Below are 55,929 nucleotides of genomic sequence, written 5' to 3'. Positions count from 1 at the left end.
CACGCGGACGACGCGCGGCGTGTCGACCGTGAGCGTGCCCGTCTTGTCGAACACCACCGTGTCGACCGATGCCAGTCCCTCCAGCGCCTGCAGGTTGCGCACCATCACACCGCGCCGGGCCAGCATGCCGGCGCTCGCCAGCATCGCCGCCGGCGTGGCCAGCGAGAGCGCGCAGGGGCAGGTCACGATCAGCACGGCCACGGCAACCATCAATGCCTTGCCGGGGTCGACGGACCACCAGAGCCCGGCGGCCAGTGAGGCCGCGCACAGCACGAACAGCAGGAACGGCCGCGCCGCGCGATCGGCCATGGAGGCGAGCCGCGGTTTGTGCATCGAAGCGTTCTCCATGAGCGCCACGATCTGTGCGAAGCGCGTTCCCTGCCCCACTGATTCGACACGCACCAGCACCGTCGACGACAGGTTGTGGCTGCCCGCCAGCACGCGCGCATCGCAGTCCCGCAACACCGGCCGCGACTCGCCGGTGAGCATGGCCTCGTCGACGGTGGTACTGCCAAGGCTGATCACGCCATCGGCAGGGAAGCTCTCGCCCGGCCGCACGCGCACCACGTCGCCGCGCAGCAGGCGCCGCACCGCCACGCGCTCGAAGTCCCCGCTCGCGGCGAGCCGGTCCGCGCTGTCGGGCTGGCGGTTCATGAGCGCCTCCAACGCGCCCGCGGTGCGGCTGCGCAGGCGCGTCTCCAGCCAGCGGCCGGTGAGCAGGAAGAACACGAACATCGTGAGCGAATCGAAGTACACCTCGCGGCCCAGCGGCCCCGAAGGGTCGAAGGTGGCGGCGCTGCTCACCGCAAACGTGATCGCGATGCCAAGCGCGACCGGCAGGTCCATCCCGATACGGAGCCCCCGCAGATCGCGCACCGCGCTCGCAAAGAACGGCCCGCACGAGAACAGCATCACCGGCAAGGTCAGCACCCACGATGCCCAGCGCAGCAGTTGCGAGGCATCGGGCGTCATGTCGCCGGGCTGCGCGATATAGGCCGGGTACGCGTACATCATCACCTGCATCATGCAGAAGCCGGCCACCAGCCATCGCCACAGCGCGACGCGTGCTTCACGCAGGCGGCGCTCGCGCGCAAACATGTCGCCGGCGGGCACGAGCCGGTAGCCCGCAGCCTCGCCTGCCTGGAACCAGCCGGAAGGCGCGACCTGCGCCGACGACCACACGACGCGTGCGCGCCGGCTCGCGGCGTTGACCTCGACCTTCTCGACGCCGGGTACCCGGGCCAACGCGGCCTCGACCGCAAAGGCGCACGCGGCGCAATGCATGCCTTCGACCAGCACCTGCGATTCCCAACGGCCTGCGAGCGCATCGCCGTCGAGCGCGCGGCCGAATGCCGACCACTCGGCCGGATCGTCCAGCAACGCCCCCTTCCCGCGCGAGGAAGAGGCGGCAGGACCATCGGGCGCGACCTGTTCGAGCGAAAGCGCAGCTTGCATTGCGCAAGGCTAGGCGCAACCATGCGGGGCGGGCTTGATCTGCGTCAACGCCTGCCCGCGCCAGCACCCTTGCCACCATCCAAACCAGGAGCAAACAACCATGTTCAAGCGCATCCTCGTCGCCACCGACGGCTCGACACTTTCAAAGAAGGCGGTGAAGAGCGCCATTTCCCTCGCTGCACAGACCGAGGCCGAGCTGGTGGCCATCACCGTCGTGCCTCGCTACCCCAAGAACTATTTCGAAGGCGCCCTGACTTTCTCGCCGGACGACGTCGCGCGCATCGAGGGAGAGTGGGCGCAAGAAGCGCAGGGCACGCTCGACCTGGTCAGCGGCCAGGCCAAGGCGGCGGGCGTGCGGATCAAGACCGCGGCGCTGAGTTCCGACCTGGTGGCCGAGGCCGTCATCGCCGCCGCGAAGAAACACAAGTGCGACCTCATCGTCATGGCCTCGCACGGCCGCAAGGGCATCAAGCGCCTGCTGCTGGGCAGCGAGACGCAGCACGTGCTGACGCACTCGACCTTGCCGGTGCTGGTGCTTCGGTAGGCCGGCTCATTCCTTCGCGTCACCGCTCCCGAAACCGCCACCCAGTGCAAGCACGAGATTGACGCGCTGCACGCGCTGCTCGGCCTGCACGCGCAACAAGTTCGAACGCACGGCATACACCGACATCTGTTGCTGCGTCACCGAACGCATGTCGCCCGATCCCACGCGATAGCGCGAGTTCTGCAGTTCGAGGCCGCGTTGCGCATCGCGCACCTGCGCCTCGATGATCGGCTCGCGCTGCCGCAGGGTCGCTTCTTCCGCCAATGCGGACTCGACTTCGTTGAATGCCTTCAGCGCGGTCTGCGCCCAGGCAGCCACGGCCTGGTTCTGCTCGGCCGTGCGCGCATCGACCTGGGCCTGCAGCGCGCCGCCGTGAAACAGCGGGAACAGCATGCTGATGCCGCCGCCGGCAATCGGGTTGTCGCGGTTCTTCAGCACGAACAGTTCGCTGGTGATCGACGACACTCCCGCCGTGAGCGAGACGCGTGGCAGCCGCGCTGCCTGAGCCTCCTGCGTTCGATTGAAGGCCGCGGCAACGCGGCGCTGTGCCGCGACGATGTCGGGACGGCGTTCCAGCAATTCCGACGGTACCCCGGCCTCGACCGGCAGGTCGACGCGCGGCCATTTGTCCGTCGCCTTCAGTTCCGCCGCGGGATAGCGGCCGAGCAGGACCTCCAGCGCGCGCAGCGCCTTCGTGTAGGCCAGCTCCAGTTGCTTCTCGGCATCGAGAAAGGCCTGCCGATTGGCGCGCGCCTGCGCGACGTCGACCTCGCTCGACGCCCCGATCTTCAAGCGTTGATCGGCCAGGCTCAGCGACTGCTCGCTGCTCGAAGACATCTGGCGCGCAAGCTGGCGCTGCAACGAAACCTCGGTTGCCAGGAACCAGGCCTTGGCGACCAGCGCGGCGATCGATTGCCGTGCCGCCGCCATGTCGGCCTGCGTCGACGCGAACTGGTCTTCCGCCGAACGCCTCGCGTAGCGCACGCGGCCCCACAGGTCGAGCTCCCATGAGGCCGAGACGAGCCATCCGTTCAGCCCGGAGCCGTCACCGCCCAGCTTGCCGCCCCGGCGCCCCAGGAAGTCCACCACGGGCATCGCCTGCGCACCCGCGGCCCTGACGCCCGCGGCGGCCTGCTCGATCCGTGCAGCCGATGCGCGAAGGTCGATGTTGAACTCCAGCGCCTCGGTGACAAGCTGCGTCAACACCGGATCGCCGAAGCTCGCAACCCAGTCGTTGCGCACCGTGCCTGGCAGCGCGCCTGCTTTCCACCCGCCGGGCATCACCACGTTCGGCAATCCATCCGACACGAGCGCTGCCTGGTCGGGCGCAGTCTTGAGCGAGCATCCCGTCGCACCCAGGCCAGCCAATGCCAGCGCGGCCCAGAAGTGCATGCATGAAGAAGTCATGGCGCCCCTCAATGCAGCTTGAGAACCAGGTAGTCGATCTTTGCGCCGACCCTGAGGATTACCTTGCGAATGATGTGAATCAGCTCCAGGTGCTGGGTGTAGATTGCGCCATCGCCCGCGGCGCCCGCCGCATAGAACTCGTTCTGGAACTTCGGATCGATGTCCAGCCTTACTGCGAAGCGCCCCGGCGGTAGCGGCCCGTAGCCGGTCGTCGGCAATTGAATCGCGTTCACCGACTGTCCCTGGCCCTGTGCCCACACGATGGATTCGACCTTGGCCTTGTAGATGATGCCAGGCGTTGTCTTCAGCGTGAACTCGGCCTCGTCGCCGGGAGCGACCTGCTGCAACTCGTTTTGCTGGTACAGCGCGATGACCTGATAGGCGTTCTCGACGTAGCTCATCACGGGCGTGGCCGGAAACGCGGCCGTCATCGATCCGACTCGCAGTTGCAGGTTGACTGCCTGGCCATCGGCCGGTGCGACCACGGTGGTCTGCGACAGCTCCCATTTCGCGTTCTCGAGCTGCGCCCTGATCTGCGCAACCTCGGCCTGGTCGTCATCGACGGTCGCGGACAGGCGTGCGCGCACCTGCGATTCGCCGGCAATTGCACCAGCCAGTTGCGCCTCCATGTCCTTGAGGTTGGCCTCGGCCTGCTCGAGCGCAAAGCGGTCGCCCGCACCCGACGCCACCAACTGACGGTTCTGCGTCACGCGCTTGCGCATGAGTTCGAGCTGCGCCCGCACGGCCGCAGACTTCGAGCTTGCGGAAACCAGTTCCTCGCGCAACTTCTGGGTGCCACCTTGCGCGTTCGCCAGCTGGGCCTCCAGCGTCTTGACCTGCAACTGATAAGGCGTCGGATCGATCCTGAACAGCACCTCGCCGCGCTTGACGGGTTGATTGGGCTGGATCGGCACGTCGATCACGCGCCCCCGCACCTGCGGCACGATGTTGATCACGTACTTGTAGACGCGCACATCGGAAGTGGACGGCGCGAAAACGTTCAGCAGCATGACCAGGACCGTCAGCCCGACGATGGGGATCGTGATGACGATCACCATCGAGACGTTGTTCCACGGCAGCCACTTGAACTTGAAGAAAATGAGCCAGACGAAGAAGGCGTAGATGCCGAGAAGGATTGCCTCCATTACACGCCCCTTGCCTGTGTAGCCGCAGCGGGTGCCGCGGCAGTCGCAGGTGCCGCGGCAGTGGCAGTGGCAGGTGCCACGGCCGTCGCATCCCCCATGCCCTGCACGGCCCTCACGCGATCACGCACCAGCCTGAGCTCCGGCGTCAGGTGACCCTGGCGCTCCAACGCATTCAGTTCGTGCAGCAGGGGATCGATGTGCTCTTGCGCCAGTTCGCCGCGCTCGGCCTTCTCGCCGTGTTCGATGAAGAAGTCCTCGTGCTTCTCCGTGCCGAAGGCCATCTTGTAGGCGACCGGGCGCGTATAGGCCCACAGCCAGGCAATCGGCCACAGCAATCCACCAAAGACCAGCGACAGCAGGCACAGCGTATGAATTGCGTCCTTCTGCGGATGGTGGCGCTTCTCGGCGATCTTCTCCGGCATGACGTGGACGATCCAGAACAGCGCGATGCCAAGGCACGGCACGAGGGCCAGCACCACCCACGCCAGGACATTGGCCATGGTGTCGAGTGCCTCGCCTTGCAGGAACGAAGCATGCGCCCCGGGCGCCACCAGCAAGCAGGAGAGTGCCATCGCCTGCGCGAGGGCGCAATGCGGTCGATGCCGTATCGGGCTTGCCGTGTTCGCATCGAGCCCCTGAACTGAGGGCCCGCGATCAAACTGTGTCCTCATACCCCGACTCCTGTGTGGAATTATTTGCGCCGGGCGTCCGAATGATCGATGAACCGCAACTGAAAGTTGCGAAAGTGCCCGCCCGAAGCGACGAGGCTACCGCGTCGCGGGTCTGCACACAACGCGTACGTAGCGCGCTTAGGCCTAAAGGCTACCCAGCGAGGTGCGCAGTCCCGCGTAGTCGGTCGGGCCGTTGCTCTCGGAAGGATTGCCGGTCGCCGAAAGCCATGCCGCGATGCTTGGCAGGCGCTTTTCGAAATAGCACTGAAGCGGCGGCCAATGGCCATCCGCGTCGTGCAGTTCGGTCATTTCGAGCGCCTCCACGCCAATCGAGCGCAAGCTCGTCACCATGGCCAGCGAGCGGCCGTCCAGTAACTGCAACGTGACTTCACGGCCCTGCGAGAGGATCTCTTCGAGGATGCGGCGGTGCACCCGGTAGTCCGCCCAACTGCGCTTGGCGCAGGCGTCGCTGAGTTCGCGGAATACCCAATGCATGTTCGACGCGAAGGCGGCAGCAACCTGCGCCGCCTGCCGTTCACCCTGGCTGGCTGCCAGCCCTTGCAGCCGCACGCTCCAGCCGATGGCCAGCAGCACGCCGAAGACCTGCACCCACGCGGCCCACTCGCTCGCCGTTGCGGGCCGGAAGATCCAGGCGGCGCCCAGAAGACTCGACGCAAGGGCCACCGGCAACCAGATTCTTTGCATCTCTATTCCTCCCGACTACGGGGTTCAACCTCGCGGACCGTCAGGCCCGAACATCCGGCGGATCGCCGCCACACCTGCCACCAACGCGTTGGAGTATGTCGTGTGCGGATCGGCCGCGGCCTCCAGAGGCAAATAGGACAGCGAATCCGCCGTGGCGTTTTCTGCGTTGTCGGCACCTTCCATCAACACCCAATAGAACTCGCCGTCTTCGAGCTCATGCACAGTCAACGCAATGTTTCGGAGGTGGGGCATCGGATGGGCGGAAATAAACAGGGTCGTTATTAATAGAGCGTAGGTCCATCGTATTCACGACGATGGACAATGCCTAACCACAATTTCACACTTGGCATCGAATGTGACAAAGAGTAAGTAAATAAGCATAATTATTGCACTCGATCGAAGCCCGTTGCGGGAAAAACGAATGCTTTTTGTTGCTTCTCCTACAGCAATTTCGTGCTGAAAGGCTACGCTGACGATGTTGTCCGTCTACACAAGGAAGCCACCATGAAGCACCTCGTAGTCAACTCGCACATGCTTTCGTCCGTGGGCGGCGCGTTCTATCCAACCGGGTATTCGATGCTCATGTTCCCGAATGGCGAAATCGCCCGACAGGTCGGGAAACGCCTGATCGACAGCGACGTGAGTGGCGACGACGTGTACCTGGTGCCACCCGACGAGATCCTTTCGCAGATCGCGCCCACCGTGCACGACGGCGACAGCCCGCTGCCCTCCGCCGGTACGGACGGCGCCACCGTGCGGGCCTACACCAAGCTGGCGCGCGACGGCCATACAGGCCTGCTGGTCAAGACGCCCGACGCCAAGGCCGCCGAGCGAATGATGGAGATCGTGCGAACGGTGCCCTATTCGATGGCCCAGCGCTATCGCACGCTGGTGATCGAGGATCTCTGAGCGGTTGGCGAGTCAGGCCGGCGCCGCGCGACGGACCACCTCGCGCGTCATGGCCTGAGCCAGTTCGTGTTCGCCAAGGAAGACGACGGCGCTGTCTTCGCGGGACAGCAGGGCGGCCTCTTCCTCGTTGTGGCTGCGCACCACCGTCTGGATGCCCGGATTGAGCGTTCGGGCCGCCTCGATCATTTGCCGCACGCGGAGGGTGTCCGGCAGGGCGATGACGAGCACGCGGGCACGCGCGACATGCGCCTGGATCAGCACCGCCGGGTCGGCCGCGTCGCCCCACACCGCGGCCATGCCGCTTTCCCGCAGCCTTTCCACCAACTCGCGGTTTTGATCGGCCACGACGAACGGAAGGTCGTGCGCCATCAACGCCGCCGCGATACGCCGCCCGACCCGGCCATAGCCCACCAGCACCACCTGGCGAGAGAGGTAGCGGGCATCGGTCGACATCGGCAGTCCGGCGAGCGGGTCGTCGCGTGCGTCCAGGTCGCGGGCGAATGCGGAACGGGCACGCAACCATTTCTGCAGGGGGGCGATCGCGCCGAACCACAGCGGGTTGGTTGCGATGGAGATCAGCGCGCCCGCAAGAATCAGGCTCTGGCCCTCGGCCGGCAACAGCCCAAGCGACATGCCCAGTCCGGCCAGGATGAACGAGAACTCCCCGATCTGCGCGAGGCTCGCGCTCACGGTCAACGCGGTGTGCAGCGGGTAGCGCAGCAACAGCACCAGCACGCAAGCCGCGATCGACTTGCCCACCACGATCACCCCCACCACCGCCAGCACCTGCAGCGGCCGCTCGACCAGCACCATCGGGTTGAACAGCATGCCGACCGACACGAAGAACAGCACGGCGAAGGCCTCGCGCAAGGGCAGCGACTCCTGCGCCGCCCGATGCGCAAACTCCGACTCGCGCATCACCATGCCGGCAAAGAATGCACCGAGCGCGAATGACACGCCGAACAGCGCCGCCGATGCGAACGCGATACCGACCGCGGCGGCGATGACGCAGAGCGTGAACAACTCGCGCGACCCGGTGCGCGTGACTTGCCACAGCAGCCAGGGGAACAGGCGCCGCCCGACCACCAGCATCAGCGCAATGAAGCCGCCTACCTGGAGCAACGTCAGCCCCAGTGTCTGCCATACCGGCTCCGACGGCGACAGCGAGCCTTTGCCGCCGAGTGCATCCGCCAGCGGCGGCAGCAGCACCAGCACGAGCACCATGGCCAGGTCTTCCACCACGAGCCAGCCGACCGCGATGCGGCCGGTGTGGGTGTCCAGGATGCCGAGCGTTTCGAGGGCGCGAAGCAGTACCACGGTGCTGGCCACCGACAGCGCCAGGCCGAACACGAGCGCGGCACCGGCCGACCAGCCCCACCACGTGGCCAGCCCCGCGCCCAGCAGCGTGGCCACGGCAATCTGCACCAATGCACCCGGCACCGCAATCTTGCGCACCGTCAACAGGTCGTCGAGGGAGAAGTGCAGGCCGACGCCGAACATCAGCAGCATCACGCCGATTTCGGCCAACTGCGCCGCAATGCCCGCATCGGCCACGAAGCCCGGCGTGAACGGGCCGATGATGACCCCCGCGAGCAGATAGCCCACCAGCGCCGGCAACCGCAGCCGGACTGCGGCGAACCCGAGCACCAACGCAAGGCCGAGGCCGGCCGCGATGGTGTTGATCAGGGAAACGCCGTGAAGCATCGAGCCATTCTGCAGGATCGATGCAAGACCTTTTCAGGTCGCCATCTTTTCAGTCTTGGCGTTGATCAACTCTTCGGGCTCATTCGCCTCGATCCAGCTCTCGTTGTTCAAGGCGGCCGTGAGCCGTTCGGTGTCGAGTTCGTCGGTCCACTTGGCCACGACGATGGTCGCAACCCCGTTGCCGATCAGATTGGTCAGCGCACGCGCCTCGGACATGAAGCGGTCGATGCCCAGGATGAGCGCCAGCCCCGCCACCGGCACATGCCCCACGGCCGACAGCGTGGCCGCCAGCACGATGAAGCCGCTGCCCGTGACGCCGGCCGCGCCCTTGGAGGTAAGCAGCAGCACGGCCAGCAGCGTGACCTCCTGCGTGAAGGTCATCGGCGTGTTGGTCGCCTGCGCGATGAACACCGCCGCCATGGTCAGGTAGATCGAGGTGCCGTCCAGGTTGAACGAATAGCCCGTGGGAATCACCAGGCCGACGCAAGTCTTCTTCGCGCCCAGGTTCTCCATCTTCTCCATCATGCGCGGCAGCACCGACTCGGACGACGAGGTGCCCAGCACGATGAGCAACTCTTCCTTGATGTACTTGATGAACTTCCAGATGCTGAAGCCGTGAAGGCGCGCGATCGTGCCGAGCACCACGAAGATGAACAGCAGGCAGGTCAGGTAGAACACGCCCATCAGCTTGCCCAGCGAGAACAGCGAGCCCACGCCGTACTTGCCGATCGTGAAGGCCATCGCGCCGAACGCGCCGAGCGGCGCGAGCTTCATGATGTAGTTGACGATGGTGAAGAGCACGTGCGAGCCCTTCTCGATGATGTCGAATATCAGCGTGCCACGGCCACCGAAGCGGTGCAGCGCAAAGCCGAACAGCACCGCGATCAACAGCACCTGCAGAATCTCGCCCTTGGCAAAGGCGTCGACCAGCGTATTGGGGATCACGTGGAGCAGGAAGTCCACCGTGCCCTCCATCTTGCCCGGGCCGGTATAGGCGGCGATCGACTTGGTGTCGATGGTCGAGGCGTCGACGTTCATGCCCTCGCCCGGCTTGAGCAGGTTGACCAGCAGCAGCCCCACGATCAATGCGATCGAACTGACGATCTCGAAATAAAGCAGCGCCAGGCCGCCGGTCTTGCCGACCTTCTTCATGTCTTCCATGCCGGCGATGCCAACCACCACTGTGCAGAAGATGATCGGCGCGATTATCATCTTGATGAGCTTGATGAAACCGTCGCCAAGCGGCTTCATCGACTCGCCGGTCGCGGGGAAGTAGTAGCCCAGCAGTACGCCGATGATCACCGCCGTGATGACCTGCAGGTAAAGCGACTTGTACAGCGGTGGCTTGGTCGTTGTCGGTGTTGTGGGTCCGGCCATCGGTTGTCTCCTACTGTGGATGTCGCGCCTGCCGAAGGGGCCGGCGTGCAACCCTTCCACTTTAGCGCCCCGCCGTGCTGCCTGCCTATACAAACATGCCCTTGGTCGGCAGCGAGCACCATGAAAAAAACCCGCCGGAAGGCGGGTTTGCGCTCACGTCGGGCCAGCCCGGTTCAGTGCATGTGCAGGCCGCCGTTGATGGAGAAGTCGGCCCCCGTGGAGTAGCCGCCTTCGTCGGTGGCGAGCCACGCGATGATCGAGGCAATCTCGCTCGGCTTGCCCAGGCGCTTGACCGGGATCGTCGAGATGATCTTGTCGAGTACTTCCTGGCGGATGGCGTTGACCATGTCGGTGCCGATGTAGCCCGGGCTCACGGTGTTGACCGTCACGCCCTTGTTGGCCAGTTCCTGCGCCAGTGCCATCGAGAAGCCGTGCATGCCGGCCTTGGCCGCCGAGTAGTTGGTCTGGCCGGCCTGGCCCTTGGCACCATTGACGGAGCTGATGTTGATGATGCGGCCCCAGCCCTTTTCGACCATGTCGCCGACCACCTGCTTGGTGACGTTGAACATGCTGTTGAGATTGGTCTCGATGACCGCGCTCCAGTCCTCGGGCGACATCTTCACGAACATGCGGTCGCGTGTGATGCCCGCGTTGTTGACCAGCACGTCGATGCTGCCGTGCTCGCCCTTGGCCTTGGTAAAGGCGTCGACGGTGGATTGCCAGTCGCCTACATTGCCGACCGAGGCATGGAACTCGTAGCCTTCGGCCTTTTGTTCCGCCAGCCACTTGGCATGGTCGCGCGTCGGGCCGCAACCGGCGATGACCGTGAATCCATCCTTGTGGAGCCGCTGGCAGATGGCGGTACCAATGCCGCCCATTCCTCCAGTGACATATGCGACTTTCTTGCTCATGATCTTCCTTGGTTGAGTGCCGTTTTGGGCCCTCGGACTTTACCGAACTTGATGCGGGTTCGGGTCAGGAAAACACCGACGCGAGAGTGCAACCAACTGTCACATGTGCTTCCTATACTCATTCGAGTTCATCCGGTGCGTCATGGAAGCGGGGGTCGAATTAATGAAACTCGTCACCTGGAATACGCAATGGTGCCGCGGCCTCGATGGCGTGGTGGACCCACTGCGCATCGTCGACGGCGCGCGCGCCATGGCCGACTTCGACGTGCTCTGCCTGCAGGAAATCGCGCAGGGCTTCGACCGCATGCCCGGTGCGCCCGGCGACCAGCCTGCGCAGTTGCAGGCGCTGCTGCCCGGCTTCCGGCTTTTCTTCGGTGCGGCGGTCGACGAATTCGATGCCGACGGGCGCCGCCAGCGCTTCGGCAACCTGATCGCCACGCGCCTGCCGGTCGCGCGCGTGCAGCACCATCCGCTGCCCTGGCCGGCCGACGGCGACGTAAGCAGCATGCCGCGCATGTGCACCGTCGTCACCGTGCGCGACCCGCTGCTGGGGCCGGTGCGCGTGATGACCACGCACCTCGAGTACTACAGCAAGCCGCAACGCATGGCGCAGGCCAAGGCATTGCGCGCACTGCACATGGAAGCCTGCGAGCAGGCCGCCGCACCACCGAAGGTGGAGGAGGACCATTCGCCATTCCAGGCCAAGCTGCACACGCCGCATGCGATCCTGTGCGGCGACTTCAACCTGTCGGCCGCCGAGCCCGAGTACGCAGCGATCCAGGAGCCCCTTGGCGGCAGTCGCCTGCATGACGCTTGGCTGCTGGTGCATGGCGCTGTGCCGCATGCACCAACGTTCCGCCTGTTCGACCGCACCTACGGCCCCGAGCCGATGGCTTGCGACTTCGCGTTCGTGAGCGACGGCCTTGCGCCGCGCGTACACCGCATCGAGGTCGACCTGCGGACGCAGGCGTCCGATCACCAGCCCGTGCTGGTCGAGCTATAACGGCCGCATGCACACCACGCAACACCTGCCCGATTCGCAATACGCCGTCATGCGGCTGATCGTGACCATGCTGCTCATGACCGTCGGCAGCAGCGGCATGTACGTGGTGTCGGTGGTGTTGCCGGCCGTGCAGGCCGACTTCGGCATCGCTCGCGCCGACGCATCCCTGCCCTACACGCTGCTGATGATCGGATTCGGCGTCGGCGGCGTCGTGATGGGAAAGCTGGCCGACCGCTTCGGCGTGATGTGGCCGCTGCTGATCGGGGCCGCGGCACTCGGGCTCGGGTACATCGCCTGCAGCCAGGCCGGTGGCATCGTGACGTTTTCCATTGCGCAGGCACTGCTGGTCGGCCTGCTCGGCAGCGCGGCCGCCTTTGCACCGCTGGTCGCCGACACCTCGCTCTGGTTCGTCAAGCGTCGCGGCATTGCGGTGGCGGTGTGCGCCAGCGGCAACTACATCGCCGGCGCGATCTGGCCGCCGATCGTGCAGCATTTCATCGAGACGGTCGGCTGGCGGCAGACCTACTTCGGCATGGGCATCTTCTGCGGACTCGCGATGGCCGGGCTCGCGCTGTTCATGCGCGCGCAGCCGCCTCTGGCGAGCCCTTCGCCCGTCCCGTCCGCCGGGGCAATGCGAGGCAGCGCCGTGGTCGGAAATGCGCTCCGACCCTTCGGCCTGAGCCTCGGCATGACACAGGGCCTGCTGTGCGTGGCCGGCACCGCCTGCTGCGTGGCGATGGCCATGCCGCAGGTCCACATCGTGGCCTACTGCAGCGACCTCGGCTACGGTGCGGCGCGCGGCGCGCAGATGCTGTCGGTGATGCTGGCGTTCGGCATCGTCAGCCGGCTGGTGTCGGGGCTCATCTGCGACCGCATCGGCGGGTTGCGGACCTTGCTGCTGGGCTCGGTGCTGCAGTGCGTGGCGCTCGTCCTGTTCCTGCCATTCGACGGGCTGGTGCCGCTCTTCGTGGTGTCGGCCCTGTTCGGACTCTTCCAGGGCGGCATCGTGCCTTCCTACGCGATCATCGTGAGGGAGTACTTTCCGCCGGCCGAGGCGGGCGCGCGCGTCGGCACGGTGATCATGTTCACGCTGCTGGGCATGTCGCTGGGCGGCTGGATGTCGGGCAAGGTGTTCGACCTGACGGGCAGCTACCACGCCGCATTCATCAACGGGATCGCGTGGAACCTGCTGAACATGTCGATTGCGGCGGCACTGCTGATGCGCGCTGGGCGAACGGCCGGGCGACTGGCGCCGGCCTGACCGAGTTCACTCCGCCTGCACGCCCGCAGCCCTGATCACCTTCCCCCATTTGTCGATCTCTGCCTGGAGATGCGTGCGCAGTGCCTCCGGCGTCTGCTTGTCGACGGGCACGATCTCCGAACTCGACTCGGCCAGCCGCTGCTTGACGTGGCTGTCCTGCAGACCGGCGCGCAGCGCGGCGTTGAGCTTGTCCCGCACCGCCGGCGGCGTGCCCTTCGGCGCGTAGATGCCGTGCCAGACCTTTACCTCGAAGCCCTTCAAGCCCTGCTCGTCGAGCGTAGGGATGTCCGGCATGCTCGACAGGCGCTTCTGCGTGGTCACGCCGAAGACCTTCACGCGGTTGCCGTCCTTGATGACCGGTGCGGTCTGCGTGGTCTGGTCGCACAGCAAGTCGACCTGGCCGCCCAAGAGGTCGTTGAGCGCGGGGCCGGCGCCCTTGTACGGGACGGTCGTGAGGTTCACTCCGATCTGGCTGATGAACAACAGACCGCACAGTTGCGACACCGCACCGACTCCGGCGTTGGCCAGCGACACCTTGTCCTTGTTGGCCTTCACGTAGGCCAGCAGTTCCGGGAAGGTGTTGGCCGGGAAATCCTTGCGCGACAGCAGCGTCATCGGCACATCGAGCACCTGGCCGATGTACTCGAAGTCCTTCATCGGGTCGAACGGGAGTTTCTTGTACAGCGCCGGCGCGGTCGCCATGCCCATGTGGTGGATCAGGATCGTGTAGCCGTTCGGCGCAGCCCTGGCAGTGCGCGCCGCGGCGATCGTGCCGCCCGCGCCCACCGTGTTCTCCACGATCACGGCCTGGCCGAGCGACTTGCCCATGGGCACCGCAAGCAAGCGCGCCACCACGTCGGTGGGGCCGCCGGCCGAGTACGGCACGACGAGGGTGACGGGCTTGTCGGGCCACGCCGATTGTGCCGTGGCGCTCGCAGTGAATGCGAGGGCGCACGCTCCCATTGCGAGCGTTGCAAAACAGGTCGCCTTCCTTGCTGTCATGCCAGTTGTCTCCTTGGTGTTGGGACTCGGATCACGGGAACATCGAACTTCATGCATCGAGCGCCCTGAGGCGGCGGGGATGTGGAAGTCTTCATGGCCGCATGATCGTCGCGCACCACGGCCGGCGCAATCTGCGAATTCGGAACCCAGCCTTCGGAATAACCGAAGCCTTGAACCGGGCCTCACTAAGATCCGGGATGCACTTCGACCTGAACGACTTGCGCCTTTTCGTGGCCGCTGCTGAACTTGGAAACCTCACGCGGGCGGCCCAGCGCCAGCATCTCTCACTGGCTGCGGCCAGTGCGCGCATCAAGGCGCTGGAGGAGCGGTGGGGCCTGGCATTGCTGCAGCGAGAGGCCCGCGGCGTTCGGCTGCTGCCGCCGGGGGAAACGTTCCTGCACCATGCCCGACTGCTGCTGCAGCAGACCGACAAGCTGCGGGTCGAACTGCTCGAATACGGGGGCGGCCTGCGCGGCCACCTGCGCGTGTTCGCCAACACCACCGCGGTCACCGATTTCCTGCCCGAGATCCTGCCGGGCTTCCTGATGCGCCATCCGCGCATCAACATCGATCTTCAGGAGAAACCGAACGCCCTGATCTCGCGCGGTGTTCTTGACGGACGTGCCGACATCGGCATCGTGGCCGGCAGCGTCGACACGCTGGGCCTGCAGGCGATCCACTTCAGCACCGACAAGCTGATGCTCGTCACCTCTCGAAAGCACCGCTTTGCACGGCGCAAGCGCATCGCCTTTGCCGAGACCCTCGACGAGGACGCGATCGGCATGCAGCAAGGCAGCACACTGCAAACCTTCCTGGGCCAGATCACCGGGAGGCTGGGCAAGGCGCAGAAGCTGCGCATTCAGCTAGGCAGCTTCGACGCGATGTGCCGAATGATCGGCAGCGGCGTGGGCATCGGCATCGTTCCGGAGTCGACCGCGAGGCGCAACCTCGACAGCATGCGGTTGGCCCTGATCGAGCTGACCGACCCATGGTGCGTGCGCGAACGCTACCTGCTGGTACGCGACCGCGCGACCTTGCCAGGCTATGCGCAGTCGCTGGTCCAGACCTTGTGCGACCATTACTCGCCGTGAACGCACCGTGCCCAGGCCCGGTGCCATTGCGACAACAGGTTCTTTCAATGGGCTTCCTGTAGCTGTAGCGCCCCAGCCCACGGTTGTTCTCGAAATCGGCTGCGGCTGCGAAGCGCTCCGGAAGCTTCCGGAACGCCCGCCATCCGCAGCCGCCGCCGCGCAGGCGACTCAGCGCTCGATCGTGAGCGCCACGCCCATGCCGCCGCCGATGCACAGCGAGGCAATGCCCTTCTTGGCGTTCTGACGCTGCATTTCGTGCAGCAGCGTCACCAGGATGCGGCAGCCAGACGCACCGATGGGGTGGCCGATCGCGATGGCGCCGCCGTTGACGTTGACCTTGCTCACGTCCCAGCCCATTTCCCGGTTGACCGCACAAGCCTGCGCGGCAAAGGCTTCGTTGATCTCGAGCACGTCGAGATCGGCAGCCTTCCAGCCGGCGCGCTGCAGCGCCTTGGTCGATGCCGGCACCGGACCCATTCCCATGACGGACGGGTCGAGCGCGGCAGTGGCGTAGCTCGCGATGCGTCCCAGCGGCGTGAGGCCGAGCGCGGCGGCCTTCTTGGCCGTCATCACCAGCACGGCGGCAGCGCCGTCGTTCAGGCCCGATGCGTTGCCCGCGGTCACGCCGCCGGCCTTGTCGAAGGCGGGACGCAGGCCGGCCAGGCCTTCGGCGTTGGTCTTGCGGTTGATGAACTCGTCCTTGTCGAAAACGACCGGGTCGCCCTTCTTCTGCGGGATGTTCACGCCGACGATCTCGTCCTTGAACTTGCCGGCGTCCTGCGCCGCGGCGGCCTTGGTCTGGCTGCCGAGGGCGAGTTCGTCCTGCGAGGCGCGGTCGATGCCGTACTTCTTGGCCACGTTCTCGGCCGTGATGCCCATGTGGTACTGGTTGTAGACGTCCCACAGGCCATCGACGATCATGGTGTCGACCAGCTTCCAGTCGCCCATGCGCTGGCCGTTGCGCGAGTTCGGCAGCACGTGCGGCGCGAGGCTCATGTTCTCCTGGCCACCCGCGATGACGATCTCGCTGTCGCCCGTGGCGATGGCCTGCGCTGCCAGCATGACGGCCTTGAGGCCCGAACCGCAGACGGCGTTGATGGTGAGGGCCGGCGTTTCCTTGGCGCCGCCGCTCTTCAGCCATGCCTGGCGCGCCGGGTTCTGGCCGGCACCGGCCGCGAGCACCTGTCCCATGATGGCTTCACCGATCTGGTCCGGCGTGACCTTGGCGCGCGCCATGACTTCCTTGATGACGATCGCACCCAGTTCGGTGGCGGGAATGCCGGCGAGCGAGCCGCCGAACTTGCCGACGGCCGTGCGAGCGGCTGAAACGATGACGATGTCTTCCATGCTGTGTACTCCGTTGATGGTGATGACTGACTTGGATAGCGAGCAGATGCTCGGGCGTTATTTGCGGGGAACACCGCGGAACTGACTCCGCCGGGCCGCTGGTGCCGCCCGGGGAGCCGGATCATTTCATGCCTTGGCCTTGACGTATCGGCCCGGCGCCGGTTCGGTGGCCTTGTAGCGGGTGCCTTGCGCGTACGACTTGGGCGCAGCAACTTGCTTGCCCGCATGGCTCTTGAGCCAGGCCGACCAGTCGGTCCACCAGCTGCCCGGATGCTCCGTTGCGCCGGCCAGCCATTCTTCATGGCTTTCCGGCAGCTTGCCGTCTTCGCGAATCCAGTGGCTGCGCTTCTTCTTGGCGGGCGGGTTGATCACGCCGGCAATGTGACCCGATGCGCCCATGACAAAGCGCTTCTTGCCCTTGAGGATCTGCGTCGACGCATAGGCGCCGCCGATCGGCACGATGTGGTCTTCGCGCGAGCCGTAGATGTAGACGGGCGCCTGGATGGCGCCCAGGTCGACCTTCTCGCCGCACACGGTGAGCGCGCCCGGCACCATGAGCTTGTTCTCGAGGTAGGTGTTGCGCAGGTACCAGGCGTAGAACGGACCCGGCAGATTGGTCGCGTCGCTGTTCCAGTAGAGCAGGTCGAACGGCGGCGGGGTTTCGCCCTTCAGGTAGTTGCCGACGACGTAGTTCCAGACCAGGTCGTTGGGCCGCAGGAAGCTGAACGTGGATGCCAGGTCGCCGCCAGGCAGCAGGCCGCCCTTGCCCATCTGCATTTCGCGGTACTGCACCATCTGCTCGTCGATGAAGATGTCGAGGATGCCGGTGTCGCTGAAGTCCAGCAGCGTGGTCAGCAGCGTGACCGATGCCGCCGGCTGCTCGCCGCGCGCCGCCAGCACGGCCAGCGCGGTACTGAGGATGGTGCCGCCGACGCAGAAGCCGAGCACGTTGATCTTTTCGCTGCCGCTGATTTCCTGCGCGAGGTGGATCGCCTTGATCGCGGCGTCCTCGATGTACTTGTCCCAGGTGAATTCGCGCAGCGAATCGTCAGGATTGCGCCAGCTCACCACGAACACGCGATGGCCCTGCTCGTTGGCATAGCGGATCAGCGAGTTCTCGGGCTGAAGGTCGAGGATGTAGAACTTGTTGATGCAGGGGGGAACCAGCAGGAACGGCTTCTCGTACACCTTGGCATTGAGCGGCTTGTATTCGAGCAGTTGGAACAACTCGTTCTCGAACACCACCGCGCCCTCGGTGGTGGCCACGTTGCGGCCAACCTCGAAGGCGCTTTCGTCGGTCATGCTCAGATGCCCGCGCTGGATGTCGGCCAACAGGTTCTGCAAACCCTTGCCGATGCTTTCGCCGTTGGTGTCGACGGCGCGCTTGATGGCTTCGGCATTGAGCGCGATGTAATTGCTCGGCGCGGAAGCCGCCGCCCACTGCTCGACCGCGAAGCGCAGGCGCGCGCGGGTCTTGGCATCGGCCTCGATGGCCTCGGCCATGGACATGAGCGTGCGTGCATTGAGCAGGTACACCGCGGCTGCGAATCCCGACACCGGGTTGCTGCCCCAGGCGTCGCCGGCGAAGCGCCGGTCGCCGCTCGGCGCGGTGGTAATGCCCTTGTTCCACAGCTCGGAGGCTTCCTGCACGTACTGTTGCTGCAATTCCAGCAGCTTGCTCGGCGAGAAACTGAATTTGGGCAGTTCCGCGGGCATGCCGGGAAGCGACATGCCCCCGTTGCCGGTTGCCTGAAATGACTCCAGCGCCTTGCTCCAGCCCTGTGTCAGCGCCTTCTGCATCGACGCGAATGCGTCGGCGGTGGCGGACTCTTGTTTCATGATGTCTCCTTCATCGGCGCGGTGGCCCGGACTTGTTTTGAGTATCCTGCAATCGGTGGCAGCCCTCATGCGGTCACCCCGATGCCGCAGAACGATGCGGGGTTTTACGCGGCGGCAATCCTAACTGCCTTCATCGGCAACTGTCTCCAATTTCATTAGCAGGCCTACCCGTTCCATGTTCGTGCACCTGATCGTCATTGGCTGGCTCTACGTTGTCGTGATGATGTCCGTGGCCGAGGCAACGAGCACCAACGGGACCTTGTTGGGCGCTATCGTTACTTTTCTGTTTTACGGGTTGGCGCCTGTTGCACTGGTGGTGTATCTACTGGGCGCGCCAGGCCGGCGCAAGGCCCTTCGGGAGCGTGAACTGGCCGAGCAGGAAGCCGCTCGAAAGGCGGCGGTTGCGGCAAGCAAGACCCAAGGCCGAGGCTCAGGGGGTCTTCCAGATGCAGGCGGCGAGGCGTCCGCTGAGGCCGTCCCGCCGGTGCGAAAAGAATCGTGAGGGGTTGCTGACGGTACACCACCCGGCGGTGCCGTCGTTGCCATGAAGGGCCGCCACGCCCGCGGCCATCAGCCGCCGGCGCGCAAGGCCGGGCAGGTCCGCCTTCCACTTGCCTTCGGCGCCCGCAGGCTTGAAGCACGCGGCGAGCGCCCGGTCATGCGCCTCGAATACCGCCTTGACCTCGGGTCCGACCTCGAACGCCGACGGGCCGATGCACGGACCGAGCCACGCCATCACGCGCTCTCCGGCACTGAAAGTCGCCAGCGTCTTTTCGAGCACGCCGGCAGCCAGGCCGCGCCAGCCCGCATGCGCGGCGGCCACCTGGCGGCCTTCGGCGTCGGTGAACAGCACCGGCAGGCAGTCGGCCACCATGATGGTGCAAGCCAGCCCGACCCCGGTGGTGACGCAGGCGTCGGCTGTCGCCTCCTCGGCGAGGGCCGCATCGAGACTGACCACGGCCACACCGTGCACTTGCTGGAGGAACACCGGGCGAACGCCGATCGCGGCCTGAAGGCGGCGCCGGTTTTCCGCGACCGCTTCCTCATCGTCGCCCACGTGGTTGCCCAGGTTCAGGCTCTCGAAGCAACCCTGGGAGACACCACCGCCACGCGTCGTGCAGACGGCCCGCACACCGGCAGGCGCCGGCCATTCCGGCACCAGCAGGTCAACCTTCTGCATCGGGGCAATTCGACGGCTGGGCGCGGCGAAAGGCGTCGAGTTGCATGCAGGCCTCGTAGGCCGCCATGGTGCGCGGCAGGTCGTTCAGGTCGCAGTCGAAGCGCTGCGCGTTGAAGATCTGCGGCACCAGGCAACAGTCGGCCATGGTCGGCGTGTTGCCGTAGCAGTAGATGCCGGCCGGCGACTGGTCCAGTTGGCGCTCGAAGGCCTCGAGGCCCACCCGCACCCAGTGGCGATACCAGGTGTTCTTGGCCGCGTCGTCGAGCTTGAGCTCGCGCACCAGGTACTTGAGCACACGCAGGTTGTTTACAGGATGTATCTCGCAGGCGATCGACTCCGACAGCGCCCGCACGCGCGCACGGCCGACCGGGTCGTGCGGCAGCAGCGGCGGCTCGGGCTGGGTCTCGTCGAGGTATTCCATGATCGCCATCGACTGCGAGAAGCGCTCGCCGTCGTCGTCCAGCAGCGGCACCAGCATGTCGGCCGAGATGGCGGCGAAGGGGCCGGTGAGGTGGTCGCCACGCGCAATGTGCACGGGGATGTACTCGAACGCCAGGCCCTTCAGATTGAGCGCGATGCGCACCCGGTACGAGGCCGACGAGCGGAAGTAGTTGTAGAGCTTCATCATCCGGCAAGCATAGCGCTCAAGGCCGGCGCGCGGCGAGCCGGCGCGCCCTCTGGCACACTGCCGTTTCCCCTGTTGAACCTCCCCCGCTGAAGGACGAACTTTCCATGCCCTCCGAGTATGTTTTCCCTCCTGCGCCCGTCGTGTCGATCCCGGTGGTCGGCAAGGAGGCGCGTTTTCCGGTGCATCGCATCTACTGCGTGGGCCGCAACTACGAAGATCATGCAAAGGAAATGGGTTTCACCGGCCGCGAGCCGCCGTTTTTCTTCATGAAGCCTGCCGATGCGATCGTGGTGGTCGAAGACGGCCAGACCGGCAGCGCCGCGTACCCGACGTTGACCAAGAGCCTGCACCACGAGATCGAGCTTGTCGTGGCCATCGGCACCGGCGGCAGGAACATCAAGGCCGCCGACGCGATGCAGCACATCTACGGCTATGCCGTGGGCCTCGACATGACGCGGCGCGACCTGCAAGGCGAGATGAAGAAGCAGGGTCGCCCGTGGGAGATCGGCAAGGCCTTCGAGCAAAGCGCACCGATCGGCCCGGTCGTGCCGGTGGCCGATGCCGGCGACGTGCAGAACGCTGAAATCTCGCTGCAGGTGAACGGTGCGGACCGCCAACGCAGCAACGTGAGCAAGCTGATCTGGAACATTGCCGAGACCATCGAGCAGTTGTCCGCCGCCTGGGAACTGGCGCCCGGCGACCTCATCTTCTCTGGCACGCCGGAGGGTGTGGCTGCTGTGGTGAGCGGCGACACCCTGGTCGGTGCGGTCGCAGGGCTGCCTTCATTGACTGTGAAGATCTCCTGAAGACATGAGTCCCCACGTTCGGCACTTCGTGTTCTCCCTGCCCCTCGAGGGGGCGCTTTCCGCCCTTGCGGCGACCTGGCGGACGGACTGATTCATGTTTCCTCGCGTGCCAATCAAACACTGCAAGAACTGCGGCAACGCCGTCGTCTATCGCTTGCCGGATGACGGCGACACCAAGCCGCGCGCGGTGTGCCCGGTGTGCAACACCGTCCACTACGAGAACCCGCTGAATGTGGTGGGCACGATTCCGGTCCTGGGGGACCGGGTGTTGCTGTGCAAGCGCAACATCGAGCCGCGCTGGGGCAAATGGACGCTGCCGGCCGGGTTCATGGAACTCGACGAGACCACAGCCCAGGGCGCGGCGCGCGAAACGGACGAAGAAGCCGGCGCCGAGTACGAATTGCAAGGCCTCTTCGCCGTGATGAGCGTGGTGCGCGTAGGCCAGGTGCACATGTTCTATCGCGCCCGGCTGCTCAGCGACAGGTTCAACCCGGGACACGAAACCATCGAGGCCAGGCTTTTCACCGAGGAAGAGATCCCGTGGGAAGAGATCGCCTTTCGCACCGTGCGCGAGGCGCTGCAGCATTTCTTCGAGGATCGCCGCAAGGGCAACTTCGACCGGGTCCATACCGTCGACATCGTTTGAGTTCGAAGCCTGTCACACACATGAAAAAAATCGCCCTGCTCCCTCTCGCCTTCGCATCGCTGCTGGGCATGGCCGCGGGAGCGCGTGCCGAAGTCATCGGCGACGTCGATACGGCCTTCAAGCTGATCGGTCCCGACCACAAGATCGTTGTCGAGGCCTATGACGATCCCAAGGTCAACGGCGTGACCTGCTATGTCTCGCGCGCCAAGACCGGCGGCGTCTCGGGCGCGCTGGGCCTGGCCGAAGACAAGGCCGAGGCATCGATCGCCTGCCGCCAGGTCGGCGCGATCAGCTTCAAGGAGCCGCTGGGCAAGCGCGAGGAGGTCTACAGCGAGCGGCTGTCGATCATGTTCAAGCGGTTGCGCGTGGTGCGCATGGTGGATGGCAAGCGCAATGCGCTGGTGTATCTCACCTACTCCGACCTGTTGATCGATGGCTCGCCGAAGAACGCCATCACCGCCGTGCCAGTCGATCGCGGCACGGTGATTCCGGTGAAGTAAGCATTGCCGGCGCAGTACCCGATGCCTGCGTCAGGCCAGCACCCCCTTCGCGTTCTCTATGCCGCCCTTTGGCGCTTCGCCGCCGACGTGCGCGGGCAACTGGTCGGCGCGCTATCGCTGCTCGGCACATCGCAGCTGATCCGGCTGGGCATGCCCTGGCTGGCGGGCAAGGCCATCAATGCCCTGCAGCAAGGCGAGATCGGCACTGCCACGCGCTGGATTGCGCTGCTGGTATTCGTCTACCTCGTGTCCTGGGGCGTGCACGGGCCGGGGCGCGTGCTGGAGCGCAACGTGGCCGTGCGCGTGCGCGAGATGCTGGCCGACACCCTCTATGCCCGCATCGCCGCCGCGCCACTGACATGGCACGACGCACATCACTCCGGCGAGCTTCAGCACCGGGTACACCAGGCCGGCCGCGCACTGTCGGACTTTGCGCAGAACCAGTTCGTCTACCTCGCCAGCGCAGTGACCTTCGTCGGGCCGTTGATTGCGCTGATGCTGCTGTCGCGCGCCAGCGGCGTGCTGGCGCTGCTGGGCTACGTGCTCATCGGGCTCGTGATCCTGCGCTTCGACCGCGCATTGATGAAACTGGCCCGCACCGAAAACGATGCCGATCGCCGCTATGTCGCGGCTCTGCTCGACTTCATCGGCAATGCATCGACGGTGATCGGCTTGCGGCTGCAGGCCGCGTCGCGCGTGCTGCTGCGCCGTCGCATGGCGGCAGTGTCGGTGCCGCTCAAGCGCACCGCGATGCTGAACGAAGGCAAGTGGGCCACGGTCGAGTTGCTCGGGCTGGGGCTGACCTGGGCGCTGGTGCTCATCTACGTGTGGCATGAGCGCGCGCCGGATCAGCCAGTGCAGTTGGGCAACGTCTTCATGATCTACCAATACGCGCAACAGGCCGCGGCGGTGGTCGGCTCGATGGCAGCCAACTTCCAGAACTTCGCACGCATGCATACCGACTACCTGAGCGCGGACCCGATCTGGGCCGCGCCGGGCGACCCGCTCGATGGCCGCAGCGACACGCCCATCGAGCGCGAGGCAGGCTGGCAGCGCATCGCCATCCACAATCTGGCCTGGGGTTACGCCGATGCCACGCGCGGGGGCGGCCTGCACGACATGGCGCTGGCCTTGCATCGCGGCGAGCGCATCGCGCTGGTCGGGCCGAGCGGTGGCGGCAAGAGCACCTTGCTGCGCGTGCTGGCGGGCCTCTACCTTCCGCAGCATGGCAGCCTGCGCATCGACGGCCATGTGCAGGACTGGGCCACGCTGCGCGGCCTTGCCACGCTGATCCCGCAGGAGATCGAGGTGTTCGAAGCCAGCGTGCGGGAGAACCTCACTTTCGGCACGCCATGCGAGGAGGCTGCATTGCAAGCCGCACTGCATGCGAGCGCTTTCGACGAGGTGCTCGCGGCCACGAAGGGCTCGCTCGACACGCCGCTGACAGAGCGCGGCTTCAATCTTTCCGGCGGGCAGCGACAGCGCCTGTGCCTGGCGCGCGGGGTGCTTGCGGCCCAGGGCAGTTCATTGCTGCTGCTCGACGAGCCCACCAGTGCGCTCGACGCCCTCACGGAGGCCCGCGTGCTGGAGCGCATCGGCGCCGCGTTCCCCGACGCATGCATGATCGCGTCGATTCACCGCCTCAGCGTGCTGGATCACTTCGACACCGTGGTGCTGATGGTGGCCGGCCGCATCGCCGATGCGGGGCCGCGCGCCGAAGTGTTGCAACGGCAACCCCAATTGCGGCACGGAACACATAAGTAATAAGTGGTAGCGCCGCCAGCCCGGCAGACGCGAGCAACTATATTTGCACGCTGCTGCAGCGCGGTCCCCTTTTCAGGGAACGCCGCGCGACGAACACGTACAAACATGCCATGCCTTTTTCAGCCATCCTGACATCTCCCTCGCTGCGACGCGCACTCCTCGCCATCACGGTTGCAGCCCTCGCCGCCTGCACCACCACGCCGCCACCGCGGAGCGGCGGCGCCACTGCATCCGGCGCGAGCGGCGTGCCCACGCCGCCAGTGTCGCCACCGCCCCCGCCGCCGGTGGCCAAGCCCGCGTTTGCCCGGCCCGCCGCAGGCGAAACCATCGCCCGCTTCAACGGCAAGCAAAACAAGGGCATCGACATTGCCGGCTCGCTCGGCGACCCGGTGGTGGCAACGGCCGACGGCCGCGTCGTGATCGTCAGCAACGCCCTGCGCGGCTACGGCACCATGATCATCATCAAGCACAACGAAACCTACATCTCCGCCTACGCGCACATCGACCGCGCCCTGGTGAAGGAGAACGAAGTGGTGCGCCAGGGCCAGCAGATCGCGGAGATGGGCAAGAGCGGCGCCGACCGCGTGAAGCTGCATTTCGAGATTCGCAAGCAAGGCGAGGCGGTGAACCCGCAGCCGTATCTGGACGGCAAGCAGCGGTAGCCTGCGCCTGGCTGGGAACCAGCGCACAGGGCTGCCCTCCGGCCTCGACACTGCCATTGCCTTCGCCGAGACTACGCGCCGAAGGAGTTTCAATGCGAGCCATGTCCAATCGCCGGCGCGTGCTGTTGTGGGGTGTGCTGGTTGTCGTCTTGACGGCGCTGATCTGGGCGGTGATGCGCTTCGTGAGTCCCGCTCCGCCGCGCGCGCTCGTCATGAGCACGGGCGTGCAGGATGGTGCGTACCACCGCTTCGGCCTGCACTACAAGGAGATCCTGCAGGCCAGCGGAATCGATCTTGAGTTGCGCACTTCCAGTGGCGGCGTCGAGAACCTGCAGCGGCTCAACGACAACGCCGTGCAGGTCGGTTTCGTGCAGGGCGGCACCGGGCTGCTGGCGCTCGACTACGACGCGCTGCCCAGCGCGACACCCCTGCGTTCGCTGGCCACGGTCGCATACGAGCCGGTGTGGATCTTCACGCACGCGCTCGACTTGTCGAAGGGCTTGGGCGCGCTGGCCGGCAAGCGCACAGCCGTCGGCGTGCCCGGCAGCGGCAACAACAAGGTCGCGCTGCAACTGCTGTCGGTCTATGGCGTGGTTGCCGACGGCAACCAGCCTGCGGCCGATGGCACCACCTTCGTCCATGACGGCGGCCTGGCCGCGGTCGACATGCTCACGCGCCACGAGATCGACGCGGCCATCATCATTTCGGCACCACAGGCACCTGCGGTGCAGCGGCTCCTGGCCGACAGTTCGATGCACCTGGCTTCGCTCGAACATGTGGAAGGACTGGCGCGTCGCTTCCCGTACTTCCGCCCGGTCGTCCTCAAGCGCGGCTCGGTCGACCCGCAGCGCAACCTGCCGCCCCGCGACATCGACCTGCTGGCAACGACTGCCAACCTGGTCGTGCGCGACGAGTTGCATCCCGCCCTCAGCTACCTGCTGCTGGAGGCCGCGCAACAGGTGCACAAGCAGCCGAGCCTGATCAATCGGCCGGACGATTTTCCGAGTCCCAAGGCCACCGACTTTCCGCTGTCGACCGAAGCCGAGCGCTACTTCAAGAACGGCCGCCCGTTCCTGCAGAGCTATCTGCCCTTCTGGGCTGCGAACTACGTGCAGCGGCTGCTGCTGTTGATCGTTCCCCTGGCTGCGATCCTGGTGCCCCTGGCGCGCATATTGCCGGCGCTGGTCTCGTGGCGGCGCCGGAGCAAGATCTATCGGCGCTATGGCGAGTTGAAGTTCCTGGAACAAGACCTGGCGTCGCGCCACCTCAACGATCAGGAGCGGCACAGTGCGCGCGCGCAGTTGGACCATATCGAAAAGGAAATCGTGCAGTCGAAATTTCCGCTCGAATTCTCGGACCGGGTCTACACGCTGCGGCAGCACGTGGACTATGTGCGGGCCCAATTGGCGCGGCAGTCGGAGAAATCCGGCGCGTAGCCTGGAAGAGTCTCCTCAGCCCTTCGCCCTCACCAGCTTCCCGGTCGACGAAGCCCGCGCGCACAGCCGGCCATCCTGCGCGAACAGGTCGGCCTCCAGGAACACCACGCTGCGGCCCCAGCGCAGGACGCGCGCCTCTACGTCGAAGGTCGACACGTCGACGCGCTCCAGGAACGTCACCTTGAGTTCCAGGCTGGCCAGCGCCGCATCGGGCTCGCGCGACATCACGGCAAGGGCCATCGAGAAGTCGAGCCACGTGGTGATGATGCCGCCCTGCACCACGGTGCCATTGGTATGGGCGAATTCAGGTCGGGCGGTGAAGCGCGCCCGTGCGGCGCCGACTTCGGCGTCGGTGCGCAGGAGTTCGGTAAACCCGATGGCGCGCAGCAGCGCGGAGGGAAGTTTCTGGATGTCCATGATCAAGCTGCAGTGAGGCGGACAATGCTACGCGGCGGGCCGGCCAACCCGCGGACGCTCGCGCCGCGGGCGCTTCGGGGGCGTTCCACCCTACCGCGGCGACATGCGAATGGCGCCGTCGAGGCGCACGCTCTCGCCATTGAAATAGCCGTTGGTGATCATCAGTTCGGCCAGCGTCGCGTATTCCTCGGGCTTGCCGAGCCGCTTCGGAAACGGCACCGATGCGGCCAGCGCGGCCTTCACGTTTTCGGGGGCGCCCTGCAGCAGCGGCGTGTTGAAGATGCCCGGCAGGATGGTGTTGACGCGGATGCCTTCGCTCATCAGGTCGCGCGCGATTGGCAAGGTCATGCCGACGATGCCGGCCTTCGACGCGGTGTAGGCCGCCTGGCCCATCTGCCCATCCTGCGCCGCCACCGATGCGGTGTTGACGATGGCGCCGCGTTCGCCGTCTTCGAGCATGTCGAGCGCGAGCATGCCGGCCGCCGACTTGGCGATGCAGCGGAAGGTGCCCACCAGGTTGATCTGGATGATGCGGTCGAAGTTGGCCAAGGGAAAATGCTTGATCTCGCCAGTGGTCTTGTCGCGGCTCGCAGTCTTCACCGCGTTGCCGGTGCCCGCGCAGTTGACCAGCACGCGCTCCTGGCCATGCGCCGCACGCGCCTTCGCGAAGGCCGCATCGACCTGTTCCTCGGAAGTCACATCGACCTTGCAGAACACGCCGCCGATCTCCGCCGCGACCGCATCGCCCTGCGCTTCGTTCAGATCGAAAAGCGCCACCTTCACGCCGTGGCTGGCAAGTCGGCGAGCAGTGGCGGCGCCGAGGCCGGAGGCGCCGCCGGTAACGACGGCGGCAATGGAGGAGTCGAGTTGCATCAGGTGTCCTTGTTTCGTCTGAACAGCCGGCGGCCATGCACCCGGCGTGGCACGCCAGTCTAGCGACGCAGGTGCGCACGCGGGTCATTCAAATCGACGATTCCGAATCCGGTTGGGCGAAGTCGCTGCGCGAGTGTCGAGCCGCTCGCGGCAAGATGAAATCCTCGGGTGTTACCCGCCGTCTCAACGATGCGTACGCCGCCTTCGATGATGGTCGGCGCGGTGACAATGCCCGGTCCGCCGCCGTTGGGCACGGCCGACGCGCTACGCGTTCGGACAGGACAAGCAGGCGAATTTGATCGTCCGCGATGCCGCCCGCCAACCCCGCATCCATTGGAGGAAACGCAATGACCAGCCGCATGCCCCCGAGGTCGACGAACGTCGCTGCCAAGAAGGCTGGATCCGCGCGATCCTGCGAGAAGCCGACCCTGCTCTCGGGTGGCAATCCCCAGATCGCGAAGTCCGACGGCGATGGCCCCGTACAGGCCTACATCGCAGCCATGCCAGGCTGGAAAGCCGACGTCGGGCGCCACCTCGACGCCCTCATCGTCGCCAGCGTGCCCAACGTGCGCAAGGCCGTGAAGTGGAACTCACCCCTCTATGGCATCGAGGGCCGGGGCTGGTTCCTGGGGTTCCACGTGTTCACCCGCTACGTCAAGGTGAGCTTTTTCAGGGGCGCGTCGCTGCAACCCGCGCCCTCCGGCGGCACTGGCAAGGACGCGCGCTGGATCGACATCCACGAGGACGATCTTGACGAGGCGCAGATGGTGACGTGGATCCGGCAGGCCGCGGCCCTGCCAGGCTGGGGCAAGGCTTGATGTATCGGCGACAGCCGCGGGACCAGGGCCTTATCAAACGAGCGCGATGCTCTGCATTCCGGGTTTCTCCGCGAGCCGTCGCGTCGTACCGCGGCCGATACTGCGCGCCGCAACCGCCCGACACGTGGCGCCTTTCGCACCATGTCGATCGAAAAGGAGACATTGATGATGACAGCCAAGAATCGCAGATCCATGTTGCAGCTCGGCACCGCCATGGCGGCCGGTGCGCTGTCGGGCTGTGCCACGAGCGCCACAAGCGCCGGGAGTGCCGGCGGCAAGCCGATGTTCGCCGTGGCCGGCGCCGCCATTCCGGTGATGGGCAGCGACCAGGTCTTCCCGGTCCGGCGTGTGTATTGCATCGGCCGCAACTACGCCGCGCACGCGATCGAGCGCGGCTCCGATCCGAACCGCGAGCCGCCCTTCTTCTTCCAGAAGCCGACGGACGCAGTGCAATTGGTGCCCATGGGCGCGACCATCGACCACCCCTATCCACCGCTCACGAAGAACTACCACTACGAGGTGGAACTCGTCGCCGCGCTGAACAAGGGCGGCCGCAACATCCCGCCCGAGAAAGCGCTCGATTGCGTGTACGCCTATGCGGTCGGCCTCGACATGACGCGGCGCGACCTCCAGAACGCCATGGCCAACGAGAAGAAGCCGTGGGAGATCGGCAAGTCCTTCGATCGCTCGGCGGTGGTGAGCCACCTGCATCCGGTCAGCCGCACCGGCCACTTCGACAAGGGCGCGATCTGGCTCAAGGTCAACGGGCAGGTCAAGCAGTCGAGCGACCTGTCGAAGATGATCTGGAACGTCGCGGAGCAGATCGCGAAGCTGTCGGAGTCGAACGAGTTGTTCCCCGGGGACATCATCTATTCAGGGACACCGGAGAACGTCGGGCCGGTGGTCAAGGGAGATGTGATGACGGGACACATCGACGGGCTTTACGACATCAACGTGAAGGTTGTTTGACGCCGGTGCGAAATCTCAGTTGATGACCATGTTCCCACCCGGCCTTGCCAGGCTCGTCCGGTGGGGAAACCGGGGGCTCCGCTTCTCCGTGAGGAGCAACGCGTCGGTCTACCGCTGCGCGTTCTGCCTACGCCCCCGTCGAATTGCCCTCGATCCACTCGGCATACGGCGCATAGATGTGCTCCAGCGCAATGGCATGAATCGCAGGCAACTCATAACTGTGCAGTTCGCGAATCGCGGATTCGACAGCCGCATAGCGCTCGCTCGTGGTCTTGAAAAGGACACGAAACTCGCCCTCGTGCTGGACAGCTCCGTCCCATGCATAGAAGCTCTCGATCTCCGATATCTGCGCGCACGCGGCCAGCTTGCGCTCGACCAATGCGCGTGCCATCGCTTGCGCCTCGGCCCGGCTGCCAACGGTGGTGACGACGGCGATGTGCTTCATCTCACAGCGCCCGCGAGATCACCTCTTTCATGATCTCGCTCGTCCCGCCATAGATGCGCTGCACCCGTGCATCCGCATACATGCGCGCCACCAGGTACTCGCTCATGAAGCCATAGCCGCCGAACAGCTGCAGGCACTCATCGACAACGCGCCCCTGCGCCTCCGAGCCCCACAGCTTGGCCATCGAGGCAGTGGCAGTGTCGAGCCGGCCGGCCACCAGATCCTCCACGCAGCGGTCGATGAAAGCGCGGCCCACCTTGATCTGCGTGGCGATCTCGGCCAGCTTGAACCTGGTGTTCTGGAAATCGGCAATGGGCTTGCCAAACGCCTTGCGGTCGCGCACGTATTCGAGCGTGGCCTGGTAGGCGCCTTCCATCGTGGCCAGCGCGATCACGCCGATGATGGTGCGCTCATACGGCAGGTCGGACATCAGCTGGAAGAAGCCCTCCCCTTCCTGGCCGCCCAGCAGGTTGCCGGCCGGCACGCGCACGTCGTCGAAGAAAAGCTCTGACGTGTCCTGCGCCTTCATGCCGATCTTGTCGAGCACGCGGCCGACGCGGAAGCCCTTGCAGCCTTCGGTCTCGACGATGAGGATCGACGTGCCCTTGGCACCCTGCTTCGGATCGGTCTTCGCCACCAGCAGCACCACGCCGGCCAGGAATCCGTTGGTGATGAAAGTCTTCGAGCCATTGATGACGTAGTCGTCGCCCTCTCGTTCGGCGCGCGTGCGCACGCCTTGCAGGTCGGAGCCCGCGCCGGGCTCGGTCATCGCGATGGCGCCGACCAGTTCGCCGCGGGCCAGGCGGGGCAGGTACTCGCGTTTCTGCGCCTCGGTGCCGTGGTTCAGGAAGTAGTGCGCCACGATGGCGTGCACCGACGTGGCCATGCCGCTGAGCCCGCGCCGCGACGCCTCCTCGTAGAACACGGCCTCGTGACGGAAGTCGCCGCCACTGCCGCCGTACGCCTCGGGAATGTCGGCGCACAGCAAGCCGAGCTCGCCGGCCTTGCGCCAGATCGCGTGACCCACATGGCCGTTCTTGCGCGCCTCTTCGTCGTGCGGGACCATCTCGGTCTCGATGAAGCGCACCACGTTGTCGCGGTACAGCTCAAGGTCCTCGTCGCTCCAGGAACGGCGGAAATCGATCGTCATGGTGTGTCTCCGTTATCGATGAAAGGTTCAGCCGACGCCCGCAGCCGCGCGACCCGCTGCAAGTGCCACGAGGCCGGGCCGAACAGGCCTTCGATGAGGGTTGCGCGGCGCATGTAGTGCCCGATCGCCAGCTCTTGCGTCATGCCCATGCCGCCGTGCAACTGCACCGCGCCCTGCCCCACGGCCTTGCAAGCCCTGGCAACGGCCACCTTGGCCGACGACACGGCAAGCGCGCGTTCGTTCGCGGCAATGTTTTCGTCGTCGAGCGCTTCAGCCACGCTCGTGGTCAAGGCTGCGGCCTGTTCCAGGGCCATGTGCATGTCGGCAAGCCGGTGCTGCAGCACCTGGAAGCTCGCGATCGCAACGCCGAACTGCTTGCGCTGTCGCACGTAGTCGAGGGTGTCGCGCATCAGGCGGCGCATAACGCCGGTGGCTTCGGCGCAGATGGCCAGAGTGGCCTCGTCCAGCGCCTGCTCGATGTGCGGCAGCGCGCCGCCCTCCCTGCCGAGCATGGCGTCCTCCGGCAGGCGAACGCCATCGAAGGCGATCTCGGCGGCGCGGTCTCCGTCACGCGTGGCATAGGGGCGCAGCCAGATGCCCGAGGCATTCCGGGGCACCAGCACCAGCGATATCCCGCCCTCCTTGCGCACACCGCCGCTGGAGCGCGCACTGACGATGAAGTGGCTGGCCCACGGTGCGACACGCACGACCGACTTGCGGCCGTCGAGGCGGAAGCCGTCGCCGTCGCGCTTCAGGGTCGCTTGCACATTGCCGCGGTCGTGGCGGCTTTGCGGCTCGGAATGCGCGAAGGCGATGACGGCCTGGCCCGCAATCGCGCTCGCCCTCAGCGCATCGGCCTGCGCGCCGGGGTTGCGCTGCAGCAGGCCGGCGCCGATCACGATGGTCGAGAGATAGGGCTCGGCAGCCAGCGCCTCACCCAAGGTTTCCATCATCACGGCGTGCGCGACCATGCCGCCGCCCAGGCCGCCCTGGGCCTCCGGCAGCGCCGCGCCCAGCAGGTCCAGGTCGTGTGCGAGGCCTTGCCAGAATGGCGGCGGCGTAGCGTCGGCGTGCGCCAATGCCTGCAGTCGTTGCGGCAGGCTGTGACGGTCGTCGAGATAGCGCGCGAGGCTGTCGCGCAGCATCAGGAGCGTGTCTTGCTGGTCGGTGAGCGAGTTCATGCGGTCAGTGGGCCAGCAGGTGGGCGGCAATGATGTTGCGCTGCACTTCGTTGGTGCCGGCATAGATGGATGCGGCGCGGTCGTTGAGGTAGGCGGACATGGCGAACACGGCCTCTTCGGGCAGCGGCATGTCGCCCTGCTCACAGTCGCGCATCGGCACGTCGATGGCGGCATGGGGGCCGGCGATTTCGACCGCCAGCTCGGTGATGCGCTGGCGCAGCTCGGAGCCGAGCACCTTGCCCATCGAGGGCCGGATGCCCGGCGGCTCGCCACGCGCCTGCGCCCGCAGCTGCTGCAGTTCCGTCGCCTCGACCGCGTCGATGGCGCAGTCGAGTTCGGCCAGCCGCAGCGCCATGTCCGCCGCCGCCGTGGCGTCTCGATGGCGCTGCGCGAAGACGGCATCGGCGGCGGCACGCAAGCGGCGAAGGCGCTCGCGCAACATCGGCGTCCAGGCGCCGCCGCGCTCGTGTTGCAGCAGGTACTTGGCCACGGCCCAGCCCTGGTCCTCCTCGCCAAGCAGGCTGTCGGCAGGCACCCGCACGTCGTCGAAGAACACCTGGTTCAGCTCATGGTCGCCCGAGATGCTGATGATCGGCCTCACAGTGATGCCCGGCGTCTTCAAGTCGAAGCACAGGAAGCTGATGCCCTGCTGCGGCTTGCCGCCCGACGCGGTGCGCACCAGGCAGAACATCTTGTTGGCGTAGTGCGCGTGCGTGGTCCAGATTTTTGTGCCGTTGAGCACGTAGTGGTCGCCGTCGCGCACCGCCTTGCACTGCAGCGAGGCGAGGTCGGAGCCTGACTGCGGCTCGGAATAACCCTGGCACCAGTAGTCGTCGCCGGATCGGATGCCGGGCAGCCAGGCGCGCTTCTGCGCCTCGGTGCCGAAGGCGATGATCACCGGCGCGACCATGCCCGTTCCCATCGGCGCCAGGCGCGGCGCGTCGGCCGCGGAAAGCTCGCTGGCGAAGATGTAGTGCTGCATCGGCGACCAGTCGGTGCCGCCATGTTCGAGCGGCCACTTCGGCGTGCTCCAGCCGCGCCGCGCGAGGATGCGGTGCCAGCGGATCGCGTCCTCGTAGTCGTTGAAGATGCCGGAGCAGCGCCGGCCGGCCGCGCGAAGGTCCGGCGTCAGCTCACGCGCGAGGAAGTCGCGCACTTCGTTCCTGAAGGCTGTCTCGGTCGCGCTGAGTTTCCATGCCATATCGTCTTGTCTCGCATTGAGCAGAAGGTGCCAAGTGTGCGGCTGCGGGAGCGCATGGACATCGGATCGGCTGAGCCCGCACTCAGCGGCCCAGCAAATCGCGGATCGGACGAAACGGGCGCTGCTGGCCCTTGCCGGATGCGGCCGTACCCTTGCCCGAGCCGCCCGACGCAGCGAAGTCGCACACCGACGCGCCGCGCCACGCACGAAACGCGGGCGCGAGCAGCGACCAGCCGCCGGTCGCGGCGGCGATGCCGAGATCGGCCGCCTGCTTCGCAGCACCCAGCGGGTTGATGCTGAGTTCCGGCGCCTGCAGCGGGCCGGTCAGCAGCAGCAGTTCGACGAGGTTGGCCGCCTTGATGTCCAACCCCTTCTTGGCCTGCGGCTGGAACGCCAGTCCGATCGTCTGCCGCGCAAGGTTCACTTCGCCACTGGCCGAGACCGCGACCTGTGCAGTCTCCATCGCCACCGAGCGGTCGATCGTTGCCACACCGTTGCGCAATGGCAGGCGTGCGACGACGCATTGGAGGATCAGGTTTTCGCGCGGCGTCGACTTGGGCAGCAGCGCTTCGAGCAGGCTCGCCACGATGTCCTGGTCGAGCGTGGCCGCCTTGCCTGCCAGCGGGACACCGCTGACGGACAGCAAGACGTTGCCCGTTGCCGATGCAGCGAGCCTTGCCGGCGTCTGGCCGGCCATCGCAAGCGTCAGGTCGAGGTTTGCGCGCCCGCCATTGAAACGCTTGCCGGTGCTGCGCCCGATGGCGTCGAGCGCTTCGACCGACACCGACCTGGCTTCGACCCGCGCGTCCACCCGCGGCGCCGCACCGGTGCGCCGCGCCACCTTGATGCGGGTGCGAACCTGGCCGCTCCCGAAAGTGAAATCCAGCGGATCCAGGGAGAGCAGGCCGGCCGTGTTGGCCAGGCGCAGGTCGAACGCGGAGATGGGGGGCATGCCGGGCAGGTTCAACTGGCCGACCCTGAGGGCGACCTTCGCATCGATGGACGGCAGGTCTTCGAACGGCAGCGGGGCGTTGCCGAACAAGGGCGGGCGCGCCTTCGACGCGGTCGGTGGCGAGAGGGCCGGCGCGGCGCTGGTGTGCAGCCTGGCAAGGTCGACAGTCGTTGCCGTGAGGTCCGCCTGCACCTGCAGCGCAGGCTCGGCCTGCACGCTCACGCGCCCGGTGAACTGCTGCCCGGCCATGGACAAGGTCATCGACTCGGCCAGCAGTTGCCTGGGCGTGAGGCTCAGGGCCGCATTCACCTCCACCGGCATCGGCAGGCCTGCCGCGGCGGACGCAAAACGCGGAAGGGCCGCGCCAGACGTGATGCGCAACGACACCTTGCCCTCGAACGTGTCCGCACTCGTGCCGTGGCCCAGCGTGCCCTGGGCGGAAAGCCACGCGCCATCGGTGCTGAACTTCAATTCGATGGGCCATGCGTCCGAACCGCCGACCAGGCTGGCGATCGGCCCGGTCCGGCCTTCGATCTTCCACAACTGCTTGCCGAGCGTGATGGCGGCGTCGACCGCGTTGCCATCGCCCTGCACGGCCAGGCGGAAGGCATCGATGTCGAGTTGCCGGGTGTCGCTGCTCCTGCCGCTGATGGCGTAGCGCACCCGCGCGTCAGAGACGACGAAATGCTCGAGCGCATCCAGGGAAGAGCCTTCCTTGTGCGCCGCCGCGGGCTTCTCGTGCGGCAGTTGCCAGTTGAAGCGGCCATGGCCGTCGGATTCGAGGTTGAGGTCCAGCCCTTTCACGTCCACGCTCAGGATTCGCAGTTCGCGATGCAGCAGATCCTGCAGCGACAGCTCGAAGGCGACGTGCCCGGCATGGACCATTTGCGGCGACGAACCCCAATCCGCATTGGCCAGCGAGATGTCGTTGGCCTCGATGGCAATGGCCGGCCACAGCCTGAACTTCAGCTCGCCGTCGATGTGCAGCGCACGCCCGGTGATTGCACTGACATGCGCTGCCAGCATCGTCGCCAGGCGCGAGGGCGGGTAGGCTTGCCGCAAGGCGATCAGCGCCGCAACGACCAGCAGGCCGACAACGGCCAGCAGGATGACTGCAATGCGCAGAAAGCGCCGGGTCACTACGCGCGAAGCATGACGTTGAGCTGGTCGACCACTTCCGCCCAATCAGCATCCTCGCTGATCTCCTCGCGAAGAAACTGCGCCTGGCCCGGCGTCCAGAACGCCGCATCGGCCAACTCGACATCCGCCGCGAGCGGCCGATGCGCGGCGACGAATCGCTCGATGTCCGCCGAGGTTGCGCTGGGCAAGCCGAGCTGCGCGAACAAGGTCTGGAGGCTGTGTTGTGTCAGGTCCATGGTCCCGCCACTGTAAGCACGGAGCCCCGAAATGACAAACCACTGCGAAGGACATGCGCGCAAACCTTCGCCTCCGAAGCGAACAAACTGCAACCAAAAGTTAGCCTTGCGTGATAGCCTGCGGCTCTCGTTGGAGCCCTTACGCATGGATCACGAAATCACCGCGGCGCAAATGCTGGACGCGTTCAAGGAAGACGCCCCCGGACATGTAGCGAACACGCGCTGGGCGCACACGCATGGCCTGGGTGTCGTGGGGCACTTCGTGGCGTCCGACGTCGCCCGGGATTTCTGCATCGCCGAGCATTTCCAGGGCAGCGCCGTCCCGGTCACCGCCCGCTTTTCGAACGGCTCCTCCGATCCCGCACGCCATGACGAGCGACCCGATACCCGCGGGCTCGCGGTCAAGTTCCACTACGCGAACGACACCGACCACGACCTGCTGTCGATGACGATGAACGTCTTCGGCGCCAGGACCCGGGAGGATTTCCTGGGCGTCTCGAAAGCCTTCGTTCCGAAACCCGTGCAGCCCGAGTCATGGTTCCGCCGGACCATCCTCGACCCGCTGATGCTGCGAAACCCCTTGCCGCCGATGCCGGCCGGCGTGACGATCAGCGGCGGACCGGGCCTGGCTCAGTACGCCGGCTCGCACGACTTCGCCCGCGCCTTCACCATCGAAGGCGGCCTCTTGCAGGTGCCGGTGAGCTGGGCGCGCACTGCGTACCATGCCGTGCACACCTTCATGGCCGTCGGCCCGGACGACGTGCGTCGACCCGTGCGCTTTTCATGGCAGCCGGTAGACGGTGTCTTCCCGGTCCCGGCCGATGAGCTGCCCGCCAAGTCCACCACGTTCCTGACCGCCGAGATGCAGACCCGGCTGGCGCAGGCCGCCGCCCAGTTCACGCTCAAGATGATGATCGGCGACGCGGGCGACGCATTGGACGATCCGTCCATGACCTGGCCGGTGACGCGCCAGACCGTCAACATGGGCACGCTCCATATCGAGCAACTCGCACAGGAGCGCGACGTGGACGTGGAGCGGCTCAGCTTCAATCCGATGCGGCTGCCACCGGGCATCGAAGCGTCCAGCGACCAGATCCTCCGCGCGCGCGGCGAGATCTACCAGCTTGGATGCAAGGAGCGCAGCGGCATCGGTTGTCCTTTGCACGCCGGCAGCGGGAGCGCCCGATGAGCGCCGCGCCTGGCCGCCCGAGGCAAGCTCGCGCCGCAGTGCGAAGCACGGAGGTCTTCCGGAGCGCCGCCCGCCCGGCAGCAGGCGCTCGCACCGCAGTGCGAAGCGCGGAGGTTATCTGATGAGCGCCGTCATCGACTGGCTGAAGCAACTGCTGCAAAGAATCCTGATCCGCGTCTGGTCGTGGCTCCAGCCCACCACCATCGCCCCCGGCGGCCCCCGCGACAGCCCTCAGCCCACCGACAACGTGATGCGCACGATGAACCTCGTGATGCCGTTGAAGAACAAGACCGCCATCGGCCGCGCCCAGGCCGCCATGGTCGTCGGCTCGTGCCTCGACGAGATCTACAGCGGGCTGGACAACGTGGGAACCGTGCACATGGCGCGCTTCTCGATCGTCGACAACAACCTGCTCATGTTCTCCTTCTACGACGGCGACTTCCATGCCTACATCCGGGACTTCATCATGACGCTGGGCAACGCCTTCGACGGGGTCGTCTCGTTGATCGAAGACCCGCCGCCCCTGCCGTGCTGGCAGCATGTCGACGCGTTCATCGAATGGGTTCATGAGCGCGACGCCTTCCAGTTGCCCGACGACCCCGGCCGTCTCGTCGAAGTCGTGGCGCCGAACCTCGACAACCTGCAGGACCTGTCGCGCTACCTGGTGCTCCAGCTCGACAAGAACCCGAACGTCCAGCTCGGAAGCTACCGCGCCTATCCGGGCTACTCGGTCGCGCAGGTGCGGCAAAAGCTGGGAGTGGGCTGGTGATGGCCGCGCCGACGAGCAGCAGCGCCGCACCAGGCGCCACGGTCGACCTGGCGGACGTGCAGGGCAACATCCTGCGCGGCTACCGCAAGTCGATGGTGCGCCATCTGGTCGCCCAGGTCACCGACGCGGCCCAGGCCAGGGCATGGATCGGCGCAACGGCAGGCCCGGACCGTTCGCTTGCACCTTCGATCACGGACGCCGCGCACTGGGGCGAGCAACCGCCGGACGTGTGTTTCAACCTGGGCATCACCTTCGCCGGGATGCAGGCACTCGGAATTCCCGAGTCCACCACGCGTTCGCTCCCCGAGGCATACCGGGAAGGAATGGCGGCGCGTGCAACCAAGGTCGGCGATTGGGGCGACTCCGCGCCGGCGCACTGGCAGCCGTGGTTTCAATCCAGCGATGCGGTTCACTTGATCATCTCGCTGCATGCGAACACCGCGGCGCTTCTCGATGCATTCGAAAACGTCATGATGTCGGGCCTGGCGGGCCGCGCATTCAAGATCCGCGGCCGCAACGAGGGCGCCTTTTTCAATGGCGACGAAGTGCACTTCGGCTACCGCGACAACATCTCGCAGCCGCGATTCGCGAACATCAGCCCGCCCGGCAAGTACGACGATCAACCGACCGCGCCACTCGGGACCGTGCTCCTCGGTTATCCCACTGCGCTCGAGCAGTTGACATGGGCCTTGCCCAACCCGCCAGTGCTCGGCCTCAACGGCGCATTCAATGCATTTCGAGTGCTTGAGCAGGATGTGCCCGGTTTCGAGAAATTCCTCGACCGCGCGGCCGGGCAACTCCTCGACAGTCCCTTGGCTGGCGAGTTGCTCCCCACCGGCACCGAGCAGGGCTATGGTTCCCGATCGAAGCAGTTGGCGGCGATGCGCGAGGTCGTCGCTGCCAAGCTGATGGGCCGGTGGCGCTCCGGCACGCCCCTGGGACTGTCACCACGCGATCCTTTCCCCAATCCGCCAGTGTCCGACACCGACTACGACTACGTCGACGACGGCGCCGGGTTGAAGTGCCCGTTGGGCTCGCACACCCGCCGTGCCAACCCGCGCGGCTCAAAGATCGTGCAACGGGTCGCCAACCACACGCGTCGCCTGGTGCGGCGGGGCATACCCTATGGCCCCCCGTTCGACCCGAGCCATCCGCCAGGGCCCGATGGGATCGAGCGCGGCCTGCTGGGCAACTTCATCTGCGCCGACCTCTCTGCCCAATACGAGGCCATGCAGTACGACTGGATCAATCTCGGACTGCAAGACCCGCGCATCACCGGATCCAACGATCCGGTGCTCGGTGCCAACCAGGAAGATGCGAGCTGGTTCGACCTGCCTACCGCCAAGGGATCGATCCGTTTGCGTGGCGTGCCGCGCTTCGTTCGCACGCGTGGCGGTGCGTATACCTTCTTGCCGAGCATCAGTGCGCTTCGGTGGATCGGATCGAACGGCGGACGATGAGTCTGCCCCGCTAGAACCGAACCCCGACCCCCGCCTGGATCACGTCCGCATCACGGTCATGGCGCGTCGCAAAGCGGTTCCACGTCACGCGCGCCAGCCACCTGTCACCGAACTTGTAGCTTGCCGAGATCGAGACAAGTCCTGACACGCGCCCGTCGCCCGTCCGACCCGCAGGGAAGCTTTCACTTTGCGTGACGGCGACATACGGCCCGACGCCGGCGGATAGTGCGAAGCGATCGCCGAAGAAGGCACTTGTGGCCCAGACCTGCGCCGCAACGCCGTAGCGGCGCGACTGCATCCGGCCTTGCTCATGCAGCAATGACGCCGTCACGTCCACATGGCGGCCGAGCCCGTGCCGGAACTCAAGGGTTTCGGCGGGCGATGATTCCGACTTGTCGCTGTTGACGATCGAGGCGCCGAGCATCACGGTGAGCTCGTTGCCGGTAACGCTCGACGATCGCGCCAGAGGACGGTCGCGCGGCCCAGGCTGGTCCGGCGCGTCCAACTGATAGCCCACGCCGAACAGCAGCGCCGTCGTGTTCGGCCCCCCGTTGACGTTCACGCGATTCAGCTGCATCTGCGCGATCCAGCGGTTGCCGAAGTAGTAGGCCGCGCGCAGGCTCACGACGAGGCCCCAGCCGTGGGCGTTCGCATAGGAACGATCGGCTCGGCCGGTGAAAGTATCGAAATACAGGTAAGGGCCTGCGCCCGCCGACAGCTCCAGCCGGTTGTCCAGAAGCGGCAGGCGCGCCCAGGCCTGCAGCGTCTGCCCATCGCGATGATGGTCGGTGATGTGGCCTTCGTTGAGCCATGAAAGGCTCCAGGCGGCGTAAGGACCGAGGCCCGATCGATAGGTGCCCTGCCACGAATAGGAGTGCTCGCCGGCGCTTGCGAGCGGCCCCGCAAGGAACGATATCTCCTGTGCGCAGGCGATGGCCGACGAGGCGATGCAGACAGCTGCGACGACTATTGTCTTGCTGTGCCCGCCCAGTAGCGATCGCATGTGGTTTCCGACTGCGAAGATGAATGGTCGATGAACAGGAGGATATCTTCCTTGAGACTCTCCAGGTCATTTCCCCGGTCACTTTCCGGGTCACTTTCCGTGCCGCGCCGCAAGCGACTCCATCACCTCGCGCGCCTGCCTCAGGTCCCGCGTTTCGAAGCCTTCCGTGAACCACTCGAATACCGGCGCCAGAAGCGCCCGCGCCTCGGTCGCCCTGCCCTGCTGTTGCAGCATCTTCGCGAGGCTGGTCGCGGTGCGCAGTTCCCAGGAACGGGCCTTTTGCACCCGAGCCCACTCCAGCGAGAGACGGTAGCTCGCTTCGGCCGCTTCCGCGTCACCGCGCAGTTCGTGCAGCCAGCCTTCCAGGCGCCGGATCTCTGCGTAGTGGCAGCGCTCACCCCAGCCCGGCCGTTCGACCTGTTCGATCTGGCTTTCGATGACGGCCAATGCGCCCGGGATATCGCCTTCCATGGCCATGCCTTCGGCCAGCAGCGCCTTGAGGTAAGGATTGCTTCCGCCGTAGCCGCCGCCGGCTTCACGCATGGCAAGGCCCGATTGCATCAGGTGCACGCCCTCGGCCGCTCTTCCGGCGCGTATCAGCGAGGCCCCATTACGCAGCGGCGCCATCACCTGCCATAGCACCGTGAGGCTGTTCTCCCGTCCGAGCCGCTCGCATTCCCGAATGCGCGCCCGTTGTGCGGCGGGTTCGCCGCGGTACTCGAAGACGTCGGCACCGGCGCACAATGCAAATCCCCAATCGAAGACATGGCCACGGGAGCGCGCATGTGCGTCCTTGGCATCGCACTCCGCGACGGCGCGGTCCGGGAACCCGAGCATCCAGGTCACCTGCGCCCGATAGACGCCGGCGCCGGTGTAGGGATCATGGTTGATCTCGTCCGCGATATGGCGGTGCTTGACCGGGTCGTAGATTCTCGTCACCTCGTCGGTGTGCGCCCGGCAGGTCAGCAAGTCGCCCAGCCAGAACGTCGAAACGCTCATCATCAGGTGTCCCGTGACCAGGATGTCGGTGTCACCGTTCTCCTTGCCCATGGCGAGCAACTGCTCGGCCCACTTCACCGATTCCGCGACGCGTCCCTGGCTCAAGGTGTTCGCAAAAAGGCCCCAGTAGACCGGCAGCACGTCACGCCCCGATGCGGCGGAGTCCACCAGTTTCAGCGCAGGCAGGAGGCTCTCCCGTGCCTCGGGTGCCGGCCAGCCCTTGGCAGCCATCCAGGAGACCCCGAGCGCTCGCCGCAGGGCGAGTTCGCGTCTTTCGTGCTCGACGGAGCCCGGCAGCGTGGCAACCAGCTTCAGGCCCTGGTTGAGATGCGAGATGGCCTCGATCAGCGCCATGCGCTTCAACGCCAGTTCGCCCGCGCTTTGCCACAGCGGAATGGCTGCCGTGATGAGGCCCGCCGCGGTGAGGTGGTGGGCGAGCACCTCGGGCTCGGTGACCTTGATGTTCGCGAAGTGTTCCTCTATCGCGCGGGCGATCTTCGCGTGCAGTTCCTGCCGCCGGCTTCTGAGCAGCGAGTCGTAGGCCACGTCCTGGACCAGCGCATGCTTGAACGTGTAGGTCGCCTCGGGCGGCGCGCCCCTGCGCGACGCCAGGCCCGACTCGATCAACTGTGCGAGCGACTCGTCGAGTTGTTCTTGCGACATCGGCGCCACCGCAGCGATCAGTTCGTAGCTGAATACGCGCCCGAACGCCGCACCGATCTGCGCGATGACCTTCACGGGGTTCAGGCGATCCAGCCGCGCCATCAGCGAATCCCGCAGCGTGGCCGGAATGGTGATGCCATCCGTCGCCCCCCGGTACTCGTAGCGATCCGCTTCCTCTATCAGCTCGCCCGATTCGAGAATGGCCTTGGTCAGCTCCTCCACGAACAACGGCACACCGTCGGTCTTGGCAAGTATCTGCTTGAGCAGCCCCGGGGGCAGCGCCTTGCCGCCCGCGAGTCCGGACACCATCGCCGCGCCCTGTGCCTCGGTCAGCCTGGACAGGTTCAGCGCGATGACGTGGCCCTGCTCGGACCAGCGCGACCTGAACTCCGGACGGTGGGTAAGAACAATGAGCAACGGTATGGTGCGGACCCGATCGATCAACAGGTCGACCACTTCCAGCGAGGTCGGGTCGGCCCAGTGCACGTCCTCGAACAGCAGCACGCTCGGATGCTTGCGCGCCGCGGTCTCGGTGAGATCGACCAGCGCGCGCAGCGTCTCCTGCTTGCGCTTCTGCGATGTCATGCCGCTCATCCCGTAACGCTCGTCGCAAGGGATGGACATCATGGAGGCGATGTAGCCGACGTCCGCCAGCGGCCGTCCGTAACCGCCGACGATCAACTTTTCGAGCTTGTCGAGCTTGGATCCGGGCGACTCGTCGCGCGCGAACTTCAGCCCCCGCTCGAAGTTGTTGGTGCTGGGCCAGAAGGCGCTGTTGACGTGGTAGGGCGAGCATTGGAAAGGCAACGACTTGGCGCCCTGGCTTTCAACCCGCTCCCGAAGCGCGTTCAGGATGCGGCTCTTGCCAATGCCCGGCTCGCCGGACAGCACCACCACCTGGCCTTTGCCCTCCTGCGCGAGCGACCAGCGCTCCAGCAGCAGGTCGATCTCCTGCTCACGGCCGATCAACGGCGTCAGGCCGCCCTCCTGGGTGGCAGCCTCGAAGCGGCTCACCGCCCTCCTGACCCCCTTGATGCAATAGACACGAACGGGTTGGCCAATGCCCTTCAGGGTCTGCTTGCCGCAATCCTCGTATTCGAAGCTGCCCCCGGCCAGCCGGTGCACTCGCTCGCTCACCACGACGTTGCCGGGCTCGGCAATGGCTTGCAGCCGGGACGCCAGGTTCATCGTCTCCCCGACCGCGACCTTGCCCGCCGACGACACCACGACCACGCCGGTCGCAATTCCGATGCGAACTTCGAGGTGCCCGACCTCTGCGATCTCCAGTTGGGACAGGGTCTCGACGATTTCCAGCCCGGCATGAATGGCCCGTTCAGCCTCGCCTTCATGCGCGAGCGGATAGCCGAAGAAAGCCACGATGCCGTCGCCCAGGCGCTGGAACACGTATCCCTCGTAGCGCGCGATGCACACCGCGCAGGCATCCTCGTAGCTGCGCACGATCCGCTGCAGCACTTCCGGATCGACGCGGTTCGCGAGCTCGGTGAAGCCGACCATGTCGCAAAACAGCGCGGTCAGCTGGCGGCGCTCACCTTCGTCCACCGTCGCGTCGGCGGGATCCGGCGGCGTATCCAGCAAGGAATCGGCGGCGGGGTCGACCCCTCGAAGCAACCGCAGGGCCGCCGAGAACTTCGCGCGCAATCCGATCGGAAGACCGAGATCCTTCAGGTCGGCTGCCGAAAGAACCATCAGCGCCTCCCAGTCGATCTGCTCGCGCTCGAGGATCTCCGCAATGGCCGTCAAGCGATGCTTGTCGAGCCACTCCCGAACGTTGCTCATCGAAAAACCTCCGTGCAATGCACTGCGGTGCGAGCGCCTTCGGGCGGCCGGGCGGTGGCCATGACCTCCGTGCTGCGCACTGCGGTGCGAGCGCCTTCGGGCGGCCGGGCGGTGGCCATGACCTCCGTGCTGCGCACTGCGGTGCGAGCGCCTTCGGGCGGCCGGGCGGCGCTCACGAGTTCGTCTGCCGGATGCTGCAACGTCATTGCAATCGCGTTGTTTGCTGCAAATCGCCTGGTGCCACGTAGTATCGAGCCAGGTCCGCTCGGAGCCACTTCGTTGACCGACCATTGAGACAGCGGTGGAGACCGACTTGCGGCCGATCGAATGTGATCAAGTGTAAACCGGGGCCTTCTTGGCTGTGCGCGTAGCGCGCCCGACAATGAATCAATCTCACAGGCAGGGAATCGGAGACAACCATGACACACGATTTCACGGGCAAGGTCGTCCTCATCACCGGCGCGGGCGGCGGCATCGGCCGCGCCACGGCGCTGGCCTTCGCCAAGGCCGGCGCGCGCCTGATGTTGACCGACATCGGCGGCCCCGCGGGTGAGGAAACGGCGTCGCTGGCGCGCGCGCAGGGCCGCGAGGCGATGTTCCTCCAGGTCGACGTCACCCGTGAAGCCGATGTCGCGGCCATGGTCGCCGCGACAGTCGCCGCGTACGGGCGGCTCGACTGTGCCTTCAACAACGCCGGCATCGAGATCGAAACCTCGCGCATCACGGAATGCGACGAATCGGTGTTCGACCGCATCCTGGGCGTCAACGTCAAGGGCGTCTGGCTATGCCTCAAACATGAACTGAAACAGATGGAGGCGCAAGGCGGCGGTGCCATCGTCAATACCGCGTCGGTCGCCGGCCTGAAGGGCGCCCCCCGGCTGGCCACCTATGCCGCTTCCAAGCACGCCGTGCTGGGCCTCACGAAATCCACGGCGGCTGAATTCGCCAAGCAGAACATCCGCATCAATGCCATATGCCCCGGCGTGATCCGCACCCCGATGTCCGAGCGATGGGCAAAAATCGATCCCGACGTTCCTGCGCGCATGGCAGCCATGCATCCCATGGGGCGCATCGGCGAGCCGGACGAAGTGGCCACGGTAGTGCTGTGGCTGTGTTCGAGCGATGCATCGTTCGTGACAGGGCTTGCGCACACGGTCGACGGTGGTTTCACCGCCGTATAGACGGAACACTGTCGACTTCCTGCCGGGCTGCGCAGAGGGCGTGCGGTCATCACGGCGCTCGCGCCTACACGAAGCCGCTTGCGCCCGATCGGTCCCTGCCGGATGATCCGCAGCCCGGCACCCTCAGGCTCATGCGGCTGCGGGCGCTTTTCATCCCTACCCGAAAAGGAGTACGCATGGCAAAGGCAAAAAGTGCAGCTGCAACGAAGCAACCCAACATCCTCGTGATCTGGGGCGACGACATCGGCATCACCAACCTGAGTTGCTATTCCGATGGCCTGATGGGGTACCGCACGCCCAACATCGACCGCATCGCGAAGGAAGGGCTGAAGTTCACCGACAGCTACGGCGAACAGTCCTGCACTGCCGGGCGCTCTTCGTTCATCACCGGGCAAAGCGTCTACCGCACCGGGCTTTCGAAGGTCGGCATCCCCGGCGCGCCGATCGGCATGAACACCAAGATCGTGACCATCGCGGCTCTGCTCAAGAACCAGGGCTATGCCACCGGCCAGTTCGGCAAGAACCACCTCGGCGACCGCAACGAGCACCTGCCCACCAACCATGGCTTCGACGAGTTCTTCGGCAACCTCTACCACCTGAACGCCGAGGAAGAGCCGGAGATGTACGACTACTACCCGGAGAAGGATTTTCCGGACTTCAGGAAGAAGGTCGGCCCGCGCGGCGTGATCCACTCCTGGGCCACTGGCAAGGACGACTCCACCGAACAGCCGCGCTGGGGCCGCGTCGGCAAGCAGAAGATCGAGGACACGGGTCCGCTGAGCACGAAGCGCATGGAGACCTGCGATGACGAGTTCGTCGACGCTGCCAAGGACTTCATCGGCCGCCAGCACAAGGACGGCAAGCCCTTCTTCGTATGGCTCAACTTCACGCACATGCACCTGTTCACACATACCAAGAAGGAAAGCCTGGGCCAGGCCGGTCGCTGGCAGTCGCCCTACCACGACACGATGATCGACCACGACAAGAACGTGGGCCAGATGCTCGACTACCTCGACGAGCTCGGCATCAGCGAAAACACCTTCGTCATGTACTCGACGGACAACGGCCCGCACATGAACAGTTGGCCCGACGGCGCGATGACGCCGTTCCGCAGCGAGAAGAACAGCAACTGGGAAGGCGCCTTCCGCGTTCCGATGGTGGTGCGCTGGCCCGGCAGGATTGCCCCGGGCACCGTGTCGAACGGCATCGTGCAGCATCACGATTGGCTGCCCACCTTCCTCGCGATGGCCGGCGAGCCGGACGTGGTCAAGAAGGCGAAGAATGGCATCAAGGCGATCGGGCGAACGTACAAGAACCACATCGACGGCATCAACCTGGTCCCCTACCTGACGGGCCAGGAAAAGGAAAGCCCGCGCAAGCTCTTCGTCTACATCAGCGACGACGGCGACGTGCTGGGGATACGGTACGACAACTGGAAGGTCGTCTTCATGGAGCAGCGCGTGATGGGCACGATGCGGATCTGGGGCGAGCCGTTCGTCGCACTGCGGCTGCCCAAGATCTTCAACCTGCGCACCGACCCGTTCGAACGCGCGGACATCACGTCCAACAGCTACTACGAATGGTTCCTCCACCACGCGTACATCCTGTACGGCGCCTACACGATTGCGGACCAGTTCGCGGCCACCTTCAAGGACTTCCCGCCAATCCAGAAGCCCAACACCTTCACGATCGACGATGCGCTGGCGAAGATGTCGGAGGCCGCCGCCGGCGGGAGTTGACAGCTCACATCAGTTTTCCGCCACGCCATCCCCAGACCCGCAACGCATGAACCCAGGACGAGCACGGCGAGTCTGTTCGTGGGCACCCGCGGAACCGGCTTTGGCGGGCCGCCGGGTGCGCACCCTTGGGGCGGGGGAAGCGCTGCAGGCGCATCGGGGGTGTTTGACTCCCACCAGGGATACCGCGGAACCGGCTTCGCCGGGCCGCTGGTATCGCCCCCTCGAGGGGGAGGCGCCGCAGGCGCTTCGGGGGTGTTTCGTTTCACCCGCGGAACCGGCTTTGCCGGGCCGCTGGGTGCGCCCCCTCGAGGGGGAGGCGCCGCAGGCGCTTCGGGGGTGTTTCACTTCTGCGCCTGCCCCCAGGCCAGTTCGGCCACGCGCTCGAAGCGCGACGCCAGCGCCGCCCCCTCGGCGCTGGCCGCGGTGCCGCGAATCACCCGCCCGCGGATGCCGTGCAGGATCGCCGCGAATCGAAACATGTTGAACGCGACGTAGTAGTCGAGGTCGGCTACGTCCTGGCGACCGGTTCGCTGGCAGTAGGACCGCACGTAGGCCGCCTCGTCCGGCAGGCAGGAAGCCGCAAGGTCCACGCCCATGATGCCGCCCAGGATGTCCGGCGGCATGCGGTACATCATCGCGTGATAAGCGAAGTCGGCCAGCGGATGGCCCAGCGTGGAAAGCTCCCAGTCCAGCACGGCGATGACGCGCGGCTCGGTCGGGTGGAACATCAGGTTGTCGATGCGGTAGTCGCCGTGGACGATCGAGGTCTCGTCGCCGGCCGGGATATTCCTCGGCAACCAGTCGACGAGAAGGTCCATGTGCGCGTTGCGGCCCGCCGCCTCGTCCTCGAAGTACTGCTTCGACCAGCGCCGCACCTGGCGCTCGACATACGCGCCGGGACGGCCAAAGTCGCCGAGGCCGATGGACTGGTAGTCGACGCAATGCAATTGCGCCAGGGTCGCGTTCATCGCATCGAAGTACGCACCGCGCTCGGCGGCCGGAATCATCGAAAGCGTCGCATCCCAGAAGATCCGTCCCTCCATCATCTCCATGACGTAGAACCAGCTGCCGATCACGCTCTCGTCCATGCACAGGCCATGGATCCGGGGCACCGGAAAGCCCGCGCCATGCAAGGCGCCCATGACGCAGGCCTCGCGCTCGACCGCATGCGCGCCCTTCAGCAATACGCCCGCCGGCTTGCGCCGCAACACATAGGAGCGCGTTGGCGTCGTGAGCCGATACGTCGGATTCGACTGGCCGCCGGCAAAGCGTTCGGCCTGGATCGGTCCGGCGAAGCCATCGACGTTCGCCTTCATCCAGCGCGCCAGGTTTTCCCCGGAGAGCTCCTGCTGCGCGGGGGCCGCGGGCGCGACGGCCATTGCGTTGTCTTCACTCATGCGTTTCCCTTGCCTAGCGCATCGCGCTTGATCTTTTTCGCCAACGACCATTTGTGGACCTCGGTCGGGCCGTCGTAGATGCGAAAGGCGCGGACTTCGCGGAACACCTGCTCCACGATGGTGTCGCGCGTCACACCGGTCCCGCCCATCACCTGGACGCACCGGTCCGCGATCCTGAACAGCAGGTCCGACACGGCGACCTTCGTCATCGAGCTCTCGGTCGTGCCGAGCGAGCCGGAGTCCAGCACGGTTGCGCACCAGTCGATCATCAACTCGGCCTGCTTCAGGTCGATGAGGTTTTCCGCCAGCATGAAGCCCACGCCCTCGTGGTCGATGAGCAGCTTGCCGAAGGCCTTGCGGCGCACGGCATAGGCCGTGGCAATTTCCTGCGACCGGACTGCCGCGCCCAGCCAGCGCATGCAGTGCGACAAGCGTGCGGGCGAGAGCCGGATCTGCGCATAGCGGAAGCCTTCGTCCACCTGGCCGAGCACCTGGTCGTCAGGGACCCGCAGTCCGTCGACGAGCACCACCGAATGCCCGCCCGGCATCGAACTGTCGATGGTGTCGAGCACCCGTTCGACGCGAATCGCAGGATCGGGCAGGTCGACCAGGAACATCGTCGCGGTCGTCTTCTCGCCGGTGCTGGTGCGCGCCATGACGATGCCCACCGACGCTCCCACGGCGCCGGTGATGAAGGCCTTGCGGCCGTTGATCAGCCAGCCGCCCGAATCGCGCACCGCGGTCGTCCGGAGCATCGAAGGGTCCGAGCCGGCGCCGCCTTCCTCGGCCGGCTCCGTCATGAAGAACGCCGACCTGGCCTCGCCCGAAACCAGCTTCGAAAGGAAGCGCTCCTTCTGGCTGGCCGATGCGACCTTTCCGAGCAGGAACATGTTGCCCTCGTCGGGCGCGGCGGTGTTCACGGCGACCGGCCCGAGCGGCGAGAGACCGCTGAGCCTCAGCACGTGCGCCGTCTCCAGTTGGGACAGGTGATCGCCGCCATCGAGGATGTGCGGCGTCAGCACCCCCGCCTCGCGTGCCTTGCCGCGCAGCTCGCGAACCAGTTCCTCGCTGGGGCCGTGGGCCCCGCAGCGCGGATCGCTTTCGTACGGAATGACGACATCGCGAACAAAGGCTTCGACGCGCCTTGCGATGCGTTGACTGCGCTCGGATGGAAGCTGGCCGATGTTGAGCTCTGTCGTCATGCGTTCCCACCCGCACCCTCATTGCGCTCCTTGAGCCACTTCGCAATGGAAGGCGCCAGCACCTTCTGAGCCTTGCCGCCCACGAAGGTGCCGATGTGGCCGCCCGGCACCGACAGCTCGCTGTAGTCGTCGGTGCCGAACTTGTCCCCCATGCCGCTCGAGCAACACGTCGGCACGACCACATCGCCTTGCGCGTAGACGTTGAGCACCGGCATCCGGATCCGATTCAGGTCCACGCGCCGGCCGCCCAGCATCAGTTCGTTCTTCACCAGCCTGTTCTCCTGATAGAGGTCCTTGAACCACTGGCGCAAGACTTCGCCGGGGTGGCCAGGCCGGTCGGCAATCCAGCGCTCCATGTGCAGGAAACCCAGCATCTTGGCGTCGTCGTCCAGGATGTCCACGAGCTCGGTCGTGTACTTGGTGACGTTGAGCACCGGACTCATCATCAGGAACGAGAAGCCCACGGCAGCACCCGGCGCCACGCCCATCGTCTCGACCATCAAGTCGATGTCTTCCGGCGCCAGCGCGCGTGCCCACAGGTTCATGTAGCCTGAACCCGGTTCGGGCGGCAGGTCCTTGTCGCCATGGAAGTCGAGCGGCGTCACCGTGATGACGAGGTTCTTGATCTTTTCCGGAAACAGCGCCGCATAGCAGGTGCAGAAGACACCGCCCTGGCAGACACCCAGCAGGTTGATCTGGTCGACGCCGTGGCGCTCGCGGATCACGTCGACGCAATCGTCCAGGTAGCCCGAAACGTAGTCATCGATCGTGAGCCAGCGTTGGGCGCGCGTGGGATGACCCCAGTCGACGACGTAGACATCCAGGCCTTCCGCGAGCAGCTTGCGCACGAAAGAGCGATCCGGCTCCAGGTCGATCATCTGGTAGCGGCCAACCAGCGCGTACGCCAGCAGGATCGGCACGCCCATCGGCTTGTCGACCACGGGCCGGTAGCGGTAGAGCCGCACCGTGTCTTGCCGCCAGACCTCATCCTTCGGCGTTGTCGCAATGGCCAACTGCTCTTCGGTGTAGGACGCCAGGCGCTGGCTACCGCGCGTGATGTTCTCGGTGACGCGTTGCAGCTCGCGCATCACGCCATCCGGGGTGATGCGGATCGGCAACGTTGCGGCTTTCGAATCGGTCATGCTTTGCCCTTCGTCGACTTGGTGCGCTTTGCAGCAGCGGGGGGAGACCGCAGGCGCTTGGCCGCCGGCTTCGGCTTCGGCTTCGGCTTCGGCTTCGGTTTCGAATCAGCAAGCGCGGTGAGGCCGGGTGCCTGGAGCACAGCGGGCGCCTCCGTCGCTTGCACCGGCTTGCGCAGGCGGCGCACCTGCCGCTTCAGTTCCTGTATCTCGCGGTAGGCGTCGTCGACCTCCGCGCGCGTCGGGATGTTCAGCGCTTCGCTGGCGATCGCGACGATGCGCTGCTTCTGCAGCCGTGCGCGGGAGCGGGCCCGCACCAGTTGCGCGGAGGCCTCGAGCGCATCGGGCGCCTGCATCGCGCCATGCATCGCCTGATCGAGCGAGCGGGCCCACAGGCGCACCAGCTTCAACAGCGAGTCGACGGATTCACCGCGCTCGCCCATCGACTTGAGGTCCGCGAGAAGCAGGTCGTTCCCCTTGGCCATCGCGCCGACAACAATGCTCATGTATTGCGCCTGCGCCTGCTGCTTGCCGACAGAGGCTGCCGCCAGTTCACGCACCGCGCCCTGCATTTCGCGCGACGGTGCGAGTCCGAAGGCATCGGACAGTCCACCATAGGCACGCTCCAGGTTGAGCGACAGCGGCGCCAGCGCCTGGCCGAACACCGCCATCGGTGCCGTCATCAAGCCCCAGCCGTCCGACATCACCGTCTGGACCGATCCCAAGCCGGGCGCCATGGCACCCAACGCATCCGAGACACCCTGCATCTGCTTGCGCAACATGTCCTGCAGCGAAATGAACGCCTCGCCGGGATTCGGGTTGGCCAGCAGCGCCTGGAAGTAGCCTTGATAGAGCGGGCCGATCAATTGCTGGGTCAGTTGCAGGGCCTGCGCCACCTGCCCGACCGGAAACGGCAGTCCGCCAGAATCGTCGGCGGCCGCAGAGACCTTGGGTATTGCGACGCCGGCCAGGTTCGCGATCTGGTCGCGCCACCATCCGAAGAGCACGCCGGATTCGTCGCGTGGCTCGTGGTCCTTGTCGGGCATGGATGTTCCTTGTTCGTTGTTCACAGCGAGCTGACCAGGTGCCCGCCATCGACCGCGAGTACCGCGCCGGTCATGTGTCGGCCTGCCTGGCTTGCCAGCAGCAGGAGTGGCCCGTCCAGGTGTTCGAGCTGGCCGAAGCGGCGCGTCGGGATGCGCGAGCGCAGCTTCTCGCCGGCCTCGCTCTGGAGGAATTCGCGATTCAGATCGGTGACGACATAGCCCGGCAAGAGGGCGTTCACCCGGATGTCATAGCGCGCCAGTTCGAGCGCCATCGCCTTGGTGGCCTGCACCACGCCGGCCTTGGAGATTGCATAGGGCGCCACGCCCCCCGCCACCCGCTCGCCGAGGATCGACGCAATGTTGATGATGCTGCCGCCCTTTTTCGCGGCGACCATCCGGCGTGCCGCTTCCTGCGCAACCATCCAGCCGCCCTTGAGATTGGTGCCGACGACGGCGTCCCAGTCCTCCTCGGTGTGCTGCAGCAGCGACTTGGTGACGGTGACGCCCGCGTTGTTGACCACGATGTCGGCAGCGCCGCCCGCCGAGCGCTCGAGTTCGTCGAAGCAGGCGACGATGCTGGCCCCGCTGGTCACGTCGAGGCTGAGCGCAAGGCACTTCCCGCCAAGGGCCTGCACCTCGTCCACCAGCGCGCCGAGCTTGTCGGCCCGCCGCGCGACGACAACGAGGTCGGCGCCGGCCCTGGCCAGCGTGAGTGCGAAACGCCGGCCGAGCCCGCTCGACGCACCCGTCACCAGCGCGCGAAGGCCGTCGACCCGGAACATGTTTTCGATGTTTTCCGCCATGGCAATCTCTCAAATCAACGCAGCCTGCTCGCGCAGCACGTTCTTCTGGACCTTCCCTGTCGCCGTCTTCGGCAGGTCGCCGAAGACGACGTTCTTCGGGCACTTGAATCCGGCCAGGCTGGCGCGGCACCACTTGATGATTTCCTCGGCGGTCACCTCGCCGGCGTCGGCCCTGAGCGTGACGAAGGCGCACGGCGTCTCGCCCCACTTCTCATCGGGCTTCGCGACCACCGCGGCGTCCATGATCTTCGGATGCCGGTAGAGCACTTCCTCGACTTCCAGCGTCGAGATGTTCTCGCCGCCCGAAATGATGATGTCCTTGAGCCGGTCCTTGATCTCGATGTAGCCGTCCGGGTGCATCACGGCGAGGTCGCCGGAACGGAACCAGCCACCGCGGAACGCTTCTTCGGTTGCGGCCGGATTGCCGAGGTAGCCCTTCATCACGGTGTTGCCGCGGATCGCGATCTCGCCGACCGTCTTGCCGTCGGCCGGCGCGCGTGCCCCGGTGTCGATGTCGATCACGGCAACCTCCTGCTGCGTCGGCATCGCAACACCCTGTCGCGCCATCTTGGCCGACCGTGCGGTGAGATCGAGATCGTCCCAGTCGTGCTGCCAGGCGCACAGCGTCGCGGGCCCGTAGGTTTCGGTCAGGCCATAGAGGTGCGTGATCTTGAAGCCGATGCGCTCCATCGCCTCGATCACCGCGCTGGGTGGTGCGGCGCCGCCGGTCGCGACTTCCACGCTGTGCGCGTAGCGATCCTTCGGCAGTGCCGGCGAATGCAGCATCATGTTGAGCACGATGGGCGCCGCGCACAGATGCGTGATGCGCTCGCTGCCGATCAATTCGAAGATCTGGGCGGGGTCGACCGCGCGCAGGCACACATGCACGCCGCCCACCAGCGTCACCGCCCAGGTATAGGTCCAGCCGTTGCAGTGGAACATCGGCAGCGTCCAGAGGTACGCCGTGTCCGGCGTGAGTCCGAACGCCAGCGCATTGCCCATGGCGTTCAGGTAGGCGCCGCGATGGTGATAGACCACGCCCTTCGGGTCGCCCGTCGTGCCCGATGTGTAGTTGAGCGCGATGGACTGCCATTCGTCCTCCGGCAGCTTCCAGGCGAATTCCGGGTCGCCCTGCTGCAGGAAGGCCTCGTAATCCAGCTTGCCGATCGCCATCGAATCCGGATGCCCGTCCTTGCCCGTCGCGGCGTCCACGATGTCGATCACCAGCGGCGGGGACTCCAGGCCCTGGAGCGCCTCGCGCATCGGCTTCACGTGGTCCCGGTCCGCGATCAGCACCTTGGCCTTGCTGTGCTTCAGGCCGAAACCGATGGCCGGCCCGTCCAGCCGCGTGTTGATCGTGTTGAGGATGCCGCCCGCCATCGGCACGCCGTAATGCGCTTCGAGCAGGGCAGGCACGTTGGGCGCCATGATCGCCACCGTGTCGCCGAGGCCCACGCCGGCCCGGGTCAGCGCAGAGGCGAGGCGTTTGCAACGCCGGTACAACTCGGCATAGGTGACGCGCCATTCGCCGTGCACCACCGCCACCTTGTTGGGGTAGACCTTGGCGGCGCGCTCGAGAAAAGTCAGCGGCGAGAGCGGCACATAGTTCGCCTCTCGGCGCGGCAGCGCCTCGTCATCTTCGCGGGAAGCCATTTGCTTCACTCCCCGGCCGCATCGATGTCCAGCACGACCAGGAAGCGCGACACCATGTTGTAGCCCGCGATCGTCCCCATCAGTTCGACCAGTTGCCGCTCGCCGAACAGCACGCGCGCCTTCTCGATGATCTCGCAGCGCACCTTGACCTGGCGTGTCATGTCGAGCGTCAGCCGCAAGGCCACGCGCTCGTGCTCGTTGAAGAGCGCGGTGTCGTAGCAGGCAGCGGTGACGTCGTCGAGCGCGTCGAGCTGGGCCTGCGTGCCATTGGCCGCAAGGAACTCCGGCGCATGCTGGATCCACTCGTAGTCCGCATTGTTGAGCCGCGCGACGGCGCAGATGACCAGTTCGTTGATGTGGCGCGGCACCTGCAACTGATTGCGGATGGCCGCGAACATCGCGTTCCAGCCGCGCGCAAACGGCGGGCTGTGCAGCAGCATGCGGTCCAGGTTGAGCAGCTTGCCGCTGGAACGGCGCTTGCGGATCGTAGAGACCAGTTCGGCGATCTCCGGATCGTCGATGTTGCAGTATTCGATGTTGGGCACGGGGTCTCCTTGCGATGGATGGCGGTACGAGGCGGTAAAAGCGCGGGGCGCGACTCAGATGTCGAAGAACACGGTTTCCCCGTCGCCCTGCAGACGGATGTCGAAGCGATAGACCACATTGCCGTCGCGCGTCTCGCGCTGCGCGATCAGGGTCTTGCGGCGCACTTCCCATTCGATGAGGTTGAGCACCGGATCCTTGGCGTTGGCTTCGGCTTCATCGCTGAAATACAGCCGCGTGTGCAGCCCGAGGTTGATGCCGCGCGCGACGATCCACAAAGCGATGTGCGGCGCCATCGGCCGGCCCTTGCGCCCTTGCACGACGCCCGGCTTGATCGTCTCGAAGCTGTAGATGCCGGTGTCGAAGTCGCTGCAGGCCCGGCCCCAGCCGCGAAACGACGGATCGACGGCCTTGCCGGCCTGGCGGTCGGCGGGATGGTTGTACTTGCCGTCGGCATTGGCCTGCCAGCTTTCGATCAGCACGTCGCGCACGGGCGTGCCCGAGCCGTCGTACACGGTCCCCTCGATGCGGATGCGCTCGCCCTTGGTCTCGGGCGTGACGAGCACGTTGCCGAAGTTCTTCTCGAAGATGTCGAAGCCGGCCTGGTTCGGTGCCAGGCCGATGTGCACATAGGGCCCCGCCGTCTGGGACGCGGTCTCGCGAAGCAGGCTCGTATTCATGGCGTGGCTCCCTGCACGAAGTTCTCGAACAGCGTGGCCCGGTGGCCGCGCAGGACGATGTCGAAGCGATAGGCGCGGCTGTCCAGCGGGACGAAGGCGCTGGTGTCCTGCAGCGCGATCAAGCCGCGGATCTGCTCCTCGCTCGGCACGATGCGAAGGATCGGGCAGCTCGCGATCAGCGGGTCGCCCTCGAAATACATCTGCGTGATCAGCCGCTGCACCCAGCCGTCGCCCGAGAGCGCGTAGTGGATGTGGGCCGGCCGCCAGTCGTTGACCCGATTGCGCCAGGGATAGGGGCCGGGCCGGATCGTGCGGTAGGCGTAATAGCCGTTTTCGTCGGTCAGCATGCGGCCGCAACCGCCGAAGTTCGGGTCGAGCGCGCCGATGTACTGGTCTTTCTTGTGACGGTAGCGTCCACTCGCATTGGCCTGCCAGACCTCGACCAGTGCATTCTTCACCGGCCGGCCGAACTGGTCGCGCACGTAACCATGCACGACGACGCGCTCGCCGACCGGCAGGCCGTCCTTCGCGGCATTCATGATCAGGTCGTTGTCGAGACGGCCCAGCTCCTCGGCCTGGAACACCGGCGCGGTCACCTCGGTCAGCGACTGCTGCAAGGAGATCAACGCGTTGCGCGGGCTGCGCAAGACGCTGGTCTTGTAGGCCGGTGCGTAGGCCGGGGGGTGCGACGTGGTGTCGCGCATCGTGAATTCATCGCCTGGGGCGGCAGCACGAGGCATCGCAAGTCTCCTTGTCGAGATCGTCTATCACGCGCTCGCGACCGCCTGAGCCCGCAGCCTGTCGTACTCGGCCTTGGGCACCGGCACCGCATTCGGGTTGCCGAGGTCGTTCATGTGCACGCGGTAGGTTTCACGCGCAGTCCATGCCGCCACCGCCGCGATGGCGCAGATGAGCAGCGTGATGGAGCCGATCATCATCGGGATGCCGGTCGCACCGGGAGGCGCAACGCTGACGAACAGCGCCGGCAGCAAGGCCGTCACCAGCGTGCCCAGGTTCTGCGAGATCGCCATGCCCGAGACCCGGGTGCGCGTCGGGAACATCTCCGGATAGAAGCTCGGGAAGACGGCGTTGTAGCCCTGGTACACCACGCCCCACATCAGCAGCGACATCACGATCGCCAACGGCACGTTGTGGATGCTGATCGCATACAGGTAGCCGAACGACAGCAGCCCCGAGACCAGCGCGCCCACCATGATCGGAATGCGCCGCCCGATCTTGTCCGCCAGGTTGCCCACGAACGGGATCACCAGCACCGCGACGATGTTGCCCA

General features: G+C 65.9%; 52 protein-coding genes (1 of these 52 only partly in view). 18 read left to right on the top strand and 34 right to left on the bottom strand.

The window, feature by feature from the left end:
• Positions 1 to 1,455: the 5' portion of a heavy metal translocating P-type ATPase gene (locus WKW80_RS29045; RefSeq protein WP_340367062.1), read on the bottom strand. The gene continues 873 nt to the left of window position 1, outside the view; the window shows 1,455 of its 2,328 coding nt (coding positions 1–1,455); it begins with the start codon at positions 1,453 to 1,455; its stop codon lies beyond the left edge, outside the window.
• A 100-nt stretch (positions 1,456 to 1,555) separates the two neighbouring features.
• On the opposite strand from WKW80_RS29045, the gene WKW80_RS29040 reads away from it, so the two are divergent.
• Positions 1,556 to 1,999 (top strand): universal stress protein, encoded by a 444-nt coding sequence (locus WKW80_RS29040; RefSeq protein ID WP_340367061.1) that lies wholly within the window; start codon positions 1,556 to 1,558, stop codon positions 1,997 to 1,999.
• 6 nt (positions 2,000 to 2,005) lie between these two features.
• Here WKW80_RS29040 and WKW80_RS29035 read toward each other — a convergent pair whose 3' ends face one another.
• The 5 genes from WKW80_RS29035 to WKW80_RS29015 form a co-directional block, all read right to left on the bottom strand.
• Positions 2,006 to 3,406, bottom strand: coding sequence for a TolC family protein (locus tag WKW80_RS29035; RefSeq protein ID WP_340367060.1), 1,401 nt, complete (start codon positions 3,404 to 3,406; stop codon positions 2,006 to 2,008).
• 8 nt (positions 3,407 to 3,414) lie between these two features.
• Positions 3,415 to 4,551: an HlyD family secretion protein gene (locus tag WKW80_RS29030; protein WP_340367059.1), complete on the bottom strand. Its 1,137-nt coding sequence runs from the start codon at positions 4,549 to 4,551 to the stop codon at positions 3,415 to 3,417.
• On the bottom strand, positions 4,551 to 5,123 hold the full coding sequence (locus WKW80_RS29025) for a DUF3302 domain-containing protein (RefSeq protein WP_340367058.1): 573 nt from the start codon (positions 5,121 to 5,123) through the stop codon (positions 4,551 to 4,553). Before WKW80_RS29025 ends, WKW80_RS29030 begins: the two co-directional genes overlap by 1 nt.
• A 243-nt stretch (positions 5,124 to 5,366) precedes the next feature.
• A complete protein-coding gene (locus WKW80_RS29020; RefSeq protein WP_340367057.1) occupies positions 5,367 to 5,927 on the bottom strand; it encodes a hypothetical protein in 561 nt (186 codons plus the stop codon).
• Positions 5,928 to 5,951: 24 nt separating this feature from the next.
• Positions 5,952 to 6,179: a hypothetical protein gene (locus WKW80_RS29015; protein WP_340367056.1), complete on the bottom strand. Its 228-nt coding sequence runs from the start codon at positions 6,177 to 6,179 to the stop codon at positions 5,952 to 5,954.
• Positions 6,180 to 6,431: 252 nt separating this feature from the next.
• On the opposite strand from WKW80_RS29015, the gene WKW80_RS29010 reads away from it, so the two are divergent.
• The gene (locus WKW80_RS29010) at positions 6,432 to 6,836 is read left to right on the top strand and encodes a hypothetical protein (RefSeq protein ID WP_340367055.1); all 405 of its coding nucleotides are present in this window, start codon (positions 6,432 to 6,434) and stop codon (positions 6,834 to 6,836) included.
• A 12-nt stretch (positions 6,837 to 6,848) separates the two neighbouring features.
• Here WKW80_RS29010 and WKW80_RS29005 read toward each other — a convergent pair whose 3' ends face one another.
• The 3 genes from WKW80_RS29005 to phbB form a co-directional block, all read right to left on the bottom strand.
• The gene (locus WKW80_RS29005; protein ID WP_340367054.1) at positions 6,849 to 8,540 is read right to left on the bottom strand and encodes a cation:proton antiporter domain-containing protein; all 1,692 of its coding nucleotides are present in this window, start codon (positions 8,538 to 8,540) and stop codon (positions 6,849 to 6,851) included.
• A gap of 33 nt (positions 8,541 to 8,573) precedes the next feature.
• Entirely contained in the window at positions 8,574 to 9,917 is a 1,344-nt protein-coding gene (locus WKW80_RS29000; RefSeq protein ID WP_340367053.1) for a dicarboxylate/amino acid:cation symporter, read from the bottom strand.
• A 173-nt stretch (positions 9,918 to 10,090) separates the two neighbouring features.
• A complete protein-coding gene (phbB, locus tag WKW80_RS28995; protein WP_340367052.1) occupies positions 10,091 to 10,828 on the bottom strand; it encodes an acetoacetyl-CoA reductase in 738 nt (245 codons plus the stop codon).
• 163 nt (positions 10,829 to 10,991) lie between these two features.
• Between phbB and WKW80_RS28990 the strand changes: the two genes are divergently transcribed.
• Both WKW80_RS28990 and WKW80_RS28985 read left to right on the top strand, forming a co-directional pair.
• Entirely contained in the window at positions 10,992 to 11,831 is an 840-nt protein-coding gene (locus WKW80_RS28990) for an endonuclease/exonuclease/phosphatase family protein (protein WP_340367051.1), read from the top strand.
• 7 nt (positions 11,832 to 11,838) lie between these two features.
• Positions 11,839 to 13,092, top strand: a complete 1,254-nt coding sequence (locus tag WKW80_RS28985) for an MFS transporter (RefSeq protein ID WP_340367050.1) — start codon at positions 11,839 to 11,841, stop codon at positions 13,090 to 13,092.
• Positions 13,093 to 13,098: 6 nt separating this feature from the next.
• On the opposite strand, the gene WKW80_RS28980 is transcribed toward WKW80_RS28985, so the two are convergent.
• Positions 13,099 to 14,094, bottom strand: coding sequence for a tripartite tricarboxylate transporter substrate-binding protein (locus WKW80_RS28980; RefSeq protein WP_422822982.1), 996 nt, complete (start codon positions 14,092 to 14,094; stop codon positions 13,099 to 13,101).
• A gap of 197 nt (positions 14,095 to 14,291) precedes the next feature.
• Here WKW80_RS28980 and WKW80_RS28975 point away from each other — a divergent pair, with 197 nt between their 5' ends.
• The gene (locus WKW80_RS28975) at positions 14,292 to 15,185 is read left to right on the top strand and encodes a LysR substrate-binding domain-containing protein (protein WP_340367102.1); all 894 of its coding nucleotides are present in this window, start codon (positions 14,292 to 14,294) and stop codon (positions 15,183 to 15,185) included.
• Positions 15,186 to 15,353: 168 nt separating this feature from the next.
• Here WKW80_RS28975 and WKW80_RS28970 read toward each other — a convergent pair whose 3' ends face one another.
• The 4 genes from WKW80_RS28970 to maiA all read right to left on the bottom strand — a co-directional run bounded on the left by WKW80_RS28970 (position 15,354) and on the right by maiA (position 20,176).
• Entirely contained in the window at positions 15,354 to 16,532 is a 1,179-nt protein-coding gene (locus WKW80_RS28970; RefSeq protein ID WP_340367049.1) for an acetyl-CoA C-acetyltransferase, read from the bottom strand.
• A 126-nt stretch (positions 16,533 to 16,658) separates the two neighbouring features.
• On the bottom strand, positions 16,659 to 18,371 hold the full coding sequence (phaC, locus tag WKW80_RS28965; RefSeq protein ID WP_340367048.1) for a class I poly(R)-hydroxyalkanoic acid synthase: 1,713 nt from the start codon (positions 18,369 to 18,371) through the stop codon (positions 16,659 to 16,661).
• A 430-nt stretch (positions 18,372 to 18,801) separates the two neighbouring features.
• Positions 18,802 to 19,551, bottom strand: a complete 750-nt coding sequence (gene pgeF / locus WKW80_RS28955) for a peptidoglycan editing factor PgeF (protein WP_340367046.1) — start codon at positions 19,549 to 19,551, stop codon at positions 18,802 to 18,804.
• The gene (gene maiA / locus WKW80_RS28950; RefSeq protein ID WP_340367101.1) at positions 19,538 to 20,176 is read right to left on the bottom strand and encodes a maleylacetoacetate isomerase; all 639 of its coding nucleotides are present in this window, start codon (positions 20,174 to 20,176) and stop codon (positions 19,538 to 19,540) included. The genes pgeF and maiA overlap by 14 nt, the downstream gene beginning before the upstream one ends.
• Positions 20,177 to 20,283: 107 nt before the next feature.
• On the opposite strand from maiA, the gene WKW80_RS28945 reads away from it, so the two are divergent.
• The 6 genes from WKW80_RS28945 to WKW80_RS28920 all read left to right on the top strand — a co-directional run bounded on the left by WKW80_RS28945 (position 20,284) and on the right by WKW80_RS28920 (position 25,993).
• Entirely contained in the window at positions 20,284 to 20,985 is a 702-nt protein-coding gene (locus WKW80_RS28945; protein WP_340367045.1) for a fumarylacetoacetate hydrolase family protein, read from the top strand.
• Positions 20,986 to 21,079: 94 nt separating this feature from the next.
• On the top strand, positions 21,080 to 21,631 hold the full coding sequence (locus WKW80_RS28940; RefSeq protein ID WP_340367044.1) for an NUDIX hydrolase: 552 nt from the start codon (positions 21,080 to 21,082) through the stop codon (positions 21,629 to 21,631).
• Between the two features lie 20 nt (positions 21,632 to 21,651).
• Positions 21,652 to 22,131, top strand: coding sequence for a CreA family protein (locus tag WKW80_RS28935; RefSeq protein ID WP_340367043.1), 480 nt, complete (start codon positions 21,652 to 21,654; stop codon positions 22,129 to 22,131).
• 21 nt (positions 22,132 to 22,152) lie between these two features.
• Positions 22,153 to 23,895, top strand: a complete 1,743-nt coding sequence (locus tag WKW80_RS28930) for an ABC transporter ATP-binding protein (protein ID WP_340367042.1) — start codon at positions 22,153 to 22,155, stop codon at positions 23,893 to 23,895.
• Between the two features lie 110 nt (positions 23,896 to 24,005).
• Positions 24,006 to 24,557, top strand: a complete 552-nt coding sequence (locus WKW80_RS28925) for a peptidoglycan DD-metalloendopeptidase family protein (RefSeq protein ID WP_340367041.1) — start codon at positions 24,006 to 24,008, stop codon at positions 24,555 to 24,557.
• A 92-nt stretch (positions 24,558 to 24,649) separates the two neighbouring features.
• Positions 24,650 to 25,993: a TAXI family TRAP transporter solute-binding subunit gene (locus WKW80_RS28920; RefSeq protein ID WP_340367040.1), complete on the top strand. Its 1,344-nt coding sequence runs from the start codon at positions 24,650 to 24,652 to the stop codon at positions 25,991 to 25,993.
• A gap of 15 nt (positions 25,994 to 26,008) precedes the next feature.
• On the opposite strand, the gene WKW80_RS28915 is transcribed toward WKW80_RS28920, so the two are convergent.
• Both WKW80_RS28915 and WKW80_RS28910 read right to left on the bottom strand, forming a co-directional pair.
• Positions 26,009 to 26,410 carry a PaaI family thioesterase gene (locus WKW80_RS28915; protein ID WP_340367039.1) on the bottom strand — a complete coding sequence of 134 codons (402 nt, stop codon included), beginning with the start codon at positions 26,408 to 26,410 and terminating at the stop codon, positions 26,009 to 26,011.
• Positions 26,411 to 26,500: 90 nt separating this feature from the next.
• Entirely contained in the window at positions 26,501 to 27,283 is a 783-nt protein-coding gene (locus WKW80_RS28910; RefSeq protein WP_340367038.1) for an SDR family NAD(P)-dependent oxidoreductase, read from the bottom strand.
• A 347-nt stretch (positions 27,284 to 27,630) separates the two neighbouring features.
• Between WKW80_RS28910 and WKW80_RS28905 the strand changes: the two genes are divergently transcribed.
• On the top strand, positions 27,631 to 28,101 hold the full coding sequence (locus WKW80_RS28905; RefSeq protein ID WP_340367037.1) for a DUF1801 domain-containing protein: 471 nt from the start codon (positions 27,631 to 27,633) through the stop codon (positions 28,099 to 28,101).
• Between the two features lie 168 nt (positions 28,102 to 28,269).
• A complete protein-coding gene (locus tag WKW80_RS28900) occupies positions 28,270 to 29,070 on the top strand; it encodes a fumarylacetoacetate hydrolase family protein (RefSeq protein WP_340367100.1) in 801 nt (266 codons plus the stop codon).
• Between the two features lie 127 nt (positions 29,071 to 29,197).
• On the opposite strand, the gene cutA is transcribed toward WKW80_RS28900, so the two are convergent.
• From cutA to WKW80_RS28870, 6 genes are all read right to left on the bottom strand, one after another.
• On the bottom strand, positions 29,198 to 29,515 hold the full coding sequence (gene cutA, locus WKW80_RS28895; protein WP_340367036.1) for a divalent-cation tolerance protein CutA: 318 nt from the start codon (positions 29,513 to 29,515) through the stop codon (positions 29,198 to 29,200).
• 1 nt (position 29,516) lies between these two features.
• Positions 29,517 to 30,665: an acyl-CoA dehydrogenase family protein gene (locus WKW80_RS28890; protein ID WP_340367035.1), complete on the bottom strand. Its 1,149-nt coding sequence runs from the start codon at positions 30,663 to 30,665 to the stop codon at positions 29,517 to 29,519.
• Entirely contained in the window at positions 30,662 to 31,846 is a 1,185-nt protein-coding gene (locus WKW80_RS28885; protein WP_340367034.1) for an acyl-CoA dehydrogenase family protein, read from the bottom strand. The genes WKW80_RS28890 and WKW80_RS28885 overlap by 4 nt, the downstream gene beginning before the upstream one ends.
• A 4-nt stretch (positions 31,847 to 31,850) precedes the next feature.
• A complete protein-coding gene (locus tag WKW80_RS28880) occupies positions 31,851 to 33,047 on the bottom strand; it encodes an acyl-CoA dehydrogenase family protein (RefSeq protein ID WP_340367033.1) in 1,197 nt (398 codons plus the stop codon).
• An 82-nt stretch (positions 33,048 to 33,129) separates the two neighbouring features.
• Complete coding sequence (locus WKW80_RS28875; RefSeq protein WP_340367032.1) at positions 33,130 to 35,139, bottom strand: AsmA family protein; 2,010 nt, start codon at positions 35,137 to 35,139, stop codon at positions 33,130 to 33,132.
• On the bottom strand, positions 35,139 to 35,375 hold the full coding sequence (locus WKW80_RS28870) for a DUF2789 domain-containing protein (protein ID WP_340367031.1): 237 nt from the start codon (positions 35,373 to 35,375) through the stop codon (positions 35,139 to 35,141). Before WKW80_RS28870 ends, WKW80_RS28875 begins: the two co-directional genes overlap by 1 nt.
• 145 nt (positions 35,376 to 35,520) lie before the next feature.
• Here WKW80_RS28870 and WKW80_RS28865 point away from each other — a divergent pair, with 145 nt between their 5' ends.
• The 3 genes from WKW80_RS28865 (at position 35,521) to WKW80_RS28855 (ending at position 38,793) form a co-directional block, all read left to right on the top strand.
• Positions 35,521 to 36,564, top strand: coding sequence for a catalase (locus tag WKW80_RS28865; RefSeq protein ID WP_340367030.1), 1,044 nt, complete (start codon positions 35,521 to 35,523; stop codon positions 36,562 to 36,564).
• A gap of 121 nt (positions 36,565 to 36,685) precedes the next feature.
• Entirely contained in the window at positions 36,686 to 37,333 is a 648-nt protein-coding gene (locus WKW80_RS28860) for a hypothetical protein (protein WP_340367029.1), read from the top strand.
• Positions 37,333 to 38,793 carry a Dyp-type peroxidase gene (locus WKW80_RS28855; RefSeq protein WP_340367028.1) on the top strand — a complete coding sequence of 487 codons (1,461 nt, stop codon included), beginning with the start codon at positions 37,333 to 37,335 and terminating at the stop codon, positions 38,791 to 38,793. Before WKW80_RS28860 ends, WKW80_RS28855 begins: the two co-directional genes overlap by 1 nt.
• 10 nt (positions 38,794 to 38,803) lie before the next feature.
• Here WKW80_RS28855 and WKW80_RS28850 read toward each other — a convergent pair whose 3' ends face one another.
• Positions 38,804 to 39,796, bottom strand: coding sequence for a hypothetical protein (locus WKW80_RS28850; RefSeq protein WP_340367027.1), 993 nt, complete (start codon positions 39,794 to 39,796; stop codon positions 38,804 to 38,806).
• 90 nt (positions 39,797 to 39,886) lie between these two features.
• A complete protein-coding gene (locus tag WKW80_RS28845; protein WP_340367025.1) occupies positions 39,887 to 43,546 on the bottom strand; it encodes an AAA family ATPase in 3,660 nt (1,219 codons plus the stop codon).
• Between the two features lie 128 nt (positions 43,547 to 43,674).
• Between WKW80_RS28845 and WKW80_RS28840 the strand changes: the two genes are divergently transcribed.
• Together WKW80_RS28840 and WKW80_RS28835 are read left to right on the top strand one after the other, a co-directional pair.
• Entirely contained in the window at positions 43,675 to 44,436 is a 762-nt protein-coding gene (locus WKW80_RS28840; RefSeq protein WP_340367024.1) for an SDR family oxidoreductase, read from the top strand.
• A 176-nt stretch (positions 44,437 to 44,612) separates the two neighbouring features.
• Positions 44,613 to 46,175 (top strand): arylsulfatase, encoded by a 1,563-nt coding sequence (locus WKW80_RS28835; protein ID WP_340367023.1) that lies wholly within the window; start codon positions 44,613 to 44,615, stop codon positions 46,173 to 46,175.
• A gap of 341 nt (positions 46,176 to 46,516) precedes the next feature.
• Here the strand turns inward: WKW80_RS28835 and WKW80_RS28830 are convergent, their stop codons facing one another.
• The 10 genes from WKW80_RS28830 to WKW80_RS28785 all read right to left on the bottom strand — a co-directional run.
• Positions 46,517 to 47,554: a phosphotransferase family protein gene (locus tag WKW80_RS28830; RefSeq protein ID WP_422822985.1), complete on the bottom strand. Its 1,038-nt coding sequence runs from the start codon at positions 47,552 to 47,554 to the stop codon at positions 46,517 to 46,519.
• Between the two features lie 14 nt (positions 47,555 to 47,568).
• Positions 47,569 to 48,774, bottom strand: a complete 1,206-nt coding sequence (locus WKW80_RS28825; protein WP_340367021.1) for an acyl-CoA dehydrogenase family protein — start codon at positions 48,772 to 48,774, stop codon at positions 47,569 to 47,571.
• Positions 48,771 to 49,916: a class III poly(R)-hydroxyalkanoic acid synthase subunit PhaC gene (gene phaC / locus WKW80_RS28820; protein WP_340367020.1), complete on the bottom strand. Its 1,146-nt coding sequence runs from the start codon at positions 49,914 to 49,916 to the stop codon at positions 48,771 to 48,773. The genes WKW80_RS28825 and phaC (WKW80_RS28820) overlap by 4 nt, the downstream gene beginning before the upstream one ends.
• The gene (locus WKW80_RS28815) at positions 49,913 to 50,959 is read right to left on the bottom strand and encodes a poly(R)-hydroxyalkanoic acid synthase subunit PhaE (protein WP_340367019.1); all 1,047 of its coding nucleotides are present in this window, start codon (positions 50,957 to 50,959) and stop codon (positions 49,913 to 49,915) included. Before WKW80_RS28815 ends, phaC (WKW80_RS28820) begins: the two co-directional genes overlap by 4 nt.
• A 20-nt stretch (positions 50,960 to 50,979) precedes the next feature.
• A complete protein-coding gene (locus WKW80_RS28810) occupies positions 50,980 to 51,762 on the bottom strand; it encodes an SDR family NAD(P)-dependent oxidoreductase (RefSeq protein WP_340367018.1) in 783 nt (260 codons plus the stop codon).
• Between the two features lie 9 nt (positions 51,763 to 51,771).
• Positions 51,772 to 53,415 carry an acyl-CoA synthetase gene (locus tag WKW80_RS28805; RefSeq protein WP_340367017.1) on the bottom strand — a complete coding sequence of 548 codons (1,644 nt, stop codon included), beginning with the start codon at positions 53,413 to 53,415 and terminating at the stop codon, positions 51,772 to 51,774.
• A 5-nt stretch (positions 53,416 to 53,420) separates the two neighbouring features.
• On the bottom strand, positions 53,421 to 53,960 hold the full coding sequence (locus tag WKW80_RS28800; RefSeq protein ID WP_340367016.1) for a carboxymuconolactone decarboxylase family protein: 540 nt from the start codon (positions 53,958 to 53,960) through the stop codon (positions 53,421 to 53,423).
• A gap of 54 nt (positions 53,961 to 54,014) precedes the next feature.
• Entirely contained in the window at positions 54,015 to 54,638 is a 624-nt protein-coding gene (gene pcaG, locus WKW80_RS28795) for a protocatechuate 3,4-dioxygenase subunit alpha (RefSeq protein ID WP_340367015.1), read from the bottom strand.
• Complete coding sequence (gene pcaH, locus WKW80_RS28790) at positions 54,635 to 55,378, bottom strand: protocatechuate 3,4-dioxygenase subunit beta (RefSeq protein ID WP_340367014.1); 744 nt, start codon at positions 55,376 to 55,378, stop codon at positions 54,635 to 54,637. The genes pcaG and pcaH overlap by 4 nt, the downstream gene beginning before the upstream one ends.
• Positions 55,379 to 55,405: 27 nt before the next feature.
• Positions 55,406 to 55,929 (bottom strand): MFS transporter (locus WKW80_RS28785; RefSeq protein WP_340367013.1); only part of this gene is annotated, 524 nt, incomplete at its 5' end.

The sequence above is a fragment of the Variovorax humicola genome, assembly GCF_037889915.1.
GTDB lineage: Bacteria > Pseudomonadota > Gammaproteobacteria > Burkholderiales > Burkholderiaceae_C > Variovorax > Variovorax humicola.
This window is presented reverse-complemented; position numbering and strand designations above follow the sequence as displayed.

Excerpts from the sequence above, each read along its gene's own strand:
- WKW80_RS29040 (WP_340367061.1), top strand. The coding sequence starts at position 1,556 with ATGTTCAAGCGCATCCTCGTCGCCACCGACGGCTCGACACTTTCAAAG.
- WKW80_RS29035 (WP_340367060.1), bottom strand. The coding sequence starts at position 3,406 with ATGACTTCTTCATGCATGCACTTCTGGGCCGCGCTGGCATTGGCTGGC.
- WKW80_RS29030 (WP_340367059.1), bottom strand. The coding sequence starts at position 4,551 with ATGGAGGCAATCCTTCTCGGCATCTACGCCTTCTTCGTCTGGCTCATT.
- WKW80_RS29025 (WP_340367058.1), bottom strand. The coding sequence starts at position 5,123 with ATGGCACTCTCCTGCTTGCTGGTGGCGCCCGGGGCGCATGCTTCGTTC.
- WKW80_RS29020 (WP_340367057.1), bottom strand. The coding sequence starts at position 5,927 with ATGCAAAGAATCTGGTTGCCGGTGGCCCTTGCGTCGAGTCTTCTGGGC.
- WKW80_RS29015 (WP_340367056.1), bottom strand. The coding sequence starts at position 6,179 with ATGCCCCACCTCCGAAACATTGCGTTGACTGTGCATGAGCTCGAAGAC.
- WKW80_RS29010 (WP_340367055.1), top strand. The coding sequence starts at position 6,432 with ATGAAGCACCTCGTAGTCAACTCGCACATGCTTTCGTCCGTGGGCGGC.
- WKW80_RS29005 (WP_340367054.1), bottom strand. The coding sequence starts at position 8,540 with ATGCTTCACGGCGTTTCCCTGATCAACACCATCGCGGCCGGCCTCGGC.
- WKW80_RS29000 (WP_340367053.1), bottom strand. The coding sequence starts at position 9,917 with ATGGCCGGACCCACAACACCGACAACGACCAAGCCACCGCTGTACAAG.
- phbB (WP_340367052.1), bottom strand. The coding sequence starts at position 10,828 with ATGAGCAAGAAAGTCGCATATGTCACTGGAGGAATGGGCGGCATTGGT.
- WKW80_RS28990 (WP_340367051.1), top strand. The coding sequence starts at position 10,992 with ATGAAACTCGTCACCTGGAATACGCAATGGTGCCGCGGCCTCGATGGC.
- WKW80_RS28985 (WP_340367050.1), top strand. The coding sequence starts at position 11,839 with ATGCACACCACGCAACACCTGCCCGATTCGCAATACGCCGTCATGCGG.
- WKW80_RS28980 (WP_422822982.1), bottom strand. The coding sequence starts at position 14,094 with ATGACAGCAAGGAAGGCGACCTGTTTTGCAACGCTCGCAATGGGAGCG.
- WKW80_RS28975 (WP_340367102.1), top strand. The coding sequence starts at position 14,292 with ATGCACTTCGACCTGAACGACTTGCGCCTTTTCGTGGCCGCTGCTGAA.
- WKW80_RS28970 (WP_340367049.1), bottom strand. The coding sequence starts at position 16,532 with ATGGAAGACATCGTCATCGTTTCAGCCGCTCGCACGGCCGTCGGCAAG.
- phaC (WP_340367048.1), bottom strand. The coding sequence starts at position 18,371 with ATGAAACAAGAGTCCGCCACCGCCGACGCATTCGCGTCGATGCAGAAG.
- pgeF (WP_340367046.1), bottom strand. The coding sequence starts at position 19,551 with ATGCAGAAGGTTGACCTGCTGGTGCCGGAATGGCCGGCGCCTGCCGGT.
- maiA (WP_340367101.1), bottom strand. The coding sequence starts at position 20,176 with ATGAAGCTCTACAACTACTTCCGCTCGTCGGCCTCGTACCGGGTGCGC.
- WKW80_RS28945 (WP_340367045.1), top strand. The coding sequence starts at position 20,284 with ATGCCCTCCGAGTATGTTTTCCCTCCTGCGCCCGTCGTGTCGATCCCG.
- WKW80_RS28940 (WP_340367044.1), top strand. The coding sequence starts at position 21,080 with ATGTTTCCTCGCGTGCCAATCAAACACTGCAAGAACTGCGGCAACGCC.
- WKW80_RS28935 (WP_340367043.1), top strand. The coding sequence starts at position 21,652 with ATGAAAAAAATCGCCCTGCTCCCTCTCGCCTTCGCATCGCTGCTGGGC.
- WKW80_RS28930 (WP_340367042.1), top strand. The coding sequence starts at position 22,153 with ATGCCTGCGTCAGGCCAGCACCCCCTTCGCGTTCTCTATGCCGCCCTT.
- WKW80_RS28925 (WP_340367041.1), top strand. The coding sequence starts at position 24,006 with ATGCCTTTTTCAGCCATCCTGACATCTCCCTCGCTGCGACGCGCACTC.
- WKW80_RS28920 (WP_340367040.1), top strand. The coding sequence starts at position 24,650 with ATGCGAGCCATGTCCAATCGCCGGCGCGTGCTGTTGTGGGGTGTGCTG.
- WKW80_RS28915 (WP_340367039.1), bottom strand. The coding sequence starts at position 26,410 with ATGGACATCCAGAAACTTCCCTCCGCGCTGCTGCGCGCCATCGGGTTT.
- WKW80_RS28910 (WP_340367038.1), bottom strand. The coding sequence starts at position 27,283 with ATGCAACTCGACTCCTCCATTGCCGCCGTCGTTACCGGCGGCGCCTCC.
- WKW80_RS28905 (WP_340367037.1), top strand. The coding sequence starts at position 27,631 with ATGACCAGCCGCATGCCCCCGAGGTCGACGAACGTCGCTGCCAAGAAG.
- WKW80_RS28900 (WP_340367100.1), top strand. The coding sequence starts at position 28,270 with ATGACAGCCAAGAATCGCAGATCCATGTTGCAGCTCGGCACCGCCATG.
- cutA (WP_340367036.1), bottom strand. The coding sequence starts at position 29,515 with ATGAAGCACATCGCCGTCGTCACCACCGTTGGCAGCCGGGCCGAGGCG.
- WKW80_RS28890 (WP_340367035.1), bottom strand. The coding sequence starts at position 30,665 with ATGACGATCGATTTCCGCCGTTCCTGGAGCGACGAGGACCTTGAGCTG.
- WKW80_RS28885 (WP_340367034.1), bottom strand. The coding sequence starts at position 31,846 with ATGAACTCGCTCACCGACCAGCAAGACACGCTCCTGATGCTGCGCGAC.
- WKW80_RS28880 (WP_340367033.1), bottom strand. The coding sequence starts at position 33,047 with ATGGCATGGAAACTCAGCGCGACCGAGACAGCCTTCAGGAACGAAGTG.
- WKW80_RS28870 (WP_340367031.1), bottom strand. The coding sequence starts at position 35,375 with ATGGACCTGACACAACACAGCCTCCAGACCTTGTTCGCGCAGCTCGGC.
- WKW80_RS28865 (WP_340367030.1), top strand. The coding sequence starts at position 35,521 with ATGGATCACGAAATCACCGCGGCGCAAATGCTGGACGCGTTCAAGGAA.
- WKW80_RS28860 (WP_340367029.1), top strand. The coding sequence starts at position 36,686 with ATGAGCGCCGTCATCGACTGGCTGAAGCAACTGCTGCAAAGAATCCTG.
- WKW80_RS28855 (WP_340367028.1), top strand. The coding sequence starts at position 37,333 with ATGGCCGCGCCGACGAGCAGCAGCGCCGCACCAGGCGCCACGGTCGAC.
- WKW80_RS28850 (WP_340367027.1), bottom strand. The coding sequence starts at position 39,796 with ATGCGATCGCTACTGGGCGGGCACAGCAAGACAATAGTCGTCGCAGCT.
- WKW80_RS28845 (WP_340367025.1), bottom strand. The coding sequence starts at position 43,546 with ATGGTCGGTCAACGAAGTGGCTCCGAGCGGACCTGGCTCGATACTACG.
- WKW80_RS28840 (WP_340367024.1), top strand. The coding sequence starts at position 43,675 with ATGACACACGATTTCACGGGCAAGGTCGTCCTCATCACCGGCGCGGGC.
- WKW80_RS28835 (WP_340367023.1), top strand. The coding sequence starts at position 44,613 with ATGGCAAAGGCAAAAAGTGCAGCTGCAACGAAGCAACCCAACATCCTC.
- WKW80_RS28830 (WP_422822985.1), bottom strand. The coding sequence starts at position 47,554 with ATGGCCGTCGCGCCCGCGGCCCCCGCGCAGCAGGAGCTCTCCGGGGAA.
- WKW80_RS28825 (WP_340367021.1), bottom strand. The coding sequence starts at position 48,774 with ATGACGACAGAGCTCAACATCGGCCAGCTTCCATCCGAGCGCAGTCAA.
- phaC (WP_340367020.1), bottom strand. The coding sequence starts at position 49,916 with ATGACCGATTCGAAAGCCGCAACGTTGCCGATCCGCATCACCCCGGAT.
- WKW80_RS28815 (WP_340367019.1), bottom strand. The coding sequence starts at position 50,959 with ATGCCCGACAAGGACCACGAGCCACGCGACGAATCCGGCGTGCTCTTC.
- WKW80_RS28810 (WP_340367018.1), bottom strand. The coding sequence starts at position 51,762 with ATGGCGGAAAACATCGAAAACATGTTCCGGGTCGACGGCCTTCGCGCG.
- WKW80_RS28805 (WP_340367017.1), bottom strand. The coding sequence starts at position 53,415 with ATGGCTTCCCGCGAAGATGACGAGGCGCTGCCGCGCCGAGAGGCGAAC.
- pcaG (WP_340367015.1), bottom strand. The coding sequence starts at position 54,638 with ATGAATACGAGCCTGCTTCGCGAGACCGCGTCCCAGACGGCGGGGCCC.
- pcaH (WP_340367014.1), bottom strand. The coding sequence starts at position 55,378 with ATGCCTCGTGCTGCCGCCCCAGGCGATGAATTCACGATGCGCGACACC.